Source organism: Delftia acidovorans SPH-1 (genome assembly GCF_000018665.1).
Classification (GTDB): domain Bacteria; phylum Pseudomonadota; class Gammaproteobacteria; order Burkholderiales; family Burkholderiaceae_C; genus Comamonas; species Comamonas acidovorans.
In genome coordinates this window covers 2034560-2092230 of the sequence record NC_010002.1, presented here as the reverse complement: position 1 = coordinate 2092230, position 57671 = coordinate 2034560, and the positions used below count along the sequence as shown (strand labels likewise).

Genomic DNA, 57671 nt, shown 5'->3' with positions numbered 1-57671 from the left:
GCCCGACTGGACGCAGGACCTGGCGGACCTGAAGATCGCCACCAACTTCGGCGGCGGGCGCATGGCCGCCGACATCGTGCTGCGCACGCTGACCGACAGCGGCTACCGCAGGCACATGGAGTCCGTGCGGCTGCGGCTGGCGCAGGAGATGGAACGCACGGCCGCGCGGCTGCAGGCCCTGGGCATGAAGCCCTGGCTGGTGCCGCAGGCCGGCATGTTCCTGTGGTGCCAGTTGCCCGGGGGCATGGATGCCACGGCGCTTGCACGCACCTGCCTGGAGGATGGCGTGGTGCTGGCGCCCGGCAATGCCTTCAGCCAGTCGCAGAGCGCAGGCGACTTCCTGCGCTTCAATGTGGCGCAGTGCTCGGATGCGCGGATCTTCGAGGTGCTGGCGCGGGCGCTGAAGGGCTAGGCCGTTTCAGCCTGCAGCAGGCCCCGCACCCGTGCCTGCACGTGTTCCAGGGACGGCGGCAGATCGAACAGCACGCGGTAGACGATGGGCGCGGCCAGCGCGTCGATCAGGGTGTCCGCAGCGGGCATCGCCTCGCCACGCCGCGCTGCGCGCTCGCCGATCTGCGCCAGTTGCCCGCGCAGGATTTCCACGCAGGCGCAGGGCGTGTGCTCGTTGCCTGCTGCGGCGGCCATGTCGCGCAGCATGGTGCGTCCCAGCGGCGAGGCCGACTCCTCCAGGAACTGCTCGGCCCAGGCCAGCAGGTCGCCCTCCAGCGTGCCCGTGTCCAGCGGCGGCGCCGTGGGCCGGATGATTTCCACGGCCACATCGGCCAGCAACTGCTGTATGTCGCCCCAGCGCCGGTAGAGGGTGGACGGCGTCACGCCCGCCTGGGCGGCGATGAGCGGAAAGCTCAATTCCTCGCGCGGCATGGTTTCCAACAGGCCCTTGACGGTCTGGTAGACCGTGGCCTGGATGCGCGCGCTGCGTCCGCCGGGACGGGCGGGACCGCCTGTTTTGGAAAGGGATGGGACTTGCGTGCTCATGGTTATTAAAGCTAAAAATTTGCGTTAGCAGCGCACAAGCGCAGAATTCGCTAACGCAAAAACTTTGCATTAATTGTGCAGCAGGGCTCTTAACCATGTCGGTACTGCAACCATCCAACTCCACTCCCGCTGCCCGGCCCGGCCGCAGCCTGGCCGTCCTGGCCTTCGGCCTGGGCAGCTTCTTCGCCGCCTCCAGCGCGCCCACGCCGCTGTACCGGCTCTACCAGCAGGACTGGGGCTTTTCCTCCGGCATGCTGACCCTGGTCTTCGCGGTCTATGCGCTGAGCCTGCTGCTGGCCCTGCTCACCACGGGCGCGCTGTCGGACCACCTGGGCCGCAAGCCCGTGATCCTGGCGGCGCTGGTGCTGGAGATCGTCTCGCTGGCGGTGTTCGCCCTCGCGGGCGACGTGCAGGCCCTGGTGCTGGCGCGCGTGCTGCAGGGCTTTGCCACCGGCATGGCCAGTGCGGCCATGGGCGCGGCGCTGCTGGACCTGCACCGCGAGCGCGGCACGCTGGTGAGCACCATGGCGCCCATGGTCGGCATGGCGGCGGGCATTGTCGTGGCGGGCGAGTTCGCGCAGCTGTGGCGCCAGCAGCTGGGCCTGGTGTTCTGGCTCATGGCGCTGATCTTCGTGGCCGTGGCCGCCGCCATGGCCGTGCTGCCCGAGACGGGCGCGCGCCGCCCCGGCGCACTGGCCGCCATGCGCCCGCGCGTGCGGATTCCGGGCCAGGCCCGGCCCGACTTCATGCGCGTGCTGCCCATGAGCATCACGGTGTGGGCGCTGGGGGGCTTTTACCTGTCGCTGGGCCCTTCGATGATCCGCTCGGTCACGGGCTCGGAGGTCGCCGCCAGCTTTGCCGTGTGCATCAACACGCTGAGCGCCGCCGCCGCCATCTGGACGCTGCGCAGCCGCGCGCCGCGCGCCATGCTGCAGTTCGGCGGCAGCGGACTGCTGGCCGGGGTGGCCCTGCTGCTGGTCGGCGCCCATCTGCAAAGCCTGCCCCTGGTGCTGGGCGCCTCGGTGGTGGCGGGCGCGGGCTTCGGCGTGGGCTTCCAGGGCGCGCTGCGCAGCGTGATCCCGCTGGCCGAGCCGCACGAGCGCGGCGCCCTGATCTCGGCCATCTACATCGCCAGCTACCTGGCGTTCAGCGTGCCGGCCATCGCGGCGGGCATGGCCGCCGCGCGCTTCGGCCTGTTGCCGGTCACCTATGCCTACGGCCTGATGCTGATGCTGTTCGCGGGCCTGGCGCTGGCGGGGACGCGCCAGCCCAGGCCGGTGGCCTGTGCACGGCCTAGATCTGCTCCTTGAGCCAGTCGCTGAACAGTTGCACCTTCCTCGACTGGCGCTGCAGCCTGGGCGTGACCAGGTAGTAGGAGGCGCCGGTGCGCACAGGCAGTCCGAAGGGCGCGACCAAGCGGCCGCCGTTGATGTCGTCGACCAGCAGCGCGGTCTGGCCAATGGCGATACCCAGGCCATCGGCGGCGGCCTGCCAGGTCAGCACCGAGCTGCTGAAACGCATGGTCTCCACGCCGTCGATCTCGTCCTCGTAACGGCACAGCCGGGCCCAGGTCTGCCAGTCGGCCTTGCGGTAGTGCGAGACCAGCAGCCGCTTGCGCAGCAGGGCCTGGGGATAGGCGATCTCGGGGGCATTGGCATGCAGGAAGGCGGGGCTGCACACGGGCTCGATCACGTCCTCGAACAGGAATTCAGTGTCCACGCCCTGCCAGGCGCCATGGCCCATCTGTATGGCCAGGTCCACATGGTCGCGATCGAAGTCCACGTCCTTGACCGAGTTGGTGATGACCACGGCGATGTCGCCATGGCGGGCGTTGAAGTCCTGCAGCCGCGGAATCAGCCACTTGGCGGCGAAGGTGGTGTAGGTCTGCAGGCGCAGCGTGTTGTCGGAGCCGCTGCGCATGATCTCGTCCGTGGCGCGGCCAATGCCCTCGAAGGCAGGGGCCACGGCCTCGCCATAGCGCTGGCCGGCCAGGGTCAGGCTGATGCCGTGGCGCTCGCGCCGGAACAGTTCCACGCCCAGATAGGTCTGCAGCACGTTCAGCTGCTTGCTCACGGCGGACTGGCTGATGTGCAGCTCGCGCGCCGCCTGGGTGAGATTGCGGGTGCGCGCCACCACTTCGAAGACCTTCAGGGGGTTGAGCGGCGGGATTCTTCCATGCATGCGCGGATTCTAGGATTGCGCCTGCAGCCAGCGGGCCATGAGCAGGTTCACCTCCGGTGCGCATTCGTACTGCACCCAGTGGCCGGCACGCGGCACGATGGTCCAGTCGCGCTCGGCGCGTCCCTGCGCCAGGGATTCGGCGGCCTCCATGGGCTCGGCCGTGACGTCGGCCTCGCCCCAGACCAGCAGCACGGGGCGCCGGTAGTCCTGCAGCAATGCCTGCAGCGCGCTGCCGCGCGAAATGGATTTGCTGCGAAAGCGCGTGGCTTCGCAGGACAGACCATGCACGCACAGGGCCAGCGCATCCACGGCCTCCGGTCCCGACAGCATGAAGGCCGCCAGGTTCTGCCGCCACGCGGCCTCGCGCGCGGCGAGGTCGTCCACGCGCCAGTCCAGCAGCGGGGCCATCTCGCGGCGCCTGCCGCCGTGGCCGGCCGTGCCCAGCAGCACCAGGCGCTCCACCCGCTGCACGCGCGCTGCCAGCTGGGCTGCCATCGCTGCGCCGAAGGAAAAGCCCGCCAGGAGAACGCCCTGCTCGGGTACCAGCAGGTCCAGACATTGCTCCAGCGATTGCAGCAGGGCCGGCAGGCGTGCGGGGTCATGGGCGGGCAGTGCGAAGTCCTGCGAATCACCGAAGCCCGGCAGATCAGGCACCAGCACGCGGAACTGGCGCGACAGCGCTTCGATGTTGCGCACCCAGTGCATCCACGACCCGTGGCCGCCGTGCAGCAGCACCAGGGGGCGGCCCTGCCCCCATTCACGCCAGTGCAGGTCCACGCCCTCGTCCCCCCAGGTGGCGGCAAGCACATGGTGACGCGCCGTGGAGTCCAGCGCCTGCAGGAGGCTGTGGCGCGGGTTCAGCACGCCTGCAGCACCAGTGCATCGACGGCCACCACGCCCTGCCCTTCGGGCAGGACCATGAGCGGGTTGGCCTCGGCCTCCAGCACGCCCAGCTCGGGACGCAGGGCGAGGCGGGACAGGGCGGCGATGGCATGTGCCAGCGCCTCCAGGTCACCCCGGGGCTTGCCGCGCAGGCCGGAGACGGTCTGCAGCAGCCGGACCTCGGCGACCATTTCCCGGGCGGTTTCCACGGACACGGGGGCCATGCGGATGCTGCGGTCGCGCAGCACCTCGGCCCAGATGCCGCCAGCGGCCAGCATGATGACGGGGCCTGCATCGGGGTCGATGCGGTAGCCCACCAGCACCTCGGCCAGGCCCTTGCACAGGGGCTGCACCAGCGCCTGGTCGCAGGCCGTGCCCGGCGCATTGCGCGCCAGGTTGGAGCGCAGGGTGGCAAGGGCACCGTCCAGCTCCTGCGCCGTGCCAACGCCCAGCACCACGCCACCGACCTCGGTCTTGTGCGCAATGGCCGGCGAGCACAGCTTGGCCACCACGGGGTAGTCAAACGGCAGGTCCCCGACCGGCCCCTGCAAAGGCAGGCAGGCAAAGGGCGCATGCGGCATCTGCAGCGCGTCGAACAGCGCATAGGCCTGGGCCTCGCTGAGCGCACGACCCTCGCCCCGCAGCGCAGGGACAGCGGCCACCGGACCCGGAACGCGCCGTGCCAGCACGCTGGCAATGGCGTCGGCGCAGCTCTCCGGCGTGCGAAAGCAGGGAATCTGTGCCTCGGTCAGCGCGGCCAGGGCCTGCGGCGCGTCGGGCACGAGCATGGCCACCAGGGGCTTGGCATGGTCGGCGCTGTCCATGATGGGACGCACCGCCAGGTCCGGCTGATAGCGGGCGGACGAGCCGACGACGGCCACCACCATGTCGATCTCGGGGGCCTGCAGCAGGATGTCCAGCGCCTTCTTCATCACTTCGTAGCGCGTGCCGGCCAGGGTCAGGTCCAGCACGCGGCCTGCGCTGCCGGGGATGCCGGCCTCCTTGAGGCGGGCCAGCGTCTCGCCGGCCACGGGCTGCACGGTGATGCCGCGCAGGCCCAGCTGGTCCACCACCATGGCCGCACCGCCGCCCGTGGTGGTGACCACGGCCACGCGCTGGCCACAGGCAGGGCTGGCGCCGGCCAGGGGCAGCTTGCGCGCCAGCGGGAACACCTCGAACAGCGTCTCCAGCATGTCCACGCGCGCCACGCCCAGGCCCTTGAGGAAGGCATCGGCGATATCGTCCTCGCCCGCCAGCGCGCCCGTGTGCGTGGCTGCCATCTCGGCAGCGGCGCTGGAGCGGCCCAGCTTGTAGGCGATGACGGGCTTGCCGCGCAACGCGGCCTCGCGCGCAAAGGCCTGCAGCGCATCGCCATGGCGCAGGCTCTCCAGGAACAGCACATAGCCTTCTATGCCTGGATCGTCCAGCGTGGCCGCGCAGATCTCGCCCACGCTCAGGTCCACCTCGCTGCCCACAGAGACCAGGCCCGCGAACCCCACGCCGCGCGCCTTGCCGCGCGAGACCAGGGCGCCGATCATGCTGCCGCTGTGCGATGCCACGAAGACCTTGCCGCTGGGCACATCGGGCTCGGCAAAGGCCGCGTTGGCCGTGAGCACCAGGCCGTTGCGCGGATGGACCACGCCCAGGCTGCTGGGCCCCAGGATGCGCAGGCCCGTGGAACGCGCGATCTGCCGCAGCTGCTGCTCGCGTTGCGCGCCTTGGGGGCCCGACTCGGAAAAGCCGCTGGCCAAAATGGTGACCACGCCCACTCCCAGCCGCGCGCATTCGCGCACGGTCTCCAGTACGGTCCCGGTGGGCGAGAGCACGAAGACATGGTCTGGCACCTCGGGCAAGGCGGCCAGGCTGGGCCAGGCGGGCTCGCCCTGGACCTGGCTGCGGTGTGGATTGATGGGGTAGATGGTGCCGGCAAAGCCCGCGCGCCGCAGGAACTGCAGCGGCCGCCCGCCGGTCTTGCCGACGTCGTCGGAGGCACCCACCAGGGCGATGCTTGCAGGCTCCAGCAGGACCTGGCGCAAGAACCGGCGGGAGGACTGCGTGGCGCCGGAGACAGCGGCGGCGGCAATGGAAGTGGAGGCGTTCATGGTTCGGCTTACTTCTCTATCTTGACTTTCTTGAACTGCTCGGACCAGTGGACCACCTCGGCCTGCAACTGCGCCTTGAATTCGGCGGGCGAATTGCCAATCAGCACCGCGCCCTGCGGGACCAGGGCCTCCTTGAACTCGCGGGACTTCACGGCCCTGGCCACCGCGGCGGCCAGCCGGTCGACGATGGGTTTGGGCGTGCCCGCTGGCGCCAGCAGCCCGTTCCAGGAATCGGAGACCATGCCCGGCAGGCCCAGCTCGGCAAACGTGGGCACGGCGGGCAGGCCCGGCAGGCGCACGGGGCCGGCCACGGCCAGCGGACGCACTTTGCCTGCTTCCAGGTTGGGCATGGCGCCAGTGGATGTCATGAACGCGACATCGACCACGCCCGCTATCAGGTCGGTGAGCACGCTGGAGCCGCCCGAATAGGGCACATGCAGCATCTGCAGGCCGGCCAGCTGCTCCAGCCGCAGCGTGGCCATGTGCTGGGAGCCGCCCGCGCCCGTGGTGCCATAGCTGAGCGCACCGGGCCGGGCCCGCGCCCGCGCCTCGAATTCCTTGTAGCTGCGCACGGGCAGTTGGGGGCTGGCCGCCAGCACGCCGGGTGCCGAGGAGATCTTGGAGATGGGCTCGAAGCTCCTGAGCGGGTCGAACTTCTGCCTGGGAAACACAAAGCTGTTCATGGTCAGCGGCGCCGCAGCCACCAGCAGCGTATAGCCGTCGGGCGCAGCCACGGCCACGGTCTCCGAGGCGATGTTGCTGGTGGCACCGGGCTTGTTCTCCACGATGAAGGCGCCCTTGAGTTCGTCCTGCAGTGCCTTGGCCACCAGGCGCGCCACCACGTCCGTGGGTCCGCCGGCCTGAAAGCCCACGATGATCTTCACGGGCCGCGACGGATATTTTTCCGAGGCCGCTGCCATGCCTGCGCAGCCCATTGCCGCTGCCGCCGCGAGCGCGGCCATCCATGTACGACGATGCATTCCTTGTCTCCTTTTGTAGTGGTGCCGGGTGGTGCCGGTCTTACTGCCGGGGTGCGGGCTGGGAGGCTTTCTGGGAGAAGGTCCGCCCGAAGACGCCCTCGGCGATGCGGTTCCTGAGCACTTCGATGGAGCCGCCGGCGATCATCCAGCCGCGCGTGCGGCGCACGCAGTACTCCACCAGGGCCTCCTGGCTGAAGCCCAGGCCCCCCATGACCTGCATGGCCTCGTTGGACACCTCCCAGCCCGCCAGATTGCAGGCCAGCTTGGCCATGGCCGTGCTTTGCGCGCTGGGCAGGCCATGCTCACCCTCGAGCGCGGCCTTGTAGAGCAGCAGCTGGGCCTGCTCCAGCTTCATCCACATGTCGGCGAACTTCCACTGCAGGCCCTGGAACTCGCACAGCTCGCGTCCGAACTGGCGGCGTACCCGTGCGTGCTCGCGCGCCAGGTTGAAGGCATGCCGGCCCAGCGCCAGCGCGCGCGAGGCATTGCCCAGGCGCTCCACGTTGAAGCCCGAGATCTGCTTCTTGAATCCACCCGCGCCCAGCAGCACGTTCTCGCGCGGAATGCGGCAGTTCTCGAAATACAGCTGCGCCCATTGCTCGCCATTCATGAAGGCCGAAGGCTGGCCGACCTCGACGCCGGGCGTGCCGCGCTCCACCAGCACCGAGCCTATGCCGTCCACGCCCGGCCCGAAGCGCACGTAGACCAGGAACAGGTCGGCTTCGGGGCTGTGCGTGGAGAACACCTTGCTGCCGTTGATCACATAGTGATCGCCCTCCAGCGTGGCCGTGGTCCTCAGCTCGGTCACGGCCGAGCCTGCATCGGGCTCGGTCATGCCCAGAGAAATGAGCTTTTTTCCAGCCAGCAGATCCGGCAGGAAGCGCGCCTTCTGCGCGGCGTCCGCGTACTCCACGAAGGTGCGTATGGGGCCGAAGTTGCCGGCCTGCACGATGTCGGCGCTCTTGGGGCAGACCAGGGCCACCTGCTCGATGGCAAGCACGGCATGCATGAGCGAGCCGCCCTGCCCGCCGTCGGCCTCGGGAAAGGCAATGCCCAGCAAGCCCTGCTCGGCCAGCAGGCTCGCAGTCTCCCAGGGGTAATGCGGGGAATGCGCACGCTCCAGTGCGCCGGCCGCCAGCTTGTCCTGGGCGAACCGGGCCACGCTGTCGGCGAAAGCCTGGTGTTCTTCGGAAAGGGTGAAATCCATGGTGATCGGAAAGCGGGTTGACGATGGCCTGGATCATTGGCTCCAGCCCGCCGCTCAAGTTCTTCCAATCACGCCTCAAGACATGACAAAAGGATATGTCTATCGCGCCGGCGCACCGCTATCGTGAAAGCCTGCATCGTTGCACCACCCAGCCCCACCCGGCCCCGCCCGCCACCCTCACTCCCAACAAATCCACGCCATGTATGTCAGCGAAACCCTGGGCCAGTTCGGCGCCCGATTCCAGCAAGCGCCTGTCGAGGCCAGCGTTCTCCACCATGCCCGACGCGCCGTGGTGGACTGGTATGCCGCGCTGATCGCCGGCTACGGCATGGACCCCACGCCCCGGCTGGAACGCGCCATGGCCGAAGACCTGGACCGGGGCGGCGCACGGCTGGCCCTGGGCCGGCGCGCCACCGCCCGGGCGGCGGCGCTGATCAACGGTACGGCCTCGCATGCAGCCGAGGTGGACGACATCTTCAAGCACGCCATCTACCACCCGGGCGCACCCACCATCTCGGCGGCCCTGGCGGTGGCGCAGCAGCAAAGGGCCAGCGGCCTGCAATTGCTGCAGGCCGTGATTGCGGGCTACGAGATCTCCACCCGCATAGGCCAGGTACTGGGACGTGCGCACTACCGCTACTGGCACAACACGGGCACGGTGGGCAGCTTTGGCGCTGCTGCGGCGGCGGCCTGCCTGCTGGGGCTGGATGCGCAGCGCTTCACGCATGCGCTGTGCACGGCGGCCACCTTTGCGGCAGGACTGCAGCAGGCCTTCCAGATGGACTCCATGTCCAAACCTCTGCACGCCGGGCGCGCGGCCGAGGCCGGCGTCGCCGCAGCACTGATGGCCGACCAGGGCGTGACGGGATCGCTCGATGTCTTCGAAGGCGCCATGGGCCTGGGCACGGCCATGAGCGATGCGCCTGATTGGCAGCCCGTGCTGGCGGACCTGGGCCAGGTCTTCAACACCGCTGCCATGACGTTCAAGAACCACGCCTGCTGCGGCCACACCTTCGCGCCCATCGACGGCGCCCTGCATCTGCAGCAGGTGCATGGCTTCGCTGCCGACGATATCGCACAGCTGCAGGTTGCCACCTATGGCCCGGCCCTCACCGTGGCCGGCAACCGCGCACCACGCACGGCCGCCGAGGCACGCTTCAGCATTCCCTACGTGGTGGCCCATGCGCTGCGCCGGGGCAGCGTGCGGCTGGCGGCCTTCGACGAGGCTCATCTTGGCGATGCACAGACCCGCGCGCTGATGCAGCGCATCACGCTGGAACGGCACCCCGAGCTGGACCACCAGTTCCCGGCGCAACGCGCCGCGCAGGTCCGCATCACCCTGCGCGACGGCAGTGTGCATTCCTGGCTGCAGCCCACGCGCAAGGGCGATCCCGACATGCCGCTCAGCGACGCCGATCTGCAGGCCAAGCTGGCCGAGCTGGCCGGACCCGTGCTGGGCGCGGACCGGCTGCGGCAGGTGACCGAGCGGCTGTGGACGCTGGACCAGGCCGCAGATCTCGATGGCTTGTGACGCGGGGCATGCGCCTGCTCAGCCGGGCCAGGCCGAATGGCGGATCACGCTGCAGAAGTTCATCGGCCTGAAAGCCGGCTCCTTGTCCGCCAGCACATCGGCCTTCACGTTGCCGAAGGTGGTCTGGGGCTTGTGCCGGATGCCGTCGTAGAAGGCCTGGATGATCTCCTCCTTGAAGCGCGGACCGCGCGGATGGGCCTGCACGATGGCCTCGCGCTGGGCATCGGCGTAGTCGCCGTAGGTCAGCCCCAGCACATCCATCTCCACCCCGGCCGTCACCAGGGCGATGACGGGATGCATGAACTCGGGAATGCCGGGCGTCGTGTGCAGGGCAATGGCCGTCCAGACCAGATCGATGTCCTGCGCGGCGATTCCGTGGCCCCGCAGAAATTCGCGGGCTGCGTTGGCGCCATCCACCTCGAAGCGGCAGCAATCGCTGCTGTGCCGGTGCGTGAGGCCCATGTCGTGGAACATGCAGCCGCAGTACAGCAGCTCGGGGTCGAACGCCAGGCCACGCCTGGCGCCCGCGAGGGCGCCGAAGTAGTAGACGCGGCTGGAATGGTGGAACAGCAGCGGCGATGCCGTGTCACGGACCAGTTCCGTGACCTCGCGCGCAAGCCGGCTGTCGGGGATGCGGATTCCGTCGATATCGAGACGCATGGGTGGCTCCTTTCAAAGTGCTCGATTCGATTCTGGGGATACACTGCCACGTCATCAATCGACGCATACCGTCGATTTCTGCCATTTCACGCGCGATGCGGACACCGGGGCTTTTCCATGACAAGAACGATTGCGATCCTTGCGCTGCAAGGCGTCCAGCTGCTGGATGTCTCGGGGCCGCTGGACGTGTTCGCGCAGGCCAACGCAGAACTGGGCCGCCCCTTCTATGCGCTGAAGGTGGTGGGCCGCGACCATGCGCCCATCCACAGCTCGTCGGGCGTGCGTCTGGTGCCCGACTGGGCCATGGGAGATGCGCTACCCCGGCTGGACACGCTGCTGGTCGCAGGTGCCCCCCATGCCATGGACATGCTGCTGGGCGAGCCCACGCTGCAATGGCTGCGCACCATGGCCAGGCAGTCCAGGCGCTTCGGATCGGTGTGCTCGGGCGCGCTGTTCCTGGCGGCCGCCGGCCTGCTCGACGGCCGGCGGGTGACCACGCACTGGGCCGTGGCCGACACGCTCAGGCACGCCCATCCACGTACCACCGTGCTGGACGACGCGCTGCATGTGCGCGATGGCAAGCTGCGCACCTCGGCCGGGGTCACGGCAGGCCTGGACTTGGCCCTTTCGCTGGTGGAGGAGGACTGCGGGCGCGAAGTGGCGGCCCGCGTGGCTTCGCAGCTGGTGATGTTCTTCAAGCGTCCCGGCGGCCAGCTGCAGTTCAGCCGCAAGGGCCATGCGGGACCGGCTGGCCGCTCTGCGCTGCAGGAAATACAGCGCTGGGCCGTGGCGCATCCCGCGCAGGACCTCTCGGTGCGTGCGCTGGCTGAGCGCGCCGGTCTCAGCGCGCGGCATTTCGCGCGGCTGTTCCAGGCGGAAGTCGGCGTGACGCCAGCCGCCTGGGTGGAAACCATGCGCGTGTCCGCAGCCCGTGAACTGCTGGAGGCCGGCCATGACGCGCCCAAGCAGATCGCGGCGCAGTGCGGCTTTGCCAACGCGGACACCCTGCGCCGCAGTTTTTCCAAGCACCTGGGCATTTCTCCAGCCATGTACCGGCGTCACCAGGGCGCGGCCCCCGAAATCCCGGGCAGAGAAAAATAAAAACATAGCAGCCAGTCTTTGCCTTATCTAACGATGAAGGCAAAAACAAGGCCCGAATCCAGGCCAAGGCGCAAAAAAAGTCCAGCCGAACTTGCAGGATCGGCAAGGCTTGTTCGGCATACGGGGAGTCACACCACTTTTCCCAGCCCCATGCCCCGCCCCCTCCCCCACCAGCCCCAGGACGGCCTTGCAGCCGCCCGGGGCTGGCCTGCGTCCATGGGGATGGCTGGGGTGGCAGCGGTGCTGGGGGTGGCGATGCTGGTTGCCACGGCAGCGGACTGCGTCCATGCGGCGCCGTCCGCCCAGGCCGGCCAGGCAGCCCAGCGCAGCTTTTCGATTGCGGCCGGCCCTCTCACGCATGTGATCGCGCAGTACGCCAACCAGGCGGGCGTTGCGCTGTCGTTTGATGCCGCGCAGCTGGGCCGGCTGCAGTCCCCGGGGCTGCAGGGCAGCTATGGCGTGGAAGACGGTTTTGCCAGGCTGCTGCAGGGCACGGCGCTGCAGGCGGTGCGCGAGTCCAGCGGCGTCTATACGCTGCGGCCGCTGCCAGCGGCGGCCTCGGGCACGGGCGGGCAGACTCTGGGCACGGTCACGGTCCGGGCCACGGCGCCGGCCAGTGCCACGACCGAGGCATCGGACAGCTACGCGGCCAGCCTGGTCACGGGCTACAAGGGGCTTCAGTCGGTGCGCGACATCCCGCAGCCCGTGACCGTGCTCACGCGCCAGTGGCTGGACGAGCAGGCCCTGCCCGACCTGCATGCCGTGCTGCAGCACACGCCGGGCGTGACGGTGGAGTACATCGACAGCGAGCGCATCGCCTATTACTCGCGCGGCTACCAGATCGATTCGCTGCAGGTGGACGGGCTCAATGTGAACCAGGTGGCCTCGGCCTCCACCTTCATCCAGCCCGATACGGCCATGCTGGACCGCGTGGAGGTGCTGCGCGGCGCCACGGGCCTGCTGCGTGGCGCGGGCTCGCCCTCGGCCATGGTGAACATGGTGCGCAAGCGGCCCACGGCGCAATGGCAGGGCTCGGCCGCGCTGACGCTGGGCTCCTGGGACCGCCAGCGCATGGAGGCCGACCTGTCCGGCCCGCTGAACGCAGCCGGCACGCTGCGCGGCCGGCTGGTGGCGCTGGCGGACGACAAGGCATCGTTCCAGACCGCGCGCAAGGAAAAGCGCCTGGGCCTGTACGGCGTGCTGGAGGCGGACCTGGGGCCGCGCACCACGCTCACGGCCGGCCTGCAGCACACGGACCTGCAGGCCACGGGCTCCTGGGGCGGCCTGCCCGCCGCCGCCGACGGCAGCCAGCTCGGCCTGCCGCGCAGCACCTACCTGGGCACGCCCTGGAATACCTGGGACCGCCACAACCAGCAGGCCTTTGCCGAGCTGGAGCACCGGCTGGACAGCGGCTGGCAACTGAAGGCCCAGGCGGCGCACACGCGGTTTCGGTCGGACGGGTTCAAGCAGACCTCGTTTTCCAGAGCCAGCGACAGCAATCCCTACCTGTTCGACGTGAGCACCTCCATCTATGGCGGCGACGGCAGCACGCAGAACGCGCTGAGCCTGCTGGCCAGCGGCCCCTTTGAGGCCCTGGGCCGCAGGCACGAGCTGTCGCTGGGCGCCGACCTGCAGCGCATCCGCAGCACGGGCGCCACGGGCTACTGGGGCGTGAGCCCGCTGCGCAATGTGGACATCCGCGGCTGGAATCCGTACACCAGCTACCCCGAGCCGTTCTACAGCGAGGGCAACGGCAACGCCTATTCATCGCCCGTGTCCCACATCCACCAGTACGGCGGATTCGCGCGGGCCCGGCTGTCGCTGACCGACTCGCTCACCGCCATTGCCGGCGCGCGCCTGAGCTGGTGGAGCTATCTCGAACCCGGCAATGCCCAAAGCGGCCACAGCGTGCGCCGCGAGCTGACGCCCTATGCGGGCCTGGTGCATGCGCTGTCGGACACGCTCGACGCCTATGCCAGCTACAGCGAGATCTTCAGCCCCCAGGACAAGAAGGCCGCCGACGGCAGCATCCTGGCGCCCGCCCGGGGCGAGGACCTGGAGGCCGGGCTCAAGGGCAGTTTCATGGACGGCCGGCTGCAGGCCAGCGTGTCGGTGTTCCGCATCCAGCGCGTGGGCAGCGCCATGCAGGACACGGCATCGGCCATGCCCTGCCTGCCGTACTACCCGACCAGCCACTGCTTCATGGCCGGCGGCAAGAGCCGCAGCCAGGGCTGGGAGCTGGAGCTGTCCGGCGAGCCAGCGCCAGGCTGGCAGGTGCTGGCCGGCTACACCTACACCCAGGCCAGGTACCTGCGCGACGCCTCCGAGGCCAACGTGGGCCAGCCGCTGCGGCCCGTGGAGCCGCGCCATGCGCTGCGCCTGTTTGCCAGCCACCGCTTCAAGGGGCCCTTGCAGGGATGGACCGCAGGCGCCGGCGTGCGGCTGCAAAGCGATGCCTACGCCAGCGTGGGCGATGTCACCACCCGCCAGGGTGGCTATGCGCTTTTTGACGCGCTGCTGGCCTACCGCCTGGATGACACCTACTCGCTGCAGCTGAACGTGAGCAACCTGCTGGACAAGCGCTACTACGCCAAGTTCTCGCCCAACAGCACCTACTTCAACAACTACTACGGCGATCCGCGCAACGTCACGGTGTCGCTGCGCGCGCGCTTCTAGGGCCACGGCCGGCCTGCCCTCCTTTCCCTGTTTTTCTTCCCCGGTTTTTCTTCACGGTTTTTCCAACCTTTGCACATGACTGCCATGACGCACCACAGCACTCCTGCGGACTTCCGCTTCGCCCCCCACCCCCTCACGCGCCTGATCCGCCAATGCCTGGGCGCCGGCCTGGCCCTGGCCGCCGTGGGCGTGGCGGCCCAGACGGCCGAGGGCCCGGCCCTCAAGGAGGTGACGGTGAGCGACCAGGCCGAGGCCATCGGCGGACTGCAAAAGACCTATGCCGGCGGCCAGATCGCGCGCGGCGGCGACCTGGGCATCCTGGGCAAGACCGACCAGATGAACGTGCCCTTCAGCACGACCAACTACACCTCGGAGCTGATCGAGAACCAGCAGGCGCTGACCATCGCCGACGTGGTGATGAACGACGCCTCGGTGCGCACGCTGCAGGCGCGCGGCGGCTATGGCGATGACTTCCAGGTGCGGGGCTTTTCCCTGTCCATGCGCGATGTGTCGGTGAACGGCCTGTACGGCCTGTCGCCCTCCACGCGCCTGCCGCTGGAGGTGATCGAGCGCGTGGAAGTGCTCAAGGGCCCCGGCTCGCTGACCAATGGCGTGGGCCCCAGCGGCAGCATCGGCGGCAGCATCAACGTGGTGACCAAGCGCGCGGGCGACGTGCCGCTGAACCGCCTGACCGCCACCTACATGGGCAAGGCCCAGTTCGGCACCCACCTGGACGTGGGCCGCCGCTTTGGCGAAGACAACCAGTGGGGCGTGCGCGTGAACGGCGTGTGGCGCAACGGCGAAGGCAATATCGACGGCGGCCGCCAGCGCCTGGGCCTGGCATCGGTGGGCCTGGACTACGAAGGCCAGGGCCTGCGCTGGTCGCTGGACGCGCTGACCACCAGCGGCAAGACCACGGAATTCCGCCCGCAAAGCGCCTTCCTGGCCGGCATCACCCAGGTGCCCGCCGTACCCGACAGCCGCACCAACTTCAACCCGGGCACGGAGCTGCTGGACAAGGCCAAGACCGTGATCTCGCGTGTGGAATACGACATCAACGCCAACACCTCCGTCTACGGCGGCGTGGGCTACAGCGATGTGTCCAGCGACCAGAGCTTTCCCACGGCCGTGCAGCGCATCGACTCGCTGGGCAACTTCACGGTGCGCAACGGCTTCTACGACGAGTTCAACAAGACCACCTCGGCCGACGTGGGCCTGCGCACGCGCTTCAAGACCGGCGCCATCGGCCACACCGTGGTGGCCGCGGCCAACTACATGGACCGCGAGAGCGGCTACTTCTACCAGCTGACCACCAAAGCCGTCCCCTCCAACATCTACAACCCCGCGCCCCTGCCTGCCATCGACTTCGTGCGCGGCGCGCCCACCAAGAATGCCGAGCTGACGCAGCACAGCCTGGCGCTGGCCGACACCATGGCGCTGTTCAGCGACCGCGTGCTGGTGACCGTGGGCCTGCGCGACCAGACCATCGACCAGAAGAACGCCAGCGGCACCACGCTGTACAAGGCCAGCGCCGTGACGCCGCTGGCCGGCGTGGTGTTCAAGCCGCAGAACAATGTCTCGGTCTACGCCAACTACACGGCTGGCCTGTCGGCAGGCGGCACGGCCGGGCCCAATACGGCCAATGCCGGCCAGGTGTTCGCGCCGCAGAAGTCCAAGCAGTACGAAGTGGGCGTGAAGGTGGACTGGGGCCGCATGACCACGCAGGCCGCGCTCTACCAGATCCAGCGCCCGGGCTCCATGACAGACCCGGTGACCAATGTCTACAGCTTCGGCGGCGAGACGCGCAACCGCGGCCTGGAGCTGACCGCCTACGGCGAGATCCAGAAAGGCCTGCGCCTGCTGGCCAGCGCGGCCTTCAACAACGCCAAGCTCTCGCGCACGGCAGGCGGCGTGAACCAAGGCAACGATGCCAACGGCGTGCCCGAGCGCACCTTCAACCTGGGCCTGGACTGGGATACCCCCTGGGTGGAGGGCCTGAGCCTGAACGGCCGCGTGATCCACACCTCGTCCATGTACTACGACGCGGCCAACATCCTGCGCATGCCCGGCTGGACACGCCTGGACCTGGGCGCACGCCTGCGCACCCACGTGGCCGGCAAGCCGGTGGTGCTGCGCGCCAGCCTGGAGAACGTCAGCAACAAGAGCTACTGGGTGACTGCCGCCGGCTACACCACCACGGGCGCGCCGCGCACGCTGATGCTGTCGGCACAAGTGGACTTCTAAGCCCCCGACCACCGGCAACCGCCCCGCCCCCGGCATGGCGCCGGGGGCGCGGTGATGGCGGGGGCCCCAGGCCCCCTTCTGTCAGAGAAAAAACACCCCATGCAAAGCCACACGATCAAGACCTGGGCCTGGTTGCACAAATGGAGCAGCCTGGTCTGCACCGTCTTCATGCTGCTGCTGTGCCTGACCGGCCTTCCACTGATCTTCCACCACGAAATCGGCCACCTGCTGGGCACCGAGGTGGAGGCCCCGCCCATGCCCCAGGGCACGCCCCATGCCAGCCTGGACAAGGTGCTGGAGGTGGCCCGCGCCCAGCACCCGGACCGCGTGGTGCAGTTCGTCTCCAAGTCCGACGACACCGATGACCTCTGGTTCGTCACCATGACGCCCACGCCGGCGCCCACGGACGATTTCCGCTCCGTGGTGGTCGATGCGCGCACGGCCGAACTGCTGGCCCAGCCGCGCTTCGACCAGGGCTTCATGTGGGTCATGTTCAAGCTGCACGTGGACCTGTTCGCGGGGCTGCCGGGCAAGCTGTTCCTGGGCTTCATGGGGCTGCTGCTGCTGATCGCCATCGTCAGCGGCGTGGTGCTGTACGCGCCCTTCATGCGCAAGCTCGATTTCGGCACCGTGCGCCGCACGCGCCAGCCGCGCCTGAAGTGGCTGGACCTGCACAACCTGCTGGGCATCGTCACCCTGGTGTGGCTGTTCGTGGTGGGCGCCACCGGCATGATCAATACCTGGGCCGACCTGCTGATCAAGTATTGGCAGCATGACCAGCTCAGCAGCGTGCTGGCGCCCTACCAGGGCCAGGACACGGTGCCGGTGGCGGAGCGCGCCTCGCTGCAGCAATCGCTGCAGGCCGCCCAGCAGCAGGTGCCAGGCACCAAGCTGTACTTCATCGCCTTCCCCGGCACCACGTTCTCCAGCCCGCACCACCACACCTTCTTCCTGCGCGGCAACGAGCCCCTGACCTCGCGCCTGTTCCTGCCCGTGCTGGTGGACGCCAAGACCGCCCAGGTCACGGCCGCGCCCGCCCTGCCCTGGTATCTGACGGCGCTGCTGGTGTCCCAGCCGCTGCACTTCGGCGACTACGGCGGGCGGGCCATGCAGATCCTCTGGGCGCTGCTGGACATCGCCAGCATCATCGTGCTGGGCACGGGCCTGTACCTGTGGGTCAAAAAGGGCAAGAGCGTGCCGGCCCCGCAGCCCGCGCCGCGCGGCAAGGAGATCACGGCATGAGCGGCGCGCAACACCGGGGCTTTCTCGCCCTCTGGGGCTGGCCCATCGCGCTGGGCGTGCTGACGGCCATCGGCCTGGTCTCGGCCCTGTTCAGCGACGGCGGCTTTGGCGACATGCTGGCCGACGTCTGCCTGGCCATTCCCACGGCGGCGGGAATCTGGCACGGCTGGGTGCGGCGCAGCCCGCCGCAATGATGGCGGGATGGCGGGATGGCGGGATGGCGGGATGGCGGGATGGCGGGATGGCGGGATGGCGGAATGGCGGAATGGCGGAATGGCGGGCGCGGTGTCAGCCGCGCCGGGGCCGCTGGCCCGCGCCGTCCAGCATTCCCAGCAGGGCCGCGCCCAGTTGCCGCCAGGCATCGGTGGCACCCGCCCAGTCGCTGGCCAGGCAGGCCTGCTCCAGCGTCTGCGCCAGGCCGCTGGCCTGCTCGTGCCCCAGCAGGCCCAGCACGCTTTTGAGGTTGTGCGCCAGCCGGCGCAGCGCCGCGGCATCGCGCGCGGCCAGCAGGTTTTCGCCCAGCGCCACATCGTCGGGCAACTGCGCAAAACAGCTGGCGCGGTAGCTGTGGAACAGGGCGGCATCGCCGCCGAAGTAGCTGGAGACGGCGGCCGGGCCGCCATCCGCCGGCACATCCGCACCGGCAGCCTGCACGCTGGCTGGCGCGGGCGAGCCGGCCGGTTGCGCCGCCAGCACCGATTCCACGCAGTCCACCAATTGCGCCACCGACACGGGCTTGCGCAGCACGCCCCAGACCTGCAGTTGCTCCAGCCGCAGCGCCACGTCGGCCCGCACGCCGGCGCTGAAGACCACGGCGCTGCAGCCTGCCTGCGGGGAGCTGCGCAGCCATTCGATGAGCTCGACCCCGGAGGCGCCGGGCAGCATCAGGTCGGTGATCAGCAGGGCAAAGGGCTGGCTCTGCAGCAGGCTCTGCGCCTGCTCCGCACTCGCGCAGGACACCAGGGTGAGGGGCATGCCCTCCAGCGCCAGCGTGACGAATCGCGCAATCGAGGCATCGTCCTCCACCAGCAGGACCGCAGGATGGGCCGGATTCACGCTGCCTGCCTGCCCAGCAGCTCACCCAGCGCCTCGGGCAGCTCCTGCACGAGCTGGGGTTTGTGGATCACGCGCGCGCCGCCCAGCGCAAAGGCGTAGGCCTCGCGCTCTGCCGCATCCAGCGAGGTGACCACCAGCAGCTTGCAGCGCGCGAACTGCTCATGCGTGCGCAAGGTGGTGATGAGGGCGGCGCCGTCGATGTCGGGCAGCAGGATGTCCACCAGCAGCACGTCGGGCTGGATCTGCCCGTACAGCGCCATGCCGGTGATCCCGTCGTGCGCCACGTGCAGCTGCACGTCGGGAAAGTGGCGCTGCACCAGCAGGCGCACCAGGTTCTGGAAGTGCACGGAGTCCTCGATCAGCAGCACGCGCGGGCCCGTGCCGGCCTGCGCGGGAGCGGGCGCCGGGGCCGCCGCTGGCGCCCCGGACGTGGTGGCCGCATCACCCTGCCTGCCGCGCCAGCGCTCCACGGAGGCGCGCGTGATGCGCCGGTGCCCCCCGGGGGTCTTCCAGGCCTCCAGATCGCCGCGATCGACCATGAGCTGAACCGACCGCACCGCCATGCCCAGCAGCTTGGCCACCTCAGCGGTCGTGTAGTGCGGAATTTGGCCTGGTGGGGTGCTGTTCTCGGACATGGCAGCAATTTTGCATCAAATACGATTAAAAAATTCAATACAAATTTGATGAATTTGATATTTATGATTCAATCCAACGCAGAACCCTTCAACTGCGTTGCGAAAGGCCCGCCATGAAGAAGATACTGATCGCCGAAGACCAAGCCGACATCCGCAAGCTGTTGCGCATGACGCTGGAGTCCAGCGCATACGAAGTCATGGAGGCGCCGACCGGTGACGAAGCCTGGGCCCTGGCCCAGCGCAGCCAGCCCGACGTGGTGCTGCTGGACATGATGATGCCGGGCACGCTGGACGGCCTGGAGGTGTGCTGCCGCATCAAGACCTCCTACGACCTGCGGCACACGCGGGTGATCCTGCTGACGGCCCGGGGCAGTGCGCAGGACCGCGAGGCGGGCTTCAATGCCGGTGCCGACGAATACCTGCTCAAGCCCTTCAGCCCGAACCGGCTGCTGGAGACCCTGGCCAGTCTTTACAGGAGCGACTGATGACGATGCACACGCAGGCCGCCGCGGGCCGATGGCAGATACCGTCCGGGAACGCCGCGCGCCTGTCCGCGCTGGTGCGGGCCGCCGTGCAGGCCGTTGTGCTGCCCGCTGTGCTGCCCGTTGTACAGGCGCTGCTGCTGGCACTGGTGCCGGTCTGGGTGGCGGTGCTGGCCATGGGGCCTGGCGCAGCACGGGCCGGCGAGGTGCTGGACCGCGTGGCCAGCAGCCACACTCTGAAGGTCTGCATCTGGCCCGACTACTACGGCATCACCTACCGTGACGCACGCACGGGCAGGCTCACGGGCATCGACGCGGAGCTCTCGGCAGAGCTGGCCAAGGACCTGGGCGCGCGGCTGCAGCATGTGGACTCGTCCTTCTCGCGGCTGGTGCCCGACCTGCTGGAGTCGCGCTGCGACGTGGCCATGTTCGCCGTCGGCATCCTGCCGCAGCGCCAGCAGCAGCTGCGCTTCACCCAGCCCTACCTGAGCAGCGATATCTACGGCATCACCACCAAGAGCAACCCCGCCGTGCGCAGCTGGGCCGAAATCGACCAGCCCGGCGTGCAGGTGGCCGTGCAGCGCGGCACCTTCATGGAGCCGGTCATGCGCGAGTCGCTCAGGCATGCGCACCTGGTGCTGGTGGAGCCGCCGCAAACCCGCGAAAAGGAACTCATGGCCGGGCGCGTGGACGTGTTCATGACCGACTACCCGTACAGCCGCAAGCTGCTGGACAGCTCGGACTGGGTGCAGCTGATCGCGCCGCCCAAGCCCTTCCATGTGCTGCCCTACGGCTATGCGGCCAGCCCTGCCGACGCGCAGTGGCTGGCGCGCCTGAACCAGTTCGTCTCGGACATCAAGCGCGACGGCCGCCTGGCCAGGGCCGCTCGCCACAACGGCCTGACCGCCATCGTCGCGCCCTGAAACTTCCGATGGAGCACCTTCATCATGTCTGAACGAGCTGCCGCGCATCATTTTCTCGGAGCCCGGCGCAGTGCCCACATCAAGGCACTGGTGCTGACCTTTGCACTGTGCGTGCTCGCCGGACTGGTGCTCTTCGTCTGGAGCCAGCTGCATGCCGATGCGGACCAGAGCAAGTCCCAGGCCGCGCTGCTGGCCCGCGTGCTGGAGGACCAGACGGCCAAGACCTTCGAGAACACCGAAATGGCCCTGGCCAGCCTGGCGCACAACCCGGCCATCGTGGCCGCAGGCAGTGGGCGCGGCGCGCGCGAGGCCGCCATGGCCCTGCTGATCGCCCAGTTGCCCTACCTGCGCAGCATGGCGCTGATCGACGACAAGGGCCTCATCCTGGCCAGCACCCAGGCCGGGGAGGCCGGCCAGCAGATCGACACGCAGGATCTGCTGCACGACAAGGCGGCCGTCCTCATCCCCGGCAAGCCCCAGTTGGGCCGGCTGGTGCCCGGCCGCAGCCTGTCGTCGCTGGCGCCACGGGCGCATCCGACGCCGCGCGGCGTGTCCTTTCTGCCGCAGTTGCTGACCTTCCACCAGGACAACGGCATGCCCGCCGTGCTGGTGGCCCTGATCAATCCCGACGCCGTGGCCAACTTCTACCAGTCCACGCTGGAGACCCTCAGCTACGAGGCCGTGCTGCTGACCTATGACGGCCGGCCCCTGGCCAGCACCAATGAGGGCACGGGCGTGCAGACGGCCGCCGCGCTGCAGACGCCGCTGTTCCAGGAATGGCTGCCGCACAGCGAATTCGGCTCCTACATCGGCGCGGGCATGCTGGGGCGCCACCAGATCGTGTCGTTCCGCACCGTGCGCAACTGGCCGCTGCTGCTGGTGGTGGAAGAGCCCTACGCGGCCATGGTGGCGCGCTGGCGGGACAACGCCTTTGCCTTCTTCGTGGCCGGCGTGGCCCTGCTGGGCCTGGTGCTGGGACTGAGCTGGTCGGTGCTCAAGACCCGCAGGGTCCAGAAGTCGGCACTGCAGGCCATGGAGCAGGCACAGGCGCGCCTGGCCCGCAGCGAGCATGAGATGGCCGTGCTTATGCGCAGCGTGCAGGAGCTGATCTTTCGCACCGACAGCCAGGGACTGCTGACCTTCGTGAACGCGCGCTGGGAGCAACTGACCGGCCAGCCCAGCGCCGAGGCCGTGGGCCAGCCGCTGGAGAACATCGTGGACGGCTCGTACCTGGCGCAGATCCAGGCCCTGCTCGATCCCCTGGCCCGGCTGGCACCGCGCAACTGCCAGGCCATGTTCCGCCTGCCGGGCAACCGGGAGATGCTCTGCGACATCGCCGTGGTTCCCCTGCTGCGCGACGGCCAGCTGGTGGGCTTTGCCGGCAGCGCCGTGGACGTGACCGCCCGCTGGAAGGCCCAGCAGGAACTGCAGACCCAGCTGGCCTTCCAGCATCTGCTGTTCGAGACCACGCCCCTGCCCATGCTGGTCACCGACGCGGACCAGCGCGTGGCCCTGGTCAACAAGGCCTGGGAGGACTTCTTCGGCCGGGGCCGCTACGCCGTGCTCGGCCACGAGATAAAGGGCCTGCACGCGCGCGACGATGCCCTGCTGCAGATGCGCAGCAACCAGGTCGTGATGCGCTCGGGCCAGCGCATGATGGTGGAGGCCCGGCTGCCCCATGTGGACGGCAGCTACCGCGATGTGCAGATCTCCAAGGCCGCGGTGAAGAACGCCCAGGGCCGGATCACCGGCGTGCTCAGCATTTTTGTGGACGTGAGCGAATTCCGCGCAGCCGAGCATGCCACCCGCGAAGCCCGCGACGCGGCCGAAGAGGCCTTCCGCGTGAAATCGGAATTCGTGGCCAACATGAGCCATGAGTTGCGCACCCCGCTGCAGTCCATCATGGGCTTTGCCGAGCTCGGCGGCCTGCGCTCGCGCGGCAATCCCGCCATGGCCGACATGTTCAACGACATCCACGAGGCGGGCATACGCATGCTGGCCCTGGTCAACGACCTGCTGGACGTGGCCAAGCTGGAAAGCGCCGTGGGCACCATCCACGTGGAGCGCACCGACCTCAGGAGCCTGATCCGGCCCGTGGTGCGCGAGCTCGAGCCGCAGCAGCAGCAAAAGCTGATCGACCTGCGGCTGGAGCTCGACGACACGCCGCTGATCGCCAAGGCCGACCCCGTGCGCTTCCAGCAGGTGGTGCGCAACGTGCTGGCCAATGCCATCAAGTTCTCGCCCATTGGCGGGCGCATCGATGTGCAGGGCCGCATCGATGAGCAGGGCGATATCTGCATCGCCGTCTCCGACCAGGGGCCGGGCATTCCGCCGCAGGAACTGGACAAGATCTTCCAGCCCTTCGTGCAGTCCAGCAAAACCCGCAACGGCTCGGGCGGCACCGGCCTGGGCCTGGCCATCTGTCGCAAGATCATCGACGCCATGGACGGCACCATCGCCGCCAGCAACCGCTCCGAAGGCGGGTCGCTGTTTCGCATCACCCTGCCCTGCCGCACCGGCGCCTCGGAGACGCGGCCGGCGGAGTTGCTGTAGCGGCAGGGGTGGCGCACCGGCGGCCCCGGGCGAGACGCCCGGCGCCGCCACGCCTAAATCATCGACACCATCGAATGATTTCTCACAAATAATTCAATAGATCCACACAATGCATGGATTTACGCTTGTGTCCATCGCCGGCAGCCGCCGCCAGCCAAGACACACGCCACTGCCATGCAAGACCGTTTCCTGATCGAGCGCATCGAGGCGCGGATCCTCGACATTCCCACCATCCGTCCGCACAAGCTGTCGTTCGGCTCCATCAGCCGGCAAAGCCCGGTGATCGTGCAGCTGTGGCTGCGCAATGGCGCCACGGGCTTTGGCGAGGCCGCCACCATCGGCGGCCCGTCGTGGAACGAGGAATCGCCCGAGAGCATCCACCACGCCATCACCAACCACCTGGCGCCCAGCCTGATCGGCCAGGACGGGGCGCGCTTCGAGGCCTGCCTCTCGCGCATGGACCTGGCCTGCAAGGGCAATGCCTTTGCCAAGAGCGCCGTGGAGATCGCGCTGATGGACGCCGTGGCCCGCAGCCTGCAGTTGCCGCTGTGGCAATTGCTGGGCGGCAAGCAGCGCGACAGCCTGCCCCTGGCCTGGACGCTGGCCAGCGGCGACATCGAGCGCGACCTGGCCGAGGCCCATCTGCGCCTGGAACAAAAGCGCCACCGCATCTTCAAGATGAAGATCGGCGCGCGCACGCCTGAGGCCGATGTGGCCCATGTGAGCGAGATCGCGCGCGGCCTGCAGGGACGCGCCACGCTGACCGTGGACGTCAACCAGGCCTGGGACGGCGCCACGGCGCGGCGCTTTCTGCCGCAATTGATCGATGCCGGCGTGACCCTGATCGAGCAGCCCGTGGCCGGCTGGAACGTGCCCGCGCTGCGCGAGCTGACGGCCACGCTGCAGGGCGCCCTGGTCATGGCCGACGAGAGCGTGTGCACGCCCTACGACGCCATGCGCCTGGCGCGCGAGCAGGCCAGCCATGTGTTCTCGCTCAAGGTGGCCAAGCACGGCGGCCTGCTGCGCACGCGCAAGGTGGCGGCCATTGCCCAGGCGGCCGACATCGGCTGGTACGGCGGCACCATGCTGGAGACCTCGATCGGTTCGGCCGCCTCGGCCCATGTCTTTGCCACGCTGGGCGGGCAGCACTACAACTGCGAGCTGTTCGGCCCCCAGCTGCTGGTGGACGACATCGTCACCGAGCGCATGGCCATCCGCGACTTCGAGCTGCAACTGCCCGACGGGCCCGGACTGGGCGTGGAGATCGACCTGCAGCAACTCGCGCGTTTCGACCGCGCGCTGGCCGGCAGCCAGCCGCAGCACTTCGACATGGGGCAGGCCCGGACCGGGGCTGCGACCTGAATTCCTTTCATTCCTCCTGGAGACAAACATGCTTTATCTGGTCCGCATGGACGTGAAGATCCCCCACGACCTGCCCGCCGACGTGGCAGCCGAGATCAAGGCCCGCGAGAAGGCCTATTCCCAGCAGCTGCAGCACGACGGCCGCTGGCCCCACATCTGGCGCGTGGTGGGCGAGTACGCCAACTACAGCGTGTTCGACGTGGCCTCCAACGACGAGCTGCACGAGCTGCTGCAGGGCCTGCCGCTGTTCCCCTACATGGACATCCAGGTCACGCCGCTGGCAAGGCATCCCTCGGCCATCGCCTGAGCACAGCCCAAACCAAGACCAAATTTTTCGGAGACAACTGAAGTGAATGTGAAACGCCGTTTTCTGACCGCCGCAGCCGCAGGCCTGTGCCTGTCCGCCGTGATGCCCGCCGCCCATGCGCAGGCCCCCGAGGCCAACTGGCCCAGCAAGCCCATCCGCTGGATCGTGCCCTTCCCGCCGGGCGGCGCCATGGACGCCATTGCGCGCACCCTGGGCGAGAAAGCCGGCCGCACGCTGGGCCAGCCCTTCGTGATCGAGAACCGTCCCGGCGCCGGCGGCAACATCGGCGCCGACTTCGTGGCCAAGCAGCCCGGCGACGGCTACACGCTGATGATCACCTCCATCGGCATGGCCACCAACAAGCCGCTGTACCGCAAGCTCAGCTACGACCCGATCAAGGACTTCGCCCCCGTGGGCGTGCTGGCCGTGGTGCCCAACATCCTGGTCACCAACTCCACCCAGCCCAACGTCAAGAGCGTGGCCGACGTGGTGGCCGCCGCCAAGGCCTCGCCCGGCAAGCTGACCTATGCCTCGGCCGGCAACGGCACTTCCATCCACCTGGCAGGCGAAGTGTTCAACTCGCTGGCCGGCGTGGACATCCTGCACATCCCCTACAAGGGATCGGGCCCGGCCGTCTCCGACCTGCTGGGCGGACAGGTCAACTACATGTTCGACTCCATCACCTCGGCGCGCCCGCACATCCAGTCGGGCAAGCTGCGCGCCCTGGCCGTGACCACGGCCAAGCGTTCGTCCAGCATGCCCGACGTGCCCACCATGGAAGAGGCCGGCATCAAGGGCTACGAGGTCTCGCCCTGGTTCGCCGTCTTCATGCCCGCCAGCACGCCGCCGGCCATCGTCAAGAAGCTCAACCAGGTCTTCGTAGCCGAGATGAAGCAGCCCGACGTGCTCGAACGCTTCAAGGCCATCGGCGCCGAGGTCGTGGGCTCCACCCCCGAGGAAGCGGCCAAGCACCTGCAGGCCGAGTCCGTGCGCTGGACCAAGGTGATCACGGAGCGCAACATCAGCATGGACTGAGCGCTTCTCTTTTCCAGGACATCCCATAAAACCACGAGGAGACAAACATGTCCGAACTGTCCCAGGACCAGCTGCTGAATCTGGTCAACAGCAAGCAGATCGCCCCTGGCAGCGACCGCGTGCGGGCGCTGACCCAGCGCATCGTCAGCGACCTGTTCCACACCATCGACGAGATGGATGTCACGCCCGACGAGTTCTGGGCCGCCGTGGACTGGCTGGGCCGCCTTGGGAGCAGCGGCCAGTTGGGCCTGATCACGGCAGGCCTGGGCTTCGACCGGCTGCTGGACATCCGCAGCGACGAGGCCGATGCGCGTGCTGGCCGTGCGGGCGGCACGCCGCGCGCCATCGAAGGCCCGCTGTTCGTGGCCGGTGCACCGCTGTCGCAAGCCGAAGTGCGCCTGGACGAGGGCGAGCCCCAGGGCGAGGTCTTCGTGATGGAAGGACGGGTGCTGGACCTTGACGGCCGGCCTCTGCCGCATGCGCTCATCGATGTCTGGCATGCCAATGTGCAGGGCGGCTACTCGCACTTCTTCCCGGGCATGAAGCCCTACGAGCTGCGCCGCCGCATAGAAGCCGACGACCAGGGCCGCTACCGCTTTCGCAGCTATGTGCCGCCCGGCTACTCCATACCGCCGAACAGCCCCACCTCGGAACTGTTCGACGCGCTGGGACGCCACGGCCATCGTCCCGCCCACATCCACTTTCTCGTGGTTGCACCCGGCATGCGCACGCTGACCACCCAGGTCAACCTGCCCGGCGATACCTACCTGGACGATGACTTCGCCTTCGCCACGCGTGACGGCCTGATCGTCGAGCTGGAGCGCGGCGTGGCGCCGGCCGGCTATGAGTCGCTGGGCGTGAACGCGCCTTTCGTCCGCACGCGCTTCGACTTCGTGCTGCAGCCCGCAGTCAGCGAAGGCGAGTCCTTGCCGCTGACACGCATGGAGCGTGTGCGCGCCTGAGGCGCCTCCACCTTCCGGGGCCTTCCGGCCTGCCATTTTTTCGATTCTTCCGTTCCACAGCAGGCCGCCCCTTGGAGTGCGGCCTGCTTCACCGTACCCGCTTCCCGCACCATGTCCAGCCTGCATCGCATCGCCGCAACCCTGCTGACCGCCACCGTGGCCCTCGTGCCCGCCCTGGGCCACGCCCAGGCTCCGGCAGCCTTTCCTTCCAAGCCGGTGAACATCGTCGTGCCCTACGCGGCCGGCGGCCCCGTGGACAACCTGGCACGCGCGCTGGCCACGCGCCTGAACAAGGTCTGGTCGCAACCCGTGGTCATCCTCAACCGCACAGGCGCCAACGAGATCATCGGGGCCGAGTACGTGGCCAAGAGCGCACCCGACGGCTATACGCTGTTCGCCGCGACCGAAGCGTCGCTGACCATGAACCCGCACCTGTACAGGAAGCTTCCCTACAACCCGCAAAAGGACTTCGCCCCCATCTCCCGCCTGATCAGCGTGCCCATGGTCTTCTTCGTGCCCCAGAGCTCCAAGGCCGGCACGCTGCAGGAGTTCATCGCTCAGGCACGCCAGGCAGGCAAGACCAAACCGCTGACCTATGGCTCATCGGGCGCGGGCGGCATCGTGCACCTGCCGCTGGCCATGTTCGCCAAGCAGGAAGGGCTGGAGATGGTGCACGTGCCCTACAAGGGCGCCGCACCGCTGATCCCCGAAGTCATCGCCGGCCAGATCGACGCAGCGGTGCTGGGCGTGTCGGTGATCGAGCAGCACATCAAGTCCGGCAAGCTCAAGGCCCTGGCAGTGTCCTCGGAGACACGCAGCATCGCCCTGCCCGATGTGCCCACCTTCAAGGAAGCCGGCGTGCGCGACATCCAGGCTGTCTTCAACATCGGCCTGCTGGCACCGGCTGGAACGCCGGCGCCCCTGGTGGAGAAGATCGCCGCCGATGTGCGCCGCGTGCTGCTGGAGCCCGAATTCCGCAAGACCCAGGTGGACGCGTTCTCTTACGTGGCCGTGGCCTCCAGCCCCGCCGAATACCGCGACTTCCTGGCGCGCGACTACCAGGTGCAGGGCGAGCGCGTGCGCACCTCGGGCGCCTCGCTGGATTGAACCGGACGGGGTCGGTTCAGCTCTGGACTGCGGTGCGCTTGGCAACCACGTGCACCGCAGCCGCAGGCCTGCGCCCCCAGTTCATCAGCGCCGTGCCGGCCACGGCCATGCCGCCGCCCAGAACGATGCTGGCATCGATGCTCTCGCCCAGCCACAGCGCCGACAGCGCCACGCCGATCACGGGCACCAGGGTGATGTAGCCCGAGGCCGCACCCGCACCCAGCGCCTTGACGCCGTCGAAATACCAGGCATAGGCAAGCGCCGTGGCGCCGAAGGCCAGGAAGGCCAGCGCGCCCCAGGCGGTTGCGTTGCCAAGCACGGCAGCCTGCAGGCCGGCCGGCCCTTCCACCACCAGACTGGCCACCAGCAGCATGGCCGCGCCCATGGTCGAGGTCACGGCCGTGGCCGACAGCGCATCGACACCCGTGAGCAGCCAGCGGCCGATCAGGGTGTAGGTCACCCAGCACACCACGCAGCCCAGGATCAGCAACTCTCCGGCGCCCACCGATCCCTGCAGCAGCGCCAGCGGCTGGCCATGCGAGATCACCACCACGGCGCCGCAGGCCGCCAGCGCCATGCCCAGGGCAATGGTGCGGTTGAGCCGCTCGCCGAACAACCAGACCGCCAGCGCCAGCGTGAGCACGGGGTTGAGCGTGATCACCAGGGCCGCCTTGCCGGCCGGCACATGCTGCAGCCCCATCAGGAAAAAGGCCGCATAGCCGAACACGCCCGTGGCGCCAGCGGCCGCCATGCCCAGCCAGCGTTTGGCGCTCCAGTGCCTGAGACCGGCCATGCCACCGGCCCAGTACAGCCAGGGCAGCAGCACGGCGGCGGCCAGCAGGAAGCGCAGGCTGGCGGCGGCCAGCGGCGGCATGTTCTGTGCCACCACGCGGCCTGCAGGCCAGGAAGCGCCCCACAGCAGGGCCATGCCGACAAGCCGCAGGTGGGGACCGAAGAAGCGTTGAAAATTCATGGCGCGTACTATGTGCTCATATCGATTCATAGACAAATGAGCGAATGCTCATGACCTGGACAACGTGATCCCATGACCTTCACCCAGCTCGAAGTGTTCGCGGCGCTGGCCCGCGCCGGCAGTTTCTCGCGCGCAGCCGCGCTGCTGGGCATTACCCAGAGCGCCGTCAGCCATGCCCTGCGTGCGCTGGAAGGTGAGCTGCAGGTGCAGTTGGTGCGGCGCGAAGGCCCCCACTCTCCGCTGACCGACGCAGGCACGCGGCTGCTGCAGCGCGCCAACGACATCCTCCAGCAAAAGGAGGCCTTGCGGCAGGAGGCCGATGCCGAGCGCGGCATGGCGCGCGGCACGCTGCGCGTGGCCTCGTTCGGCGCCACCTCTTCGCTGCGGCTGCTGCCCCCGCTGATCACCGAGTACCGGCGCCGCCAGCCCGCCGTGCTGGTGCAGATCGACGAGCAAAACGACGACACCGTGGTCAAGTGGCTGCTGGAGCGGCGCGTGGAGATCGGCTTCGTCGTGCTGCCCGACGAGCGCTTCGAGACCGTGCCCCTGGTGGAAGACGAACTGGTGGCGCTGCTGCCCGCATCGCACCGGCTGGCGGCCCAGCGCAGCATCCGCGCCGCCGACCTGCAGGGCGAGGCCTTTGTGCGCACCTCGGCCGGGTCGGGCGCGCACATCGACCGTTTCCTGGCCGAGGCCGGCGCACAGCCTGCGGCCATCTACCACTTCGAGCAGATGTCCTCCATGCAGGGCTTCGTGGCCCAGGGCCACGCCATTGCCATTGCCGCGCGCCTGGCCGTGCCCGAGCAGGCGCCCGAAGGCATGGTCTATCGCAGCCTCTCGCCCCGCCAGCGCCGCGTCACCGGGCTGGCCGTGCGCAGCATGGAACGGCTGTCGCCAGCGGCTGCCGGCTTTGTGGCGCTGGCGCGGGAGATGGCGAAGAAGAAGTGCTTTGGCTGACGCAGTGCCGCCCTCCTGGCATGGCAGAAACCATGGCATTGGTGACAGATCAGCGCACATGCAGGCTGCTTCTGTCACCAAACTGCTAGACTGCGCCGATGGCAGTTCACAGCAACTTTCTCGGCCCGGTCACGGTTTCCGGTGATGAAGCGAAAGCTCTCACACGGAGGCTTGCGCATGGCCGGGGCACACAGGCTGCTGTGTCATCCGCACGCAATGGCCGCAAGCTTGCCACCACCTTCACAAGGGATGGCACGGTCCGGATCAAGCTCAAGCCGACCGGCGAACCCCTCAAGGGCAAAGACTGAGCCGTGGGTTTCGAGCTGCGCGAACTGGCCTCGGGTGACGGCTGCAACGCGCTGAGCCTGGGCAGCGAGGCATTCGCCCCTCTCAAATCCTTTCTGCGCAAAGAAGCCAAGAAGCTCCATCAGGAGCATCTTGCGCGCACCTTCGTCCTGGTGCCGGAAGGCGAGACCAAGGTTCTGGCCTACATCACGACCTTGTGCACCCATGTGGCCGTCGAACAGTTCGACGAACCGGCCGTGCTGGACGGCTTTCGCTACAAGGACTATCCGGCCATCAAGCTGGCCCGGCTGGCCGTGGATACCAGCCTGCAAGGCCAGGGGGTTGGGAGCCAGTTGGTGGACTTTGTCATTGCCCTGATCACGGACCATGTCATGCCATACACGGGCTGCCGTTTTCTGGTGGTGGATGCCAAGCCAGAGTCCGTGCGCTTCTATGCGGCAAAGGGCTTTCTGCCCATAGGCACCAGCACCGATGGGCCAACGGCCACCACCACGATGTTCATCGATCTGCGACGGGTGTTGGCGGCCATCGGCCGGACGTAGCCATCCTCCGGACCGGCCTGCTAGGCAGGATGGCCCAGCGGATGCAGCACCAGCGCCTCGCGCACGATGGGCTTGAGCGCCTGCGCCTCGTCGGGGCTGGCCAGCACGCGGGCCAGTTCGGCGCGCATGCGGGGCTCCCAGAATTTGCGGATGTGTTCGGCGATGCCCTGCAGGGCCTCTTCGCGCTCGGGCATGGCCTCGAAGAACTCGCCGATGCGGTTGGCCATGCGGACCAGGTTCGCGCTGTCCATCACTTGCCTCCCGCCACGGCCATGCTGCCTGCCTGCGCGGCTTGCAACAGGCCGATCTGCTCTTCGTGCATGCGCGCAAAGCCGCGCTGCCAGTCGGACGGCTGGGCGTGCTGGGGGACGGGCAGCACCTGCACGGCCGTGACCTTGTATTCGGGGCAGTTGGTGGCCCAGTCGGAGCTGTCGGTGGTGATGACGTTGGCGCCCGATTCGGGAAAGTGGAAGGTGGTGTAGACCACGCCGGGCTGTATGCGCTCGGTGACGGTGGCGCGCAGCACGGTCTCGCCCGCGCGGCTGGCGATGCCGACCCAGTCGCCGTCGCGTATGCCGCGGTCCTCGGCGTCATGCGGATGGATTTCCAGCCGGTCCTCGCTGTGCCAGTGGCTGTTGTGCGTGCGCCGGGTCTGGGCACCCACGTTGTATTGCGACAGGATGCGGCCCGTGGTCAGCAACAGCGGAAAGCGCTGGGTGACCTTCTCGTCGGTGGCCACGTACTGGGTGATGATGAAGCGGCCCTTGCCGCGCACGAAGCGGTCCCTGTGCATGATGGAAGTGCCGGCCTCTTCGGTGCTGTCATTGCAGGGCCATTGTACGCTGCCCAGCCGGTCGATCTTGTCGTAGTTCACGCCCGCGAAGCTGGGCGTGAGCGCGGCGATCTCGGCCATGATTTCGCTCGGGTGCGTGTAGTGCATGGCGTAGCCCAGCGCATTGGCCAGCAGCTGGGTGACCTCCCAATCGGCATAGCCGGCCAGCGGCGCCATGACCTTGCGCACGCGCGAAATGCGGCGCTCGGCATTGGTGAAGGTGCCGTCCTTTTCGAGGAAGGAAGCGCCTGGCAGGAAGACATGGGCGTACTTGGCGGTTTCGTTGAGGAAGATGTCCTGCACCACCACGCATTCCATGGCCGAGAGCGCGGCCGTCACATGCTGGGTGTTGGGGTCGGACTGCACGATGTCCTCGCCCTCACAGTACAGGCCCATGAAGCTGCCGGCCAGGGCCGCCTCGAACATGTTGGGAATGCGCAGCCCGGGCTCGGGGCTGAGCGCCACGCCCCAGGCCCCCTCGAACTCGGCGCGCACCGTGCTGTCCGAGATGTGGCGGTAGCCGGGCAGCTCATGCGGGAAGGAGCCCATGTCGCAGGAGCCCTGCACATTGTTCTGGCCGCGCAGCGGGTTCACGCCCACGCCTTCGCGGCCCACATTGCCCGTGGCCATGGCCAGGTTGGCAATGCCCATGACCATGGTCGAGCCCTGCGCATGCTCGGTCACGCCCAGGCCGTAGTAGATGGCCGCGTTGACGGGGCGGCCCGCTGGATGGTCCTCGGCGCCCAGCGCATACAGGCGCGCGGCGCCGCGCACCAGGTCAGGCGCCACCCCGGTGACCTCGGCCATGGCCTCGGGCGAGTTCTCGGGCCGGGCCACGAATTCCTTCCACTGCGCGAAGGACTTGGCATCGCAGCGCTCGGCGATGTAGTCCTCGGCCAGCCAGCCTTCGGTGACGATGACATGGGCCAGCGAGGTGATCATGGCCACGTTGGTGCCGGGCCGCAGTTGCAGGTGGTAGTCGGCGCGGATGTGGGGTGACTTGACGAGCTCGATCTCGCGTGGGTCGATGACGATGAGCTTGGCGCCCGCACGCCGGCCGTCGCCGCGCAGGCGCTTTTTCATGCGCGAGCCGAACACCGGGTGCGCGGCCGTGGGATTGGCGCCGATGACCATGACCACGTCCGTGTGCTCGATGGACTTGAAGGTCTGCGTGCCGGCCGAGGTGCCATAGGTCTGGCCCAGTCCATAGCCCGTGGGCGAGTGGCACACGCGCGCGCAGGTATCGACGTTGTTGTTGCCGAAGGCCGTGCGCACCAGCTTTTGCACCAGGTAGGCCTCTTCGTTGGTGCAGCGCGAGGAGGTGATGCCGCCAATGGAATCCTTGCCGTGCTTCGCCTGGATGCGGCGGAACTCGCGGGCCGTGTGGGCAATGGCCTCTTCCCAGCTCACTTCGCGCCAGGGGTCGGTGATCTTCGCGCGGACCATGGGCCGGGTGATGCGGTCCTTGTGCGTGGCATAGCCCCAGGCAAAGCGGCCCTTGACGCAGGCATGGCCCTCGTTGGCCTGGCCGTCCTTCCAGGGCACCATGCGCACGACCTGCTCGCCCTTCATCTCGGCCTTGAAGCCGCAGCCCACGCCGCAGTAGGCGCAGGTGGTGATGGCGCTGTGCCCGGCCTGGCCCAGCTCGGTCACGGTCTTTTCCTGCAGCGTGGCCGTGGGGCAGGCCTGCACGCAGGCGCCGCAGCTGACGCAGTCGCTGTCCATGAAGCTGCCGCCCTGCCCCGCCGTGACGCGCGATTCGAACCCCCGGCCCGAGATGGTCAGCGCAAAGGTGCCCTGCGTCTCCTCGCAGGCGCGCACGCAGCGGTTGCAGACGATGCACTTGCTGGGGTCGTAGCTGAAGTACGGGTTGGAGACATCGACCTCGGCCCGCGCCTGGCCCTTGAAATGGTTGGCGCCGTCGAAGCCGTAGCGCACCTCGCGCAGGCCCACCGTGCCGGCCATGTCCTGCAGTTCGCAGTCGCCGTTGGCGCTGCAGGTCAGGCAGTCCAGCGGATGGTCGGAGATGTACAGCTCCATCACGCCGCGGCGCAGCTCCTGCAGTTGCGGGCTTTGCGTGCGCACCTTCATGCCGGGCTCGGCCGGCGTGGTGCACGAGGCCGGAAAGCCCTTGCGGCCTTCAATCTGCACCAGGCACAGGCGGCAGGAGCCGAAGGGCTCCAGGCTGTCGGTGGCGCACAGCTTGGGCACGCTGACGCCGCCTTCCATGGCAGCGCGCATCAGCGAGGTGCCCTCGGGAACGCAGACCTCGCGGCCGTCGATCTCCAGGGTGATCAGGCGTTCGGACGGGCTGGCGGGCGTGCCCCAGTCGGCTTGCTTCAAGTGGTCGAGCATGGTGTTCTCCGGTCAGGCAGCCGCTGCGGCCGTGGTGGACTCGATGCCGAAGTCCTGGGAGTAGTGGTTCAGCGCCGAGCGCACGGGATACGGCGTCATCCCGCCCATGGCGCACATGGAGCCGTGCTGCATGGTGTCGCACAGGCTTTCCAGCAGGGCCACTTGGCCGGCGTGGCCGGCGTGGGCAGCAGGGTCGGCGCCGGCGCGCACGATGCGGTCGATGACCTCCACGCCGCGCGTGGAGCCGATGCGGCAGGGCGTGCACTTGCCGCAGGACTCGATGGCGCAGAACTCCATGGCGTAGCGCGCCAGCTGCGCCATGTCGGCCGTGTCGTCATGCACGACGATGCCGCCGTGCCCCACCACATTGCCCTTGGCGGCATAGGCCTCGTAGTCCAGCGGCGCATCCCAGTCGGCGGGCGCCACATAGCTGCCCAGCGGGCCGCCCACCTGCACGGCCTTGACGGTGCGGCCGGTGGCCGTGCCGCCGCCGAAGTCTTCCACCAGCTCGCGCAGGCTCAGGCCGAAGGCCTTTTCCACCAGGCCGCCACGCGCGATGTTGCCGGCCAGTTGGAACGGCAGCGTGCCGCGCGAGCGGCCCATGCCGAAGCCCTGGTAGAAGGCCGCGCCGCGCGCCAGGATCATCGGCACCGTGGCCAGCGTGATCACGTTGTTGATCACCGTGGGCCGGCCCCACAGCCCCTCGATGGCCGGCAGCGGCGGCTTGGCGCGCACAATGCCGCGCCGGCCCTCGATGCTCTCCAGCATGGCCGTTTCCTCGCCGCAGACATAGCTGCCCGCGCCCTTGCGCACCTCCATGTGGAAGGCCCGTCCGCTGCCGGCCACGTCGCGGCCCAGCCAGCCTGCGGCCTCGGCACGCGCAATGGCTTCGCGCAGGGTGGCAACGGCATGCGGATACTCGCTGCGCACATAGACCAGGCCCTGCGTGGCGCCCACGGCCAGGCCCGCGATGGCCATGCCTTCGATCAGCGTGTAGGGATCGCCCTCCATCAGCAGCCGGTCGGCAAAGGTGCCCGAGTCGCCCTCGTCGGCATTGCAGGCAATGTACTTTTGCGGCCCCGCTGCGGCGGCCACGGTCTTCCATTTGATGCCGGCCGGAAACGCCGCACCGCCACGGCCGCGCAGGCCCGAATCCAGCACCTCCTGCACGATGGCCGCGGGCTCCATGCGCGCCGCGCGCTCCAGCCCCTGCCAGCCGCCATGGGCCGCATAGTCGGCCAGGTTCAGCGGATCGATGACGCCCACGCGCGCAAAGGTCAGGCGCTCCTGGCGCGCCAGGTAGGCAATGGCCTCGGTCAGTCCATGGCACAGCGCATGGCTGCCGCCCTGCAGCATTCCGGCATCGATCAGGCCCGGCACCGCATCGGCCGTGACCGGGCCGTAGGCCACGCGGCCTTCGGGCGTCTCGACTTCCACCAGGGTCTCCAGCCACAGCAGGCCGCGCGAGCCGTTGCGCACGATCTGCACCTGAAGGCCACGCGCCGCGCACTCGCGCTGCAGGGCGCCGGCCACGGCGTCAGCGCCCACGGCAAGCGCGGCGGCATCGCGGGGCACATAGACGCGCACGCCGGGGCCTGCCCCTGCCCCTGCATGCGCAGGCGGGGCCGCCGGCTCGCCGGCCTGCTCCGGCTGGCGGCATTGCGCGATGAGTGCATCCAGTCCGTTGGCCGAGACATGCGCATGGGGCTGGCCATCGAGCATCACGGCAGGCGATGACGCGCACAGGCCCAGGCAGTAGACCGGCTCCAGCGTGACGGCGCCATCGGCACTGGTTCCATGCTCGTGCCCGTGCCCACTCGATCCACAGCCCAGCGCCTGGCCTGCGTGGGCCAGCAGCGCGTCGGCACCGCGCGACTGGCAGGCCTCGGCGCGGCAGACCTGCAGCACATGGCGGCCCGCTGGCGTGCTGCGGAAATGGGGGTAGTAGGAGATGACGCCATGCACCTCGGCACGCGAGAGGTTCAGCGCATCGGCGATGCGCGGCACGGCGGCTTCGGGGATATGGCCCAGCATGTCCTGCACGGCATGCAGCAACTCGATCAGGGGGCCGGGGCGCCGGGCATGGACGGCAATGGCGTGCTCGACGGCCTCGCGCTCATGGGCGCCGAGTGCGCTGCCGGCAGCAGCGGCATTGAGGACGGCAATGGGAATGATCTTCCCTTGTGTGGCTGGCATGGGTGTCCCTGCTGGCTTTCGTTGTGGGGAGCGGCGCGGTCCGGTCCGCTGGCGCTTTGTCTCTCATGCCATTTCAAGGCCTGCCGGGCAAGCCGTCAAATTCAAACGGATGATTGCGCCATTCAATCGGCAAATGAGCCGCCGGGCAGTGCTGCGCCTGCTGCCACAGGTCTTGCGGATGCCGCAGCCAGCGCGGGTTTGCGCCACTTGGCAAATGCGCCCGGCTTGTCGCAAATCACACGGTATTTGGTGTGAATTTTGATAAGCTCACGCGCACCATGAACCACCCGCCATCAGCCATGACGCCACAGGATGGCTATCATTTTTCAGACCAGATCGGCCACCTGCTGCGGCGTGTCTATCAGCGCCACACTGCACTCTTCCAGCAATACATTCCCGACTCGCAGCTCACGGCTGCGCAATTCGTGGTGCTGTGCTCCGTGCGCGACAACAGCGGCAGCTCGCTGGCCGACATCGTCAAGGCCACCGTGATCGACCAGGCCACCATCCGCGGCGTGGTGGACCGGCTCAAGCAGCGCGAACTGGTGCAGGTGGACCATGACCGCATCGACCGCCGCAAGGTCGTCATCAACCTCACCGAGGCCGGCCAGGACCTGGTGCGCGACATGGAGCCCTTCGCCAAGCAGATCACCGAAAGCACCTACGGCAAGCTCAATCCGGCCGAGCGCCTGGCGCTGGATTTTCTGCTCAAGAAGATGCTGGAAGGTGGCGAGGCGGATTGAAGAGCCCCTGTTTTCATGAGGATGGCTGCCAGGCGATCTCAAAGGGCTTGGGCCCTCGCCGTCAAAGCCCCATCAACCCAGGCAGTGCCTTTGCGCACGACCTGTAGCAAAGAAAAAACAGATTCTCACGCCCATCTTCCGGATAGAGATACCCGGCGCCTGCTGCATTGATGCTCCACCCATAGACCATGCCATTGCGCCGCAGCTTCCCACTGAAGGCGCAAGGCAGAATGATCGATTCATAGTGGAAGGTGGAGAAGGAAACCTCGGTTGCCGTGGAGAAATAACGGATGACATCCTTGGGCCGCAGCGCAATTTTCTCGCAGCCCATGGTTTGCCCTTCTCCAATGGATCGCTGAATTCCACCGATCAGCGTCACAGAATTCTTCTGGCTTGATGCAGCACCGAAAGAGACGATCAGCATGAGAAACCCCAGAGCAAGAATGAACGCTCTGATTGATTTCATTTGCATCGGTCGGCTATTTTTCAAGAACATATGAATCAGGCTCCACTGAATATATAGCGCAGCAGCTGGCTTCCTTCCGCGGGCTGCTTTCTTGCAATGGCTCCGTGGGCGTAGACATCGCTCAGAATCCTCAACCCATAGATACCCACCAGCAGGCGTACCAGCCATTGCGTCTGGTACAACTGCGCCTGTGTCGGCACTTCGTAGTCCTGGGTATGGCGCTGAAACATGCCTACCACCTCAATCCCAAGCGACTCTGCATTGACAGGATACCTCAACGGATAGGGCTTTTGCTTTTCATGCTCCGAGACCTTCCTCACTCTTGTCCCGAATCCCATCCCCTTTTGATGCAGCAGGGCATTGATATTCTCAAAATCGGCAGTTTCACAGTTGTTCTCGTTGAGGCAACGAACCTGCAGTATTCCCACATGCCAGCAAACTCTCTTCAGATTGGCTGTCTGATGGATTTTTCCATCTTTCCCCACCAGAAAATGCGCTCCCGTTTTCTGGCCGGCCTTGTAGCTATTCAACACACTGGCTGCCGTTGGTGAATTCGTCCTGTGAAGCACAATGGAATTCACCTTCAGCAAATCGCCATGCTGTATGGACGGAAATATTTTCACCTCGACATTTCTATCGACAAGAAGTCCGTTCTCAATCACTGTCATGCATCCCTCCGAGTTTTCTGGCCCATGGCAAGGTCTCCAGCAATTCAAGCCGAATGACTGACAAGCATGGGATTTATGGAGCGGGCTTGGCGATTTTGACGTGATTGCCGGCCTCGATCCGGCTCATACCATAGAGGATAGAAACAGCCGCGTCTCTAGGAATGATCTGAATCTGGATTGGAATATTTGACATAAAAAAAAGGCCTGCTTGCGCAGGCCTTTTCCATTCGAAGTTCTTTCTCGGCCTCAATCCAGCGCCCGGTTGCGCGATTCCACATCCACGGCCCAGATCGACAGGGCGCCGCCCACCAGCATGGCGGACAGCACGGCCAGGGCCAGTGTGAAGTGGGTGGCCATGATGGGCGCAATGATGGCCGGGGCGAACAGGCCGCCGAAGCGCGCCACGGCGCCGGCCATGCCCATGCCGCTGGCGCGCAGGTCGGTGGGGTAGACCTCGGGGGTGAAGGCATACAGCGCGCCCCAGGTGCCCAGCAGCGAGAAGCTCATCAGCAGGGTGGAGCCGATGACCACGAAGGGCGACGAGCCCAGGCTGTAGAACATGCAGCCGACGGCGCTGAGCAGCAAAAAGCCGATCAGCGTGGGCTTGCGGCCCCAGCGCTCCACGCCATAGGCCGACAGCGCAAAGCCGGGCAGTTGCACCAGGGCCAGCACCACCAGGAAGACCTGCCCGCGCATGAAGGCGAAGCCCTCGCTGCTGAGCTTGACGGGCAGGTAGACGAAGACACCGTAGTAGGCGATGGAGATCAGCGCCCAGGCCAGGAACAGCGAGAGGCTGCGGCGGCGCAGGTCGCCGTTGAACAGCGCGAGGATGGATTTGCGCTCCTGCTTTTCAGGCTGCAGGGCGGGGATTTCCGCGGTGGTGCCGTTGACCTTGGCCACCCGCTGCAGCACCTTGCGCGCCTCCTCGGACTTGCCGTTGCGGTTGAGGAACATGGGCGACTCGGGGATGTAGAAGCGCAGCACCACGCCGATCAGCGCCGGCAGTCCGGTCACGAAGAAGATCACGCGCCAGGCATCGTCACCCCAGGACACGGCCACCAGCGCCAGGATGGCCAGGAAGATGGTGCCCACGGCCCAGAACGATTCCAGCAGCACCAGCCAGCGGCCGCGGCGGTCGCTGGGCAGGAACTCGGCCATCATGGTGTAGTCCACGGGCAGCGTGCCGCCCACGCCGATGCCGGTGATGAAGCGCAGCACCAGCAGCCAGGCGAACTCGGGCGCAAAGGCCGAGGCCACGCCCGCAAAGGCGTCGATCACCACGGCCATCATCAGCACCGGGCGGCGCCCGATGCGGTCGGCCAGGCGGCCGAAGACGAAGGCGCCGATCAGCATGCCGATGAAGAAGAAGGTGCCGGTCTGCAGCGCCTCGGGCACGGTCTTGCCGAAGGTCTTGGCAATGGACGGCGCGCTGAAGCCGATGGACAGCACCTGCATGGCATCGGCCAGCCAGACCAGCCCGAAGATGACGAACAGCCGATATTGGAACTTGCCGACACCCGCTGTCTGGATGCCTTTTTCCACCGAAATGTATGTAGATGACATGCAGGGACTCCTTTTCTAGCCATCGCAATTGTTGAATCTGTCTTTTCCCAGGCAAGGCCGTTCAGCTTGTGTTGCCGTCTCCTGCCGTGCCTTCCACCCTTCACACATCCGGAGCGAACCGCTCCCTCGGCGCCATCTCCATGGCCCGATGAAAAATTTCCGGATGTCGGTCTCTGCATCCGGGCGATGGGCGCATTGCGGACTGGCTGCACATCGACAGCGCCGTCCGTTGTTGCCCATCACCCGTCCCCAGCATCAGATGTCAGGACCCAGACCCTGGAGAGATTCCAGGGCAAGGTGTCCATATCCGCGGCATCGCCCCTGCCGCCGCCCATTGCTGCCCATTGCCGCCCTCAGTGCGCATGCGCCTGTGCCTGCATGCGCAGCCGGTTAATCGTCTTCGTGTCGTCTGGCCAAGCTTTTTCCTCCGGTGCAAATCGTTCGCGCAAATATCCGAGCAGGTCCGCGATCTGCCTGTCATCCAGGCTGTCCCCGAAGCCGGGCATGTAGCCCAGCGCATCGTCGGCCGGCGCCTGTATGCCGTTCAGGATCACCTGGACCAGGTTGTCCGGGCTGGCCGCGTGCAGGTTGGTGTTCAGGGCCAGCTGCGGCTTGACGCCGAACAATGTGGGACCGCTGCCCGCCTCATGGCAGACGGCGCAGGCGTTCTGGTAGATGCGCTCGCCATTGGCGTGGCGGTCCAGGGCCCTGGCAGGTGGAGCCGCAGGCGCTGCCGCCTGCACGGCGGCCGGCGCCGGTGCCGGCATGGCCGGGGCGGCCTGGGCGGCCTGTGGTGCCTGTGGGGCCTGGCCCGGCAACTCCATCAGATAGGTGGCCATGGCGCGCACATCGGCTTCGGGCAACTGGGCCAGGCCGTGGATGACGGGCGCCATGGGGCCGGCCGCCACGCCGTGGCGGGCCGAGAAGCCGGTGCGCAGGTACTGGTACAGCTCCTCGCGGCTCCAGGGCAGCTTGCCGCCGGCCAGTTGATTGAGCGCGGGCGCCGTCCAGCCTTCGGCCTCGCCGCCGCCCAGGTAGTGGATGCCGGTCTTTTCGGCACCCAGCGCATTGCGCGGCGAGTGGCAGGCCGCGCAGTGGCCCGCGCCTTCGACCAGGTAGGCGCCCCGGTTCCATTCGGCGCTGCGCGCAGGGTCGGCCTTGAAGGGCGTGGCGTCGTGGAACAGCAGGTTCCAGCCCGCCATGGCCGGGCGCAGGTTGTAGGGGAAGGCCAGCTGCGTCTCGGGCGCCTTGGCCTTCACGGCGGGCTGGGACATCAGGTAGCCGTAGAGGGCCTGCAGGTCGCCATCGCTGAGCTTGGCGAAGGCCGTGTACGGGAAGGCCGGGTACAGCTGCCTGCCATTCTGGTGGATGCCGTGGCGCATGGCGCGCTCGAAGGCCGCGTAGGACCAGCGGCCGATGCCGGTTTCGTTGTCGGGCGTGATGTTGGTGGAGTAGATGGTGCCGAACGGCGTCTCCAGCCCGAAGCCGCCGGCATTGGCCGCGCCGCCCGGGGCCGTGTGGCAGACCACGCAGTCACCCGCAGCCGCCACCAGGCGGCCGCGCTCCAGGGCCTGCGGCGAGTACAGGGACACATCGGGCCCGTCGGTCAGCGGCAGGGCTGGCTTCAGCGGCCAGGCCATGGCCGCCATGCCGGCAAGGCCTGCGGCGCCTGCGGCCAGCCAGCCCCAGCCACGGCCGGGCCGCGCCGCACCGGGTTTGCCGGCGCCCTCGCCCGCCAGGGCCAGGCGCAGTTGCTCTGGCTGGAAGGGCACTTCGCGCAGGCGCACGCCTGTCGCATGGTGAATGGCGTTGGCAATGGCGGCGGCGGCGGGCAGCGTGGCCACGCCATCCAGCGCCAGATCGCCCTGGCGGATGACCGCGACATCGCCGGGCGCATGCTGCGCCAGGTCGGAGCCGGGCTTGGCAATCACATCGAAAGAAGCAGCGGAAGCTGTGGACCCTGCCCAGTCGTCAAAAGCGGGGGCCGCGCCCAGCAGCCGGCGCGCGTCGGCCAGCAATTGCGGGTCCTGCTGGACGATCTCGGGCCGCGTGCTGGCGGCCTGCGCCGCCTGCAGGCTGCGGCTGTCATGGCCGGCCACGACGCGGGTCACTTCGATCTCGCCCGTTTGCGGGTGCACGGCCACCTCGGCCACCCAGGCGCTCCAGGCATGGAGATCGGCGCCCTGCGCATCCAGGGTCTGCAGCTGGGCGGTGGCAAAGCCCCGGCCCAGCAGGCGGCCGTCGGCACCCTGGTGGGATGGTGCCTGCTGCGATGCCTGCGCACGCTCGGCCACCTGCCGGGCCAGATCGCGCACCGGGCCTTCGGGCAGGTGCTGCAGCCGCCATTGCAGCGGATCACGGCCCTGGTCCAGCGCCTGCTCATGCCAGTGGCTTTCGCGGGCAAAGACCTGGGCGGCATTCAGATCATCGAGGCCGGCATGCCGCAGGCTGGCGGTCTGCCGGCGTTCATGCACTTCGCCGGCATCGAGCACGGTGGCCAGGGCCGCGGCGCGCGCCAGCTCGGGCTGGCTCAGCAGGCGCGCCATGCTGGGGCGCACGGCCCAGGGCGTGTCGGACAGCAGCAGGTCTGGCTGTGGCGATGCATTGCCCGGCTGAGGCTGCACCGCCGTGTCGGCTTCAAGCCCTTGCGGAGGCTGCGCACCCACGCGCAGCACCAGCTCCCGGCTGTCTGCGCTGCCCGCAGCAGTCCAGGCCTCGCAGGCCACGCTGACAGGCCGGCCCACGGCCTGGGACAGCAGGGCCGCATCGGCCGCTGCGTCCATGAGATCCAGCATATGCGGGGTGCCGGCCGCCGTGGCCGGCAGGCTGAACAGCCGCAGCGCGGACTCGGGGCATTGCAGCAATGCGGCCAGTTCACGGCCGATCATCTGCCGCACATCCGCGTCGCAGGGCGGCAGCCAGACGCTGGCATGGCCGTCCAGGCACCACACGGCTGCGCGTGCGACACCCTCGCAAGACACGGGCGCCGCCATGCGCCAGACATAGCGGCCGGCATCGGGCAGGTCGGCCTTGTCAGCCTTGTCGGCTCTGTCGGCAGCACGGGGCGCGCTGGCGGCCCTGGCTTCCTGCCGGTCGTCCCAGGCAGGGGCCAGGCTGGCAGCGGCCTGCCGGGCATGGACAGGCGCCACGGCCACCACGCCCAGAAAATGCCCGCGCTGCACCGCAGCCACCACGCCGGCCATGGCCTGGGCGTCCTGCAGCCGTGCATGCAGGGGCACGCTGCCCCGGTAGCGCAGACCGTCCCAGGCCGCGACGGGCGGGCGCAGCGCCAGGCCGTGCAGCAGGTCGGAAGGCAGGGCGGGAGTGTGACCGGCCGGGCTCATGGCTGGACCTCGCCCGCGCTGGAAGATGGAAAACCGGAGGGTGCCTGCAGCGCGGCGCGTTGCGCACGCAGCTGCACGGCGCGCAGGGCGGCCTGCATGATTTCCACATGCGTGCCGCAGCGGCACAGGTTGTGGTGCAGCTCGTTGCGCAACTCTTGCTCGGTGGGATTGGGGTTGCGGCGCAGCAGGGCCTCCACGGTCATGATCATGCCGTTGAGGCAGTAGCCGCACTGGGCCGCCTGGCAGTCGATGAAGGCCTGCTGCGTGGGGCCGGGGCACTGGCGCGAGCCCAGGCCTTCCAGCGTGGTGACCTCGCGGCCCACGGCCGCCCGCACGGGGATCACGCAGGAACGCGCGGCCACGCCATCGATCAGCACCGTGCAGGCGCCGCATTCGCCCAGGCCGCAGCCGTACTTGGGCCCGTTCAGCTCCAGGTCATTGCGCAGCACATGCAGCAGCGCCGTCCCGGGCGCTGCCGGCACCTCGCATGCGCGTGCATTGACCTGCAGGCGGATGGGGCTGGGGGTACTGCTTGGATGGACTGGGGTTCCCATGGGACGAGGCTCTTGCAACTTGGCTGCGGTTCAGGATGTCGGCGTTCTGCGGCCGGACAGGAGGGGGGGGATTCCCTCCCCTCCCCTCGTCCGGCAAGGCAGCGAGTATCAGGCCGCTGCCTTGACCTTGGGCTCGACCAGGGGCACGTTGAACACGTCGTAGCCGAAGCACCAGGACGGATCTTCGTTGGTGCGCAGCCAGGTGTTGTCGTGCGAGATGCGCTGCACCTTGCTGGCGCGCTCGGCACGGTTGGCTTCGTACAGGGCGAAGGCCAGCTCATGGTTGTGCGCGCCGACTTCCTTGAGGCAGCGCGCCAGCATGGCGCCGTCCTCGATGGCCATGGCCGCACCCTGGGCCATGTGGGGCTTCATGGGGTGGCAGGCATCGCCCAGCAGCACCAGGCGGCCACGGCTCCACAGCGGCAGCGGATCGCGCTCGAGCAGCGACCACTTGGTCACTTCCACGGTGGCGTCGATCAGTGCCTGGACGGTGGGATGCCAGCCCGAGAAGGCCTCGCGCATCTCTTCCTTGCTGCTTTCCAGCCAGCGGTCGTTGAGGTCCCACTTCTCGACGGGCACGCCGGTCACGTAGTACAGCTCGTCGGCCTTGCCCGTGACGAAGTAGGTCATCATGTGGCGGTCATCGCTCCACCACTTCACGCAGGCGTCGAAGGGCAGCATGCCGGCTTTGACTTCGGGCGTGGGGAACACGGCGCGGTGGGCCAGGTAGCCCGCGTACTTGGGCAGCTCCGGGCCCAGCAGTTCCTCGCGGATGCGGGAGTTCACGCCGTCGGCGCCGATGACGATGTCCGCCTCCTCGGTCGTGCCGTCCGCAAAGTGCATGACGACCACGTTGCCGCGGTCTTCCACCTTGGTCAGGAACTTGCCGTAGGCCATCACGCTGTCGGGCAGGGCCTCGACCAGCAGCGCATGGAAGTCGCCACGGTGCACGGTCAGGTAGCTGGCGCCGTATTCCTTGACGGCGTAGTCGCCCAGCGGGATCTGGGCCAGCACGTCGCCCGTCTGCCAATGGCGGCTGTACCAGTAGTCGGGATGCGAGCCCTGCTCGTTGAGCGCGTCCTCGATGCCGATGCGGCGCAGGATCTTCATCACATTGGGCCCGACGTGGATGCCGGCTCCCAGGCGCGAGAAGCTGGGCGCCTGCTCATAGACGCGGACATTGAAGCCTTCCTGGAGCAGCAGCTTGGCAGCTGCAGCCCCGCCGAGACCGGCGCCGACAACGGCGATTCGAGGGGATTGAGACACAGTTTTCTCCTTGCAGGAATGTTGAAAGCCAGACGGGGCAACCGTTGCTTCGGCGCGTCCTTGCAGGGTGTAGAGCAGGAAGCGTGCCAGGCAACAAAACACTTAATTCAGGTGTATGCGCTTGAATTTTTCAAATCGACGCATGCACCATAGGGCGGCAGAATAAATTGAAGTTCGCCATTTTTGGTGCAATTTCTGCACCAAATCAGTACAAACCCCGAGAAAATTCTCATTTGCAAGGCGGCACGTCTTTTGCAATAATAAAGCGTACACACTCAGTTGATTCTGATCAGAAACCCTCGAAACTTCGCAAAGGCAAGTCCATGACCAAAACGTTCCGCATCGGCCAGATCGTCCCCAGCTCCAACACCACCATGGAGACCGAGGTGCCGGCCATGCTGCAGGCCCACTCCACGCTGCGCCCGCAGGACCGCTTCACCTTCCACTCCAGCCGCATGCGCATGAAGAAGGTGCAAAAGGAGGAGCTGGCCGCCATGGACGCCGAAAGCGACCGCTGCGCGCTGGAGCTGAGCGACGCGCGCGTGGACGTGCTGGGCTATGCCTGCCTGGTGGCCATCATGGCCATGGGCAAGGGCTACCACCGCGTCTCGCAGCAGCGCCTGACCGAGCGCACGGCCAGCAATGGCGCCACCGCCCCGGTGATCACCAGCGCCGGCGCGCTGGTGGAAGCGCTCAAGGTCATGGGCGCCAAGAAGATCGCCCTGGTGGCGCCCTACATGATTCCGCTGACCCAGCTGGTCATGGACTACGTGGCCGCCGAAGGCTTCGAGATCGTGGACTGGCGCGCGCTGGAGATCCCCGACAACCTGGACGTGGGCCGCCACGACCCCGCCAAGCTGCCCGGCATCGTGGCCGGCATGAACTACGCCGACGCCGATGTGATCGTGCTGTCGGCCTGCGTGCAGATGCCCTCGCTGCCGGCCGTGGCCCAGGTCGAGGCCCAGACCGGCAAGCCCGTGCTGACCGCCTCCATCGCCACCACCTATGCCATCCTCAAGGAACTGGGGCTGGACCCCGTGGTGCCGGGCGCGGGCGCGCTGCTGTCGGGCGCCTATCCCTACGACACCGGCACCAGCGCAGCCAAGGCCTGAGGAACACACGCATGACCAGCCACTCCAGCTCCCCCACCCCCAGCACATTCCGCTACGGCGGCAACGTCCACGCCAACGGCATCCGCCAGCACTACCTGCGCTACGGCGGCGCCGAGGGCGATCGCGCGCAGCGCGACGCCGTCATCCTGATCCCCGGCATCACCAGCCCGGCCGTGACCTGGGGCTTCGTGGCCGAGCACCTGGGCCGCCAGTTCGACACCTATGTGCTGGACGTGCGCGGGCGCGGCCTGTCGTCCTCCGACCCGGGCCTGGACTACAGCCTCGATGCCCAGGCCGCCGACGTGGCCGCCTTCGCCCAGGCCCTGGGCCTGCAGCGCTGGGCGCTGGTCGGCCACTCCATGGGCGGACGCATCGCCGTGCGCGCCGCGCGCAGCCAGCCGGTGGGGCTCACGCGCCTGGTCATCGTCGATCCGCCGGTCTCCGGCCCCGGCCGCCGCGCCTACCCGGCCGCCCTGCCCTGGTATGTGGACTCCATCCGCCAGGCCACGCTGGGCATGGATGCCGAGGCCATGCGCGCCTTCTGCCCCACCTGGACCGAAGAGCAGCGCCAGCTGCGCGCCCAGTGGCTGCACACCTGCCACGAGCCGGCCATCGTGCAGAGCTTCGAGGACTTCGGCCGTGACGACATCCATGCCGACCTGCCCCGCATCCAGCACCCGCTGCTGCTGGTCACGGCCGAGCGCGGCGACGTGGTGCGCAGCGAGGACGTGGCCGAGTGGCAAGGCCTGGCACCCCAGACCGAGCATGTGCGCGTGCCCAACGCCGGCCACATGATTCCCTGGGACAACGAGGCCGGCTTCTACGCTGCGCTCGGCGATTTCCTCGGCGCGCGGGTGGACTGAATGTCCAACCGCAGCCCACTCCCATCCATCGCGACACCAAGGAGCCGACCATGTCCGTCAGCGATATCGATCTGATCCACGCCTGGAAGCAGGTGCTCACGCTGTCCCGGCTCGAAGCCGGCCAGACCGTCACCGTGCTCACGGGCGCCGACACGCACCCGCAGACGCTGCGCTGCGCCATTGCCGCCTCCAGCGAAATGGGGGCGCGCGTCAACCGCCTGGACCTGCCGCCCGTCAATGCCGAAAAATCACTGAGCCGCGACTCGCTGGCCTACCTGGGCACGACGCCGCTGACCGGCAACCCCGCCGCCATTGCCGCGCTCAAGGCCAGCGACCTGGTGCTGGACCTGATGACGCTGCTGTTCTCGCCCGAGCAGCACGAGATCCTGCAGACCGGCACCAAGATCCTGCTGGCCGTGGAGCCGCCCGAGGTGCTGTGCCGCCTGGTGCCCACCGAGGGCGACCGCGCGCGCGTGCAGGCCGCATCCAAGCTGATCGAGGCGGCCGGGCAGATGCACATCACCTCGGCCGCAGGCACCGACCTGCGCTGCCGCCTGGGCAGCTTCCCGGCCATCTGCGAATACGGCTTCGTGGACCAGCCCGGCCGCTGGGACCACTGGCCCAGCGGCTTCGTGCTGACCTGGCCCGACGAGGGCGAGAGCAACGGCCGCGTGGTCCTGGACCGGGGCGACATCCTGCTGCCCATGAAGGACTACGTGACCGAGCCCATCGAACTCGTCATCGAAAAGGGCTACGTCACGCGCATCAGCGGCGGCCTGCAGGCCGACATCCTCAAGGAGTACATGGCCTCCTACGAGGACCCCGAGGCCTACGCCGTCTCCCACATCGGCTGGGGGCTGCAGCCGCGCGCCCACTGGTCCATGCTGGCCCACTACAACAAGGAAACCCACATCGGCATGGACGCCCGCGCCTTCGAGGGCAACTTCCTGTGGTCCATGGGCCCCAACAACGAGGCCGGGGGCAGCCGCACCACGGCCTGCCACATCGACATCCCCATGCGCCACTGCTCGGTGGCGCTGGACGGCAAGCCCACGGTCATCGACGGCGTGGTGCAGGACGAGGAAGGACTGGCGCGCGCCGCCAAAAGGTCCAAGCAAGGAAAGGACATCGCATGACAACCGCCACCGCCACCACCAGCACGCAGAGCGTTCCCACCGAGGGCGTGCAGGGCGACATCTCTGCTGACATCTCGGTTTATGCACGCCAGGGCTTCGGCACGCCGCTGCCGCTCAAGGCCCCGTTCGGCCTGCTCATCATCGACTTCGTCAACGGCTTTGCCGACCCGGCCGTCTTCGGCGGCGGCAACATCCCCGAAGCCATCGCGCAGACGCAGCACCTGCTGGCCCATGCGCGCGAGCGTGGCTGGCCCGTGGCGCACAGCCGCATCGTGTTCTCGGACGACGATGCCGACCACAACATCTTCTGCCTGAAGGTGCCCGGCATGCTGACCCTGAAGGAAGACAGCCCCAACAGCGCCATCGTGCCCCAGCTGGCCCCGGCCGCCGGCGAATACGTGGTGCGCAAGAGCACGCCCTCGGCCTTCTTCGGCACCATGCTCGCGCCCTGGCTGGCCCAGCGCGGCGTGCAGACCCTGCTGGTGGCCGGCTGCGTGACCAGCGGCTGCGTGCGCGCCAGCGTGGTCGATGCCATGCAGTCGGGCTTTCGCCCGCTGGTGGTGGCCGACTGCTGCGGCGACCGCGCCCTGGGCCCGCACGAGGCCAACCTGTTCGACATGGCCCAGAAGTACGCGGCCGTGATGCCGCTGAGCCAGGCCATCGCCGACACCGACGCCCTCGCCGCAGGTTGATCCCACCGCGCCAACGCGCCTATGGGGCCGGCCCTGCGCAGCCGGCCCCGGAGTGCATAACATGCACAGGGCACGCCTGAAAGCGTGCCCGCGAAGAACACCGCCCCATGAACCTGCCCCAGCCCCAAGCCCTGCACGCACAGCTGCTCACGCGCGCCGACACCCTGCTCGTGGTGCGCCAGCCCGTGGCGCCGCCGCGCCCTGCGCCCGGCCAGCCCGGCACGGCCACCGACTATGTGCAGTCCACGCCCGAGGTCTTCGTGGCCGTGCTGGCCGACGAAGCCGCGCCCCAGGGCTGGCGCGCCCTGGCCTTCAACGGCCATGTGGACCTGGGCACGGGCATACGCACGGCCCTGGCGCAGATCGTGGCGGAAGAGCTCGAAGTGCCTTTGGCGCGCCTGGACATGGTGCTGGGCCACACGGCCGCCGCGCCCAACCAGGGCCCGACCATTGCCAGCGCCAGCATCCAGATCTCGGCCGTGCCGCTGCGCCGCGCCGCCGCCCAGGCGCGCGAGCAGCTGCTGGCGCTGGCCGCGCAGCAATGGAGCGTGGCGGCGGACCGGCTCCAGGCACGGGATGGCGCGGTGCGCTTTGCCGATGGCAGCGATGCCCGCGAACTCGGCTATGGCGATCTGCTGCGCGGCCAGCAACTGCAGCTGACGCTGGCCCCGCCGGATCAGGAAGTGAAGCTCAAGCCCGCCAGCGAATACCGGCTCGTCGGCCGTGGCGCGGCGCGCGTGGACATCCCCGCCAAGGCCACGGGCGAGCTGAGCTTTGTGCACGATGTGCGCGTGCCCGGCATGCGCCATGGCCGCGTCATCCGCCCTCCGCACCCGGGCCGCGACGGCGGCGATTTCATCGGCCGCTGCCTGGTGGCCGTGGAGCGCGACTCCGTGGCCCACCTGCCCGGCAACGTGCAGGTGGTCACCGAGGGCGACTTCGTCGGCGTGGTCGCCGACCGCGAGGAACAGGCCATTGCCGCCATGCGCGCGCTGCGCGTGCAATGGCAGGCCGTGCCGCCGGCGCCCGATCTGTCTGACTTGGCCGCAGCCATCCGCGCCAATCCTGCCCAACACCGTGCGCTGGTGGACCAGGGCACTGTGGACGATGCCTTCGCGGGCGTCGGCACGGGTGCGGCCACCGAACTGCGCCGCAGCTACGTCTGGCCCTACCAGATGCATGCCTCCATCGGCCCGTCCTGCGCCGTGGCCGATTTCAGCGGGGGCCGTCTCAAGCTCTGGGCCGGCACGCAGAACCCCCACATGCTGCGCACCGACCTGGACCGCCTGCTGCAATTGGGCGAGGACCGCATCGAGATCGTGCGCCTGGAGGCGGCCGGCTGCTACGGCCGCAACTGCGCCGACGATGTCTGCGCCGACGCCGCCCTGCTGTCCATGGCCGTGGGTGCGCCCGTGCGCGTGCAGCTCACGCGCGAGCAGGAACACCAGTGGGAGCCCAAGGGCACGGCCCAGCTCATGGACGTGAGCGCGGCCATCGATGCCCGGGGCGAACTGCTGGCCTACGACTTTGCCGTGCGCTACCCCTCCAACGACGCGCCGCTGCTGGCCCTGCTGCTCACCGGCCGCATCCCGGGCGAGCCGCGCACGCTGGAGATGGGCGACCGCACCGCCGTGCCGCCCTACCGCTACGCCAGCCAGCGCATCACCTGCCATGACATGGCGCCCATCGTGCGCTCATCCTGGCTGCGCGGCGTCTCGGCCCTGCCCAATTCCTTTGCCCACGATTGCATGATCGACGAGCTGGCCCATGCGGCCGGCGCCGACCCCGTGGACTACCGTGTTCGCCACCTCGATGACCCGCGCGCCGTCGAGTTGATCGAGGCCACGGCACGCCACGCGGGCTGGCAGCAAAACCAGCCGGGAAGCCGGGGCCGCCCCGGCGCCGACGGCCTGCTGCACGGGCGCGGCGTGGCCTATGCGCGCTACATCCACAGCCGCTTTCCCGGCTTCGGCGCGGCCTGGGCCGCCTGGGTCATCGACATCGACGTGGACCCCGCCAGCGGCCGCATCACCGTGCGGCGACTGGTCGTGGGCCAGGACACGGGAATGATGGTCAACCCCGACGGCGTGCGCCACCAGATCCACGGCAATGTCATCCAGACCCTGAGCCGCAGCCTGATGGAGAAGGTCGCCTTCAATGCGCAAGGCGTGGCCAGCCGCGAGTGGGGCAGCTACCCCATCATCGGCTTCCGCGACCTGCCTCCCATCGAAGTGGTGCTGATGCCGCGCCAGGATGAGCCCCCCATGGGCGCAGGCGAATCGGCCTCGGTCCCCGGCCCGGCCGCGCTGGCCAATGCGCTGTTCGACGCCACCGGCCAGCGCTTCTACGCCGCGCCCTTCACGCCCGACGTGGTGCGCGCCGCACTGAATGCCGCGCCGAACGCCACGCCAGAGACTGCGCTGGCAGGCCAGCGGGCACAGCCGGCCTAGTTTTTCAGCGCCCCCGCATGCCGCAGGCACTGCGCACGCCATTCGGCGGCGTCCTGCAGTTGCAGCGCCGCCTGCAGCGCGCGCGTGGGCGCCACGCCCTGCTGGGCCATGAAGCCTATGGGGGTGACCAGTTCGGGCGAGCGCAGCGGCCGGGCCACCAGGCCCGGCATGTGGCGCACCGTGGCCACCATGGCGCCGGGTAGCACGGTGGTCATGCCATCCGTTCCTTGCGCCACGGCCATCACCAGGGTCAGCACGGAGTTGGTTTCCATGGCGGGCTGCACGGCCATGTCCACGGCGGCGAAGGCCTCGTCGATCACCGTGCGGTTGTGCATGTCGGGGGTGAGCAGGCACAGCGGCATGGCGGCCACTTCGCGCCAGGCGATGTCGGCGCCAAAGGCAAAGGGCCGGCCCTCGCCCTGCCCATCGCGGTACTCGCGACACTCGCGGCACAGCAGGTAGTAATGCTCCTCGTACTGGGGCCAGGACTGCAGGCGCGGGCCGCGCGGCGGCATGCGCGCGCTGTAGCCCAGGGCCAGGTCCAGCGACAGGTCTTCGAGCCCGCTCTCGATCTCGGCCGAGCTCATGGACAGCACCACGGGCGTGATGCCCGGATGGTGCTCGCGCAGCAGGGCCGCAAAGCGCGTGAGCATGGGCATGGCCGTGGGCACGGCCGCCATGCGCAGCTGCCCGCGCAGCGCGCCGGCGGCGGCGCTCAGTTCCTGGCGCAGGCCTTCCTCGGCCCGCAGCATGGCCAGGGCCGTGGCCAGTACCTGATCGCCCTCGGGCGTGAAGCCCGCGAACGAGCGGCCCCGGCGCACGATGACCGTGCCGAACTCCTCCTCCAGCGCGCGCAGCGCATTGGACAGCGCCGGCTGGGTGATGTGGCATGCCAGCGCCGCGCGGCCGAAATGGCGGTGCTCGTTGAGCGCCGCCAGATACCGCATCGAGGTCAGCAGGTTCATGCCGGCGGCGCCAGAAGGGTCAGGTTCCCTGGCTGACGGTGATCGTCGGGAACTTGCTCGTGAAATCGCGTGCCTTGAGCGCCACCTTCACGGCCAGGTCGCGCGCCACCTTCTTGTAGATCTGCGCGGCTTCGCTATCGGGCTCGGCCACCACGGTGGGCTTGCCGCTGTCGGCCTGCAGGCGGATCTGCAGCGAAAGGGGCAGTGCGCCCAGGTAGTCGATGCCGTACTCGGCCGCCATCTGCTTGCCGCCCTCGGCGCCGAAGATGTGCTCCACATGGCCGCAGTTGGTGCAGACGTGGGCCGCCATGTTCTCGACCAGGCCCAGGATGGGCACGCCCACCTTCTCGAACATCTTCACGCCCTTCTTGGCGTCGATCAGCGCGATGTCCTGCGGCGTGGTGACGACCACGGCGCCCGTCATGGGCACGCGCTGGGCCAGCGTCAGCTGGATGTCGCCGGTGCCGGGCGGCATGTCCACCAGCAGGTAGTCCAGATCCTTCCAGTTGGTCTGGCGCAGCATCTGCTCCAGCGCCTGCGTGGCCATGGGGCCGCGCCAGATCATGGCCTGGTCGTTGTTGACCAGGAAGCCGATGGACATGACCTGCACGCCGTGGCTTTCCATGGGCTCCATGGTCTTGCCGTCGGGGCTTTCGGGGCGGCCCGAGATGCCCATCATCATGGGCTGGCTGGGGCCGTAGATGTCGGCGTCCAGGATGCCCACGCGCGCGCCCTCGGCGGCCAGCGCCAGCGCCAGGTTGGCCGTGGTCGTGCTCTTGCCCACGCCGCCCTTGCCGGACGAGATGGCGATGATGTTCTTGACGCCCGGCAGCAACTGCACGCCGCGCTGCACCGCATGCGCGGCGACCTTGGACGTGATGTTGACCGAGACATTGCCCACGCCCTCGACGGTCTTGGCCGCCGCGACGAACTGGCCGCGCAGCGCCGGCACCAGGCTTTGCGCCGGATAGCCCATCTCCACGTCGAAGGCCACGTCGGCCCCAGTGACCTGCAGGTTGCGCAGGGCGCGGGTGCTCACATAGTCCTTGCCGGTGTGGGGGTCGAGCACGCTGGAGAGCGCGGCCAAGAGCGCTTGTTCTGTGACTGCCATTGCTTTGATTACTCCTAGAGCCGGATAGTCTATCCAAGGCACCATCCCCTCGCTCACGCGAGACAATGCGGGCCTTGCTGCCTTTGCGGCCCCTGTTCCCGCCTTTTTCCGCGAAAGATCCGCCCCGTGAAATTCAAGATGGCCCACAACTCCCTGTTCGCGATCCTGCTGCGCTCGCGCTGGTGGATCAGCATCGCGCTGGCCGCGCTGGTGACCCTGGTGTCCACGGCGCTGCTGCCCAAGGACATCGCGCCGTTCGCCGCCATCACCGCCCTGCCCTTCTTCGGCATAGGCTGCGTTGCCGCCTGGCGCCAGCTGCGCGCGCCCAGCCCCGCCAAGGTGGAGCAGGCCCTGGAGATCGCCGCCCAGCAAAGCTGGCGCGAGTTCGCCGATCGGCTCGATCGCGCCTGGCAGGCCGAGGGCTACACCGTGACCCGCCTGTCCGACAAGGACGGCGCCGACTTCGTGCTGGAACGCGAAGGCCGCGCCACCGTGGCCAGCGCCAAGCGCTGGAAGGCCGGCGTGCACGGCATGGAGCCGCTGCGCGCCCTGCTGGCCGCAGGCCAGGCGCGCGATGCGGCCACGGTCTGCTACCTGTCGCTGCAGCCGCCGGCCGAGAATGCAGCCGCCTGGGCCAAGCAGCAGGGCATCGCCCTGATCTCCGGCAAGGACCTGGGCTCCCTGCTGGCCAAGGCCTGATCCCTTCGGGGTCATCCCCTGATCTGATGACGGCCGGCGCGCGGCACACTCCAGGCATGCCCGATGCCGCGCCCTCACCCGACTCCAGCCTCCCTCCCCCCAGCACCGGACTGCTGCTCAGCGGCGGCGGCGCCCGCGCCGCCTACCAGGCCGGCGTGCTGGAGGCCATTGCCGAAATACGCCGCGCCTGCGGCCAGCAGCATGGCCCCAATCCCTTTCCCATCCTGGTCGGCACCTCGGCCGGCGCCATCAACGCCGCGGCCCTGGCCTGCGGCAGCGACCATTTCGACCGGGCCGTGCGCCGCATGTCGCGCATCTGGCGCAACCTGCGGCCCGAGGACATCTACCTGTCCGACTCGCTGAGCGTGCTGCGCAGCGGCGCGCGCTGGCTGACCCTGCTGTCGCTGGGCTGGGCCCTGGCGCGCTGGGGCCGCATGCGTCCGCGTTCGCTGCTGGACAACCAGCCGCTGGGCCGGCTGCTGTCGCGCGGCCTGGTTCCGCTGGAACGCCTGCCGCAATTGATCGCGGACGGCCACCTGCGTGCGCTGGCGGTGTCCGCCTCCAGCTACACCACCAGCGAGCATGTGACCTTCTGCCAGGCGCAGGACCAGCTCCAGCCCTGGGTGCGCAACCAGCGCAAGGCCGCCGCCGCCCAGATCACGCACGCGCACCTGCTGGCCTCCTCGGCCATTCCCTTCATCTTTCCGGCCACGCCGCTGCCGCTGGACGGCGCCACCGAATACTTCGGCGACGGCTCCATGCGCCAGACCGCTCCGCTGGCGCCCGCCATCCACCTGGGCGCCGAGCGCATCCTCGTCGTGGGCGCGGGCCGGCGCACCGAGCCGCCGGCCAGGCCGCCGCCAGAAGGCGCAAGCTACCCGTCGCTGGCCCACATCGCGGGCCACACGCTGTCCAGCATCTTCCTGGACGCCCTGTCCCTGGACGTGGAGCGCGCCGAGCGCATCAACCAGACACTGGCCCTGATCCCCCCCGCCGACCGCGAACGCAGCCGGCTGCGCCCGCTGCAGTTGCTGGTCATCTCGCCGTCCGAGCGCATAGACGCCATCGCCGCACGCCATGTAGGCCAGCTGCCGCTACCCATGCGCACCCTGCTGGGCGCCCTGGGCGTGCGCCAGGACGCCAGCGACCCGCGCGGCGCCGCCCTGGCCAGCTACCTGCTGTTCGAGCGCAGCTTCACCCGCGAACTCATGGCCCTGGGCCGGCGCGACGCGCTGGCGCGGCGCAGCGACATAGAGCAGTTCCTGGGCTGGCAGCGCCCGCTGGTCGCCAGCTGACGCCTGCAGCCAACAGGCCTGGCGCAGCGAAGGCCCGCAACAACTCCCTGGTATGTCGGCCTGCACGGAAAAGCCATCGCCGCCCCACAACCGCCCAGCCCTTCTAGAATGTCAGGTTCCCCCGAGAAAGCCGCCATCCATGACCGCACGCAAACTCTTCGTCACCACCGCCCTGCCGTACGCCAACGGCAACTTCCACATCGGCCACATCATGGAATACATCCAGGCCGACACCTGGGTGCGTGCGCAGCGAATGCAGGGCAACGCGGTCAACTTCGTGGGCGCCGATGACGCCCACGGCGCGCCCATCATGATTGCGGCCGAGAAGGCCGGCAAGACGCCCCAGCAGTTCGTGGCCGACATCGCCGCAGGCCGCAAGCAGTACCTGGACGGCTTCCACATCGCCTTCGACAACTGGCACAACACCGACGCGCCCGAGAACCACGTGCTGGCCCAGCAGATCTACAGGGACCTGAAGGCTGCCGGCTTCATCGAGACGCGCACCATCGAGCAGTTCTTCGACACCGAGAAGAACATGTTCCTGCCCGACCGCTTCATCAAGGGCGAATGCCCGCGCTGCCACGCCAAGGACCAGTATGGCGACAACTGCGAGGTCTGCAGCGCCGTCTACGCGCCCACCGACCTGATCAACCCCTACTCGGCGCTGTCCGGCGCCAAGCCCGTGCTCAAGAGCTCGGAGCATTTCTTCTTCAAGCTGTCGGACCCGCGCTGCGTGGAGTTCCTGACCGAGTGGACCCAGGACGGCCAGCATGTGCAGCCCGAGGTGGCCAACAAGATCAAGGAATGGTTCGGCGTGCGCACCAACCCGGACGGCACGACCAGCGAAGGCCTGGGCGACTGGGACATCTCGCGCGACGCGCCCTACTTCGGCATCGAGATCCCCGATGCGCCGGGCAAGTACTTCTACGTCTGGCTGGACGCGCCCGTGGGCTACCTGGCCTCGCTCAAGAACCTGCTGGACCGCCGTGGCGAGGACTACGAGGCCTACATGGCCGACCCCACGCTGGAGCAGTACCACTTCATCGGCAAGGACATCATCACCTTCCACACGCTGTTCTGGCCCGCCATGCTCAAGTTCAGCGGCCGCAAGACGCCCACCAAGATCTGCGTGCACGGCTTCATGACCGTGAACAACGGCGAGAAGATGAGCAAGAGCCGCGGCACCGGACTGGACCCGCTCAAGTACCTGGGCCTGCAGATGAACCCCGAGTGGCTGCGCTACTACCTGGGCGCCAAGCTCAACGGCAAGAATGAAGACATCGACTTCAACCCCGATGACTTCATGGCCCGCGTCAATTCCGACCTGATCGGCAAGTACGTGAACATCGCCTCGCGCGCGGCCGGCTTCATCGCCAAGCGCTTCGACGGCAAGCTGGGCACGGTCAGCGAAGACGGCCAGGCCCTGCTGGCCCAGCTGCGCGGCCAGAGCGAGGCCGTTGTCCAGGCCTTCGAGAACCGCGACACGGCCCGCGCCGTGCGCGAAATCATGCAGCTGTGCGACCGCGTCAACGAATACGTGGATGCCAACAAGCCCTGGGAGCTGGCCAAGCAGGAAGGCATGGACGCCCGCCTGCAGGACGTGTGCACCACCTGCATCGAGGCCTTCCGCCTGCTGACCATCTACCTGAAGCCCATCCTGCCGGCCGTGGCCGAACAGGTGGAAGGCTTCCTGAACGTGGCGCCGCTGCAGTTCGCCGACGCACAGAACCTGCTGGGCGCCGGCCATGCCATCGGCCTGTACAAGCACCTGATGCAGCGCGTGGACGTCAAGCAGCTGGAGGCACTGTTCGAGGCCCCCGAGCCCGTGGTCGAGAAGGTCCTGCCCGGCGGCGAGGAGATTGCCGAAACCATCGGCATCGACGACTTCGCCAAGGTGGACCTGCGCATCGCCAAGATCGTGGAATGCAAGCCCGTGGAAGGCTCCACCAAGCTGCTGCAGCTCACGCTGGACGTGGGCGAAGGCAAGACACGCAACGTGTTCTCCGGCATCTCCAGCATGTACCAGCCCGAGCAGTTGCAGGGCAAGCTCACCGTGATGGTGGCCAACCTGGCGCCGCGCAAGATGAAGTTCGGCATCTCCGAGGGCATGGTGCTGGCCGCCAGCCACGCCGATGAGAAGGCCAACCCCGGCATCTACGTGCTGGAGCCCTTCCCAGGCGCCACACCCGGCATGCGTATACATTGAAATGCCCCCTGAGTCGCTTCGCGCCTTCCCCCTGAAGGGGGACGACACCCTCGGTGCGGGGCGGCCCTTCCTCGGCGTCCCTGACTTAGGCTCTGCCGGTTTCAAAGATTGCGCACAGTGTGTTGGACGACAATCATGAAGTCTGCAAAGTCC

50 protein-coding genes (2 of these 50 running past the window's edge) are annotated in these 57671 nt (G+C 68.2%); 29 read left to right on the top strand and 21 right to left on the bottom strand.

The genetic code is table 11. The features are described 5' to 3' along the window. On the top strand, window positions 1–412 hold the 3' end of the coding sequence (locus tag DACI_RS09410; protein ID WP_043781063.1) for an aminotransferase-like domain-containing protein. The gene continues 968 nt to the left of window position 1, outside the view; only the last 412 of its 1380 coding nucleotides appear in the window; its start codon lies off the left edge, out of view; its stop codon occupies window positions 410–412. Here the strand turns inward: DACI_RS09410 and DACI_RS09405 are convergent. After that, window positions 409–996 carry a TetR/AcrR family transcriptional regulator gene (locus DACI_RS09405; protein ID WP_012203814.1) on the bottom strand — a complete coding sequence of 196 codons (588 nt, stop codon included), beginning with the start codon at window positions 994–996 and terminating at the stop codon, window positions 409–411. The genes DACI_RS09410 and DACI_RS09405 overlap by 4 nt on opposite strands. A 95-nt stretch (window positions 997–1091) precedes the next feature. Here DACI_RS09405 and DACI_RS09400 point away from each other — a divergent pair, with 95 nt between their 5' ends. After that, complete coding sequence (locus DACI_RS09400; protein WP_012203813.1) at window positions 1092–2306, top strand: MFS transporter; 1215 nt, start codon at window positions 1092–1094, stop codon at window positions 2304–2306. Here DACI_RS09400 and DACI_RS09395 read toward each other — a convergent pair. Genes DACI_RS09395 through DACI_RS09375 form a run of 5 tightly spaced genes read right to left on the bottom strand, consistent with a single transcriptional unit; the run spans window position 2290 to window position 8348 of the window. Then, window positions 2290–3177 (bottom strand): LysR substrate-binding domain-containing protein, encoded by an 888-nt coding sequence (locus DACI_RS09395; protein ID WP_012203812.1) that lies wholly within the window; start codon window positions 3175–3177, stop codon window positions 2290–2292. The genes DACI_RS09400 and DACI_RS09395 overlap by 17 nt on opposite strands. Before the next feature lie 9 nt (window positions 3178–3186). Further along, the gene (locus DACI_RS09390) at window positions 3187–4041 is read right to left on the bottom strand and encodes an alpha/beta fold hydrolase (RefSeq protein WP_012203811.1); all 855 of its coding nucleotides are present in this window, start codon (window positions 4039–4041) and stop codon (window positions 3187–3189) included. Next, the gene (locus DACI_RS09385) at window positions 4035–6161 is read right to left on the bottom strand and encodes an acetate--CoA ligase family protein (protein ID WP_012203810.1); all 2127 of its coding nucleotides are present in this window, start codon (window positions 6159–6161) and stop codon (window positions 4035–4037) included. The genes DACI_RS09390 and DACI_RS09385 overlap by 7 nt, the downstream gene beginning before the upstream one ends. 8 nt (window positions 6162–6169) lie before the next feature. Beyond that, window positions 6170–7141: a Bug family tripartite tricarboxylate transporter substrate binding protein gene (locus tag DACI_RS09380; protein WP_012203809.1), complete on the bottom strand. Its 972-nt coding sequence runs from the start codon at window positions 7139–7141 to the stop codon at window positions 6170–6172. Window positions 7142–7181: 40 nt separating this feature from the next. Continuing rightward, window positions 7182–8348, bottom strand: coding sequence for an acyl-CoA dehydrogenase family protein (locus DACI_RS09375; RefSeq protein ID WP_012203808.1), 1167 nt, complete (start codon window positions 8346–8348; stop codon window positions 7182–7184). 199 nt (window positions 8349–8547) lie between these two features. On the opposite strand from DACI_RS09375, the gene DACI_RS09370 reads away from it, so the two are divergent. After that, entirely contained in the window at window positions 8548–9879 is a 1332-nt protein-coding gene (locus DACI_RS09370) for an MmgE/PrpD family protein (protein ID WP_012203807.1), read from the top strand. Between the two features lie 18 nt (window positions 9880–9897). On the opposite strand, the gene DACI_RS09365 is transcribed toward DACI_RS09370, so the two are convergent. Beyond that, on the bottom strand, window positions 9898–10539 hold the full coding sequence (locus tag DACI_RS09365; RefSeq protein WP_012203806.1) for an HD domain-containing protein: 642 nt from the start codon (window positions 10537–10539) through the stop codon (window positions 9898–9900). Window positions 10540–10656: 117 nt separating this feature from the next. Here DACI_RS09365 and DACI_RS09360 point away from each other — a divergent pair, with 117 nt between their 5' ends. The 5 genes from DACI_RS09360 to DACI_RS09340 all read left to right on the top strand — a co-directional run bounded on the left by DACI_RS09360 (window position 10657) and on the right by DACI_RS09340 (window position 17996). Continuing rightward, complete coding sequence (locus tag DACI_RS09360; protein ID WP_012203805.1) at window positions 10657–11640, top strand: GlxA family transcriptional regulator; 984 nt, start codon at window positions 10657–10659, stop codon at window positions 11638–11640. Window positions 11641–11790: 150 nt separating this feature from the next. Then, window positions 11791–14316, top strand: coding sequence for a TonB-dependent siderophore receptor (locus DACI_RS09355; protein WP_012203804.1), 2526 nt, complete (start codon window positions 11791–11793; stop codon window positions 14314–14316). Between the two features lie 75 nt (window positions 14317–14391). Further along, window positions 14392–16560, top strand: a complete 2169-nt coding sequence (locus DACI_RS09350) for a TonB-dependent receptor (RefSeq protein ID WP_012203803.1) — start codon at window positions 14392–14394, stop codon at window positions 16558–16560. A 99-nt stretch (window positions 16561–16659) separates the two neighbouring features. Continuing rightward, window positions 16660–17802: a PepSY-associated TM helix domain-containing protein gene (locus tag DACI_RS09345; RefSeq protein WP_034390826.1), complete on the top strand. Its 1143-nt coding sequence runs from the start codon at window positions 16660–16662 to the stop codon at window positions 17800–17802. After that, complete coding sequence (locus tag DACI_RS09340) at window positions 17799–17996, top strand: hypothetical protein (RefSeq protein WP_012203801.1); 198 nt, start codon at window positions 17799–17801, stop codon at window positions 17994–17996. Before DACI_RS09345 ends, DACI_RS09340 begins: the two co-directional genes overlap by 4 nt. Window positions 17997–18090: 94 nt before the next feature. On the opposite strand, the gene DACI_RS09335 is transcribed toward DACI_RS09340, so the two are convergent. After that, window positions 18091–18858 carry a response regulator gene (locus DACI_RS09335; protein WP_012203800.1) on the bottom strand — a complete coding sequence of 256 codons (768 nt, stop codon included), beginning with the start codon at window positions 18856–18858 and terminating at the stop codon, window positions 18091–18093. Then, window positions 18855–19493, bottom strand: coding sequence for a response regulator (locus DACI_RS09330; RefSeq protein ID WP_012203799.1), 639 nt, complete (start codon window positions 19491–19493; stop codon window positions 18855–18857). The genes DACI_RS09335 and DACI_RS09330 overlap by 4 nt, the downstream gene beginning before the upstream one ends. Before the next feature lie 113 nt (window positions 19494–19606). On the opposite strand from DACI_RS09330, the gene DACI_RS09325 reads away from it, so the two are divergent. From DACI_RS09325 to DACI_RS09290, 8 genes are all read left to right on the top strand, one after another. Further along, the gene (locus tag DACI_RS09325; protein WP_012203798.1) at window positions 19607–19978 is read left to right on the top strand and encodes a response regulator transcription factor; all 372 of its coding nucleotides are present in this window, start codon (window positions 19607–19609) and stop codon (window positions 19976–19978) included. Then, window positions 19978–20898: an ABC transporter substrate-binding protein gene (locus DACI_RS09320; protein WP_012203797.1), complete on the top strand. Its 921-nt coding sequence runs from the start codon at window positions 19978–19980 to the stop codon at window positions 20896–20898. The genes DACI_RS09325 and DACI_RS09320 overlap by 1 nt, the downstream gene beginning before the upstream one ends. 24 nt (window positions 20899–20922) lie before the next feature. After that, entirely contained in the window at window positions 20923–23451 is a 2529-nt protein-coding gene (locus tag DACI_RS09315) for a sensor histidine kinase (protein ID WP_012203796.1), read from the top strand. A 174-nt stretch (window positions 23452–23625) separates the two neighbouring features. Then, window positions 23626–24813 (top strand): muconate cycloisomerase family protein, encoded by a 1188-nt coding sequence (locus DACI_RS09310; protein ID WP_012203795.1) that lies wholly within the window; start codon window positions 23626–23628, stop codon window positions 24811–24813. Between the two features lie 28 nt (window positions 24814–24841). Next, window positions 24842–25120, top strand: a complete 279-nt coding sequence (catC, locus tag DACI_RS09305) for a muconolactone Delta-isomerase (protein WP_012203794.1) — start codon at window positions 24842–24844, stop codon at window positions 25118–25120. Window positions 25121–25162: 42 nt separating this feature from the next. Next, on the top strand, window positions 25163–26155 hold the full coding sequence (locus tag DACI_RS09300; protein WP_012203793.1) for a Bug family tripartite tricarboxylate transporter substrate binding protein: 993 nt from the start codon (window positions 25163–25165) through the stop codon (window positions 26153–26155). 47 nt (window positions 26156–26202) lie between these two features. Beyond that, entirely contained in the window at window positions 26203–27117 is a 915-nt protein-coding gene (locus DACI_RS09295; RefSeq protein WP_012203792.1) for a dioxygenase family protein, read from the top strand. A gap of 111 nt (window positions 27118–27228) precedes the next feature. Then, window positions 27229–28224 (top strand): Bug family tripartite tricarboxylate transporter substrate binding protein, encoded by a 996-nt coding sequence (locus DACI_RS09290; protein ID WP_012203791.1) that lies wholly within the window; start codon window positions 27229–27231, stop codon window positions 28222–28224. A gap of 16 nt (window positions 28225–28240) precedes the next feature. Here DACI_RS09290 and DACI_RS09285 read toward each other — a convergent pair whose 3' ends face one another. Next, window positions 28241–29197, bottom strand: a complete 957-nt coding sequence (locus DACI_RS09285; RefSeq protein ID WP_043781052.1) for a DMT family transporter — start codon at window positions 29195–29197, stop codon at window positions 28241–28243. Between the two features lie 72 nt (window positions 29198–29269). On the opposite strand from DACI_RS09285, the gene DACI_RS09280 reads away from it, so the two are divergent. The 3 genes from DACI_RS09280 (at window position 29270) to DACI_RS30720 (ending at window position 31002) form a co-directional block, all read left to right on the top strand. Next, the gene (locus DACI_RS09280; protein ID WP_012203789.1) at window positions 29270–30154 is read left to right on the top strand and encodes a LysR family transcriptional regulator; all 885 of its coding nucleotides are present in this window, start codon (window positions 29270–29272) and stop codon (window positions 30152–30154) included. A 98-nt stretch (window positions 30155–30252) separates the two neighbouring features. Then, window positions 30253–30462: a hypothetical protein gene (locus DACI_RS31900; protein WP_128422694.1), complete on the top strand. Its 210-nt coding sequence runs from the start codon at window positions 30253–30255 to the stop codon at window positions 30460–30462. Window positions 30463–30465: 3 nt separating this feature from the next. After that, on the top strand, window positions 30466–31002 hold the full coding sequence (locus tag DACI_RS30720) for a GNAT family N-acetyltransferase (protein ID WP_012203788.1): 537 nt from the start codon (window positions 30466–30468) through the stop codon (window positions 31000–31002). Between the two features lie 20 nt (window positions 31003–31022). On the opposite strand, the gene DACI_RS09270 is transcribed toward DACI_RS30720, so the two are convergent. The 3 genes from DACI_RS09270 to DACI_RS09260 are packed head-to-tail and all read right to left on the bottom strand — an operon-like array spanning window position 31023 to window position 36385. Beyond that, window positions 31023–31253 (bottom strand): formate dehydrogenase subunit delta, encoded by a 231-nt coding sequence (locus DACI_RS09270; RefSeq protein WP_012203787.1) that lies wholly within the window; start codon window positions 31251–31253, stop codon window positions 31023–31025. Then, window positions 31253–34189 (bottom strand): formate dehydrogenase subunit alpha, encoded by a 2937-nt coding sequence (gene fdhF, locus DACI_RS09265; RefSeq protein WP_012203786.1) that lies wholly within the window; start codon window positions 34187–34189, stop codon window positions 31253–31255. The genes DACI_RS09270 and fdhF overlap by 1 nt, the downstream gene beginning before the upstream one ends. Window positions 34190–34201: 12 nt before the next feature. Then, entirely contained in the window at window positions 34202–36385 is a 2184-nt protein-coding gene (locus DACI_RS09260; RefSeq protein ID WP_012203785.1) for a formate dehydrogenase subunit gamma, read from the bottom strand. A gap of 299 nt (window positions 36386–36684) precedes the next feature. Here DACI_RS09260 and DACI_RS09255 point away from each other — a divergent pair, with 299 nt between their 5' ends. Beyond that, window positions 36685–37128, top strand: coding sequence for a MarR family winged helix-turn-helix transcriptional regulator (locus DACI_RS09255; protein WP_016449026.1), 444 nt, complete (start codon window positions 36685–36687; stop codon window positions 37126–37128). A 61-nt stretch (window positions 37129–37189) separates the two neighbouring features. Here the strand turns inward: DACI_RS09255 and DACI_RS09250 are convergent, their stop codons facing one another. The 6 genes from DACI_RS09250 to DACI_RS09225 all read right to left on the bottom strand — a co-directional run bounded on the left by DACI_RS09250 (window position 37190) and on the right by DACI_RS09225 (window position 44989). Continuing rightward, on the bottom strand, window positions 37190–37624 hold the full coding sequence (locus DACI_RS09250) for a hypothetical protein (protein ID WP_043781048.1): 435 nt from the start codon (window positions 37622–37624) through the stop codon (window positions 37190–37192). A 5-nt stretch (window positions 37625–37629) separates the two neighbouring features. Next, a complete protein-coding gene (locus DACI_RS09245; RefSeq protein ID WP_012203782.1) occupies window positions 37630–38262 on the bottom strand; it encodes a peptidoglycan recognition protein family protein in 633 nt (210 codons plus the stop codon). 246 nt (window positions 38263–38508) lie between these two features. Then, a complete protein-coding gene (locus tag DACI_RS09240; RefSeq protein WP_012203781.1) occupies window positions 38509–39825 on the bottom strand; it encodes an MFS transporter in 1317 nt (438 codons plus the stop codon). Window positions 39826–40178: 353 nt separating this feature from the next. Beyond that, window positions 40179–43169 carry a cytochrome c gene (locus DACI_RS09235; protein WP_012203780.1) on the bottom strand — a complete coding sequence of 997 codons (2991 nt, stop codon included), beginning with the start codon at window positions 43167–43169 and terminating at the stop codon, window positions 40179–40181. Further along, entirely contained in the window at window positions 43166–43723 is a 558-nt protein-coding gene (locus DACI_RS09230) for a (2Fe-2S)-binding protein (protein WP_012203779.1), read from the bottom strand. Before DACI_RS09230 ends, DACI_RS09235 begins: the two co-directional genes overlap by 4 nt. A gap of 108 nt (window positions 43724–43831) precedes the next feature. After that, window positions 43832–44989, bottom strand: a complete 1158-nt coding sequence (locus DACI_RS09225) for an FAD-dependent monooxygenase (RefSeq protein WP_012203778.1) — start codon at window positions 44987–44989, stop codon at window positions 43832–43834. A gap of 323 nt (window positions 44990–45312) precedes the next feature. Here DACI_RS09225 and DACI_RS09220 point away from each other — a divergent pair, with 323 nt between their 5' ends. From DACI_RS09220 to DACI_RS09200, 5 genes are all read left to right on the top strand, one after another. Next, window positions 45313–46101, top strand: a complete 789-nt coding sequence (locus DACI_RS09220) for a maleate cis-trans isomerase family protein (RefSeq protein WP_012203777.1) — start codon at window positions 45313–45315, stop codon at window positions 46099–46101. An 11-nt stretch (window positions 46102–46112) separates the two neighbouring features. Continuing rightward, window positions 46113–46964, top strand: a complete 852-nt coding sequence (locus DACI_RS09215; RefSeq protein WP_012203776.1) for an alpha/beta fold hydrolase — start codon at window positions 46113–46115, stop codon at window positions 46962–46964. A 50-nt stretch (window positions 46965–47014) separates the two neighbouring features. After that, the gene (locus DACI_RS09210; protein WP_012203775.1) at window positions 47015–48100 is read left to right on the top strand and encodes a M29 family metallopeptidase; all 1086 of its coding nucleotides are present in this window, start codon (window positions 47015–47017) and stop codon (window positions 48098–48100) included. After that, on the top strand, window positions 48097–48792 hold the full coding sequence (locus tag DACI_RS09205; protein WP_012203774.1) for an N-carbamoylsarcosine amidohydrolase: 696 nt from the start codon (window positions 48097–48099) through the stop codon (window positions 48790–48792). Before DACI_RS09210 ends, DACI_RS09205 begins: the two co-directional genes overlap by 4 nt. A 107-nt stretch (window positions 48793–48899) precedes the next feature. Further along, window positions 48900–51242 (top strand): xanthine dehydrogenase family protein molybdopterin-binding subunit, encoded by a 2343-nt coding sequence (locus DACI_RS09200; RefSeq protein ID WP_012203773.1) that lies wholly within the window; start codon window positions 48900–48902, stop codon window positions 51240–51242. Here the strand turns inward: DACI_RS09200 and DACI_RS09195 are convergent. Further along, window positions 51239–52207 carry a LysR family transcriptional regulator gene (locus DACI_RS09195; protein ID WP_012203772.1) on the bottom strand — a complete coding sequence of 323 codons (969 nt, stop codon included), beginning with the start codon at window positions 52205–52207 and terminating at the stop codon, window positions 51239–51241. The two genes, DACI_RS09200 and DACI_RS09195, sit on opposite strands and share 4 nt — an antisense overlap. A 19-nt stretch (window positions 52208–52226) precedes the next feature. Next, entirely contained in the window at window positions 52227–53318 is a 1092-nt protein-coding gene (gene apbC / locus DACI_RS09190; protein WP_012203771.1) for an iron-sulfur cluster carrier protein ApbC, read from the bottom strand. Window positions 53319–53456: 138 nt separating this feature from the next. On the opposite strand from apbC, the gene DACI_RS09185 reads away from it, so the two are divergent. The 4 genes from DACI_RS09185 to DACI_RS09170 form a co-directional block, all read left to right on the top strand. Further along, a complete protein-coding gene (locus DACI_RS09185; RefSeq protein ID WP_043781045.1) occupies window positions 53457–54017 on the top strand; it encodes a restriction endonuclease in 561 nt (186 codons plus the stop codon). A gap of 56 nt (window positions 54018–54073) precedes the next feature. Then, on the top strand, window positions 54074–55312 hold the full coding sequence (locus tag DACI_RS09180; protein WP_012203769.1) for a patatin-like phospholipase family protein: 1239 nt from the start codon (window positions 54074–54076) through the stop codon (window positions 55310–55312). 139 nt (window positions 55313–55451) lie between these two features. Next, window positions 55452–57518: a methionine--tRNA ligase gene (gene metG, locus DACI_RS09175; protein WP_043781042.1), complete on the top strand. Its 2067-nt coding sequence runs from the start codon at window positions 55452–55454 to the stop codon at window positions 57516–57518. Between the two features lie 135 nt (window positions 57519–57653). Next, window positions 57654–57671, top strand: the 5' end (the start) of a protein-coding gene (locus DACI_RS09170) for a hypothetical protein (RefSeq protein ID WP_012203767.1). The gene runs 279 nt beyond the window's last position; only the first 18 of its 297 coding nucleotides appear in the window; its start codon is at window positions 57654–57656; its stop codon lies beyond the right edge, outside the window.

Coding starts and splice junctions, on each gene's coding strand:
- DACI_RS09260 (WP_012203785.1), bottom strand. CDS start 36,385: ATGCCAGCCACACAAGGGAAGATCATTCCCATTGCCGTCCTCAATGCC.
- DACI_RS09205 (WP_012203774.1), top strand. CDS start 48,097: ATGACAACCGCCACCGCCACCACCAGCACGCAGAGCGTTCCCACCGAG.
- DACI_RS09270 (WP_012203787.1), bottom strand. CDS start 31,253: ATGGACAGCGCGAACCTGGTCCGCATGGCCAACCGCATCGGCGAGTTC.
- DACI_RS09240 (WP_012203781.1), bottom strand. CDS start 39,825: ATGTCATCTACATACATTTCGGTGGAAAAAGGCATCCAGACAGCGGGT.
- DACI_RS31900 (WP_128422694.1), top strand. CDS start 30,253: ATGGCAGTTCACAGCAACTTTCTCGGCCCGGTCACGGTTTCCGGTGAT.
- DACI_RS09295 (WP_012203792.1), top strand. CDS start 26,203: ATGTCCGAACTGTCCCAGGACCAGCTGCTGAATCTGGTCAACAGCAAG.
- DACI_RS09405 (WP_012203814.1), bottom strand. CDS start 996: ATGAGCACGCAAGTCCCATCCCTTTCCAAAACAGGCGGTCCCGCCCGT.
- apbC (WP_012203771.1), bottom strand. CDS start 53,318: ATGGCAGTCACAGAACAAGCGCTCTTGGCCGCGCTCTCCAGCGTGCTC.
- DACI_RS09245 (WP_012203782.1), bottom strand. CDS start 38,262: ATGACAGTGATTGAGAACGGACTTCTTGTCGATAGAAATGTCGAGGTG.
- DACI_RS09235 (WP_012203780.1), bottom strand. CDS start 43,169: ATGAGCCCGGCCGGTCACACTCCCGCCCTGCCTTCCGACCTGCTGCAC.
- DACI_RS09280 (WP_012203789.1), top strand. CDS start 29,270: ATGACCTTCACCCAGCTCGAAGTGTTCGCGGCGCTGGCCCGCGCCGGC.
- DACI_RS09400 (WP_012203813.1), top strand. CDS start 1,092: ATGTCGGTACTGCAACCATCCAACTCCACTCCCGCTGCCCGGCCCGGC.
- DACI_RS09195 (WP_012203772.1), bottom strand. CDS start 52,207: ATGAACCTGCTGACCTCGATGCGGTATCTGGCGGCGCTCAACGAGCAC.
- DACI_RS09340 (WP_012203801.1), top strand. CDS start 17,799: ATGAGCGGCGCGCAACACCGGGGCTTTCTCGCCCTCTGGGGCTGGCCC.
- DACI_RS09355 (WP_012203804.1), top strand. CDS start 11,791: ATGCCCCGCCCCCTCCCCCACCAGCCCCAGGACGGCCTTGCAGCCGCC.
- DACI_RS09380 (WP_012203809.1), bottom strand. CDS start 7,141: ATGCATCGTCGTACATGGATGGCCGCGCTCGCGGCGGCAGCGGCAATG.
- DACI_RS09385 (WP_012203810.1), bottom strand. CDS start 6,161: ATGAACGCCTCCACTTCCATTGCCGCCGCCGCTGTCTCCGGCGCCACG.
- DACI_RS09350 (WP_012203803.1), top strand. CDS start 14,392: ATGACTGCCATGACGCACCACAGCACTCCTGCGGACTTCCGCTTCGCC.
- DACI_RS09345 (WP_034390826.1), top strand. CDS start 16,660: ATGCAAAGCCACACGATCAAGACCTGGGCCTGGTTGCACAAATGGAGC.
- DACI_RS09375 (WP_012203808.1), bottom strand. CDS start 8,348: ATGGATTTCACCCTTTCCGAAGAACACCAGGCTTTCGCCGACAGCGTG.
- DACI_RS09285 (WP_043781052.1), bottom strand. CDS start 29,197: ATGAATTTTCAACGCTTCTTCGGTCCCCACCTGCGGCTTGTCGGCATG.
- DACI_RS09310 (WP_012203795.1), top strand. CDS start 23,626: ATGCAAGACCGTTTCCTGATCGAGCGCATCGAGGCGCGGATCCTCGAC.
- DACI_RS09200 (WP_012203773.1), top strand. CDS start 48,900: ATGAACCTGCCCCAGCCCCAAGCCCTGCACGCACAGCTGCTCACGCGC.
- DACI_RS09315 (WP_012203796.1), top strand. CDS start 20,923: ATGTCTGAACGAGCTGCCGCGCATCATTTTCTCGGAGCCCGGCGCAGT.
- metG (WP_043781042.1), top strand. CDS start 55,452: ATGACCGCACGCAAACTCTTCGTCACCACCGCCCTGCCGTACGCCAAC.
- catC (WP_012203794.1), top strand. CDS start 24,842: ATGCTTTATCTGGTCCGCATGGACGTGAAGATCCCCCACGACCTGCCC.
- DACI_RS09395 (WP_012203812.1), bottom strand. CDS start 3,177: ATGCATGGAAGAATCCCGCCGCTCAACCCCCTGAAGGTCTTCGAAGTG.
- DACI_RS09230 (WP_012203779.1), bottom strand. CDS start 43,723: ATGGGAACCCCAGTCCATCCAAGCAGTACCCCCAGCCCCATCCGCCTG.
- DACI_RS09325 (WP_012203798.1), top strand. CDS start 19,607: ATGAAGAAGATACTGATCGCCGAAGACCAAGCCGACATCCGCAAGCTG.
- DACI_RS09215 (WP_012203776.1), top strand. CDS start 46,113: ATGACCAGCCACTCCAGCTCCCCCACCCCCAGCACATTCCGCTACGGC.
- DACI_RS09250 (WP_043781048.1), bottom strand. CDS start 37,624: ATGTTCTTGAAAAATAGCCGACCGATGCAAATGAAATCAATCAGAGCG.
- DACI_RS09365 (WP_012203806.1), bottom strand. CDS start 10,539: ATGCGTCTCGATATCGACGGAATCCGCATCCCCGACAGCCGGCTTGCG.
- DACI_RS09360 (WP_012203805.1), top strand. CDS start 10,657: ATGACAAGAACGATTGCGATCCTTGCGCTGCAAGGCGTCCAGCTGCTG.
- DACI_RS09370 (WP_012203807.1), top strand. CDS start 8,548: ATGTATGTCAGCGAAACCCTGGGCCAGTTCGGCGCCCGATTCCAGCAA.
- DACI_RS09220 (WP_012203777.1), top strand. CDS start 45,313: ATGACCAAAACGTTCCGCATCGGCCAGATCGTCCCCAGCTCCAACACC.
- DACI_RS09180 (WP_012203769.1), top strand. CDS start 54,074: ATGCCCGATGCCGCGCCCTCACCCGACTCCAGCCTCCCTCCCCCCAGC.
- DACI_RS09330 (WP_012203799.1), bottom strand. CDS start 19,493: ATGTCCGAGAACAGCACCCCACCAGGCCAAATTCCGCACTACACGACC.
- DACI_RS09320 (WP_012203797.1), top strand. CDS start 19,978: ATGACGATGCACACGCAGGCCGCCGCGGGCCGATGGCAGATACCGTCC.
- DACI_RS09185 (WP_043781045.1), top strand. CDS start 53,457: ATGGCCCACAACTCCCTGTTCGCGATCCTGCTGCGCTCGCGCTGGTGG.
- DACI_RS09290 (WP_012203791.1), top strand. CDS start 27,229: ATGTCCAGCCTGCATCGCATCGCCGCAACCCTGCTGACCGCCACCGTG.
- DACI_RS09255 (WP_016449026.1), top strand. CDS start 36,685: ATGACGCCACAGGATGGCTATCATTTTTCAGACCAGATCGGCCACCTG.
- fdhF (WP_012203786.1), bottom strand. CDS start 34,189: ATGCTCGACCACTTGAAGCAAGCCGACTGGGGCACGCCCGCCAGCCCG.
- DACI_RS09210 (WP_012203775.1), top strand. CDS start 47,015: ATGTCCGTCAGCGATATCGATCTGATCCACGCCTGGAAGCAGGTGCTC.